At 67.8% G+C, this 40,811-nt stretch carries 44 protein-coding genes; 22 read left to right on the top strand and 22 right to left on the bottom strand.

Annotation, left to right across the window (positions count from 1 at the left end):
• Positions 1-356 precede the first annotated feature (356 nt).
• From ON34_RS10840 to ON34_RS10825, 4 genes are all read right to left on the bottom strand, one after another.
• Positions 357-1,352 carry a TAXI family TRAP transporter solute-binding subunit gene (locus ON34_RS10840; RefSeq protein WP_040777846.1) on the bottom strand — a complete coding sequence of 332 codons (996 nt, stop codon included), beginning with the start codon at positions 1,350-1,352 and terminating at the stop codon, positions 357-359.
• Positions 1,349-3,364: a TRAP transporter permease gene (locus ON34_RS10835; protein WP_040777843.1), complete on the bottom strand. Its 2,016-nt coding sequence runs from the start codon at positions 3,362-3,364 to the stop codon at positions 1,349-1,351. Before ON34_RS10835 ends, ON34_RS10840 begins: the two co-directional genes overlap by 4 nt.
• 71 nt (positions 3,365-3,435) lie before the next feature.
• Positions 3,436-3,837 carry a nuclear transport factor 2 family protein gene (locus tag ON34_RS10830; protein WP_040777872.1) on the bottom strand — a complete coding sequence of 134 codons (402 nt, stop codon included), beginning with the start codon at positions 3,835-3,837 and terminating at the stop codon, positions 3,436-3,438.
• 64 nt (positions 3,838-3,901) lie between these two features.
• Positions 3,902-4,870, bottom strand: a complete 969-nt coding sequence (locus ON34_RS10825) for a helix-turn-helix transcriptional regulator (RefSeq protein ID WP_040777839.1) — start codon at positions 4,868-4,870, stop codon at positions 3,902-3,904.
• A 63-nt stretch (positions 4,871-4,933) separates the two neighbouring features.
• Here ON34_RS10825 and ON34_RS10820 point away from each other — a divergent pair, with 63 nt between their 5' ends.
• The 6 genes from ON34_RS10820 (at position 4,934) to ON34_RS10795 (ending at position 12,763) form a co-directional block, all read left to right on the top strand.
• Complete coding sequence (locus tag ON34_RS10820; protein WP_040777836.1) at positions 4,934-7,216, top strand: ATP-binding cassette domain-containing protein; 2,283 nt, start codon at positions 4,934-4,936, stop codon at positions 7,214-7,216.
• A gap of 142 nt (positions 7,217-7,358) precedes the next feature.
• Positions 7,359-8,237, top strand: coding sequence for a family 43 glycosylhydrolase (locus tag ON34_RS10815; protein WP_040777869.1), 879 nt, complete (start codon positions 7,359-7,361; stop codon positions 8,235-8,237).
• A gap of 116 nt (positions 8,238-8,353) precedes the next feature.
• Positions 8,354-9,766 carry an L-fucose/L-arabinose isomerase family protein gene (locus tag ON34_RS10810; protein ID WP_040777833.1) on the top strand — a complete coding sequence of 471 codons (1,413 nt, stop codon included), beginning with the start codon at positions 8,354-8,356 and terminating at the stop codon, positions 9,764-9,766.
• Between the two features lie 2 nt (positions 9,767-9,768).
• Positions 9,769-11,238, top strand: coding sequence for an FGGY-family carbohydrate kinase (locus ON34_RS10805; RefSeq protein ID WP_040777830.1), 1,470 nt, complete (start codon positions 9,769-9,771; stop codon positions 11,236-11,238).
• Between the two features lie 68 nt (positions 11,239-11,306).
• Positions 11,307-11,756, top strand: coding sequence for a thioredoxin family protein (locus tag ON34_RS10800; protein ID WP_040777827.1), 450 nt, complete (start codon positions 11,307-11,309; stop codon positions 11,754-11,756).
• Positions 11,753-12,763 (top strand): glycoside hydrolase family 172 protein, encoded by a 1,011-nt coding sequence (locus ON34_RS10795; RefSeq protein ID WP_040777824.1) that lies wholly within the window; start codon positions 11,753-11,755, stop codon positions 12,761-12,763. Before ON34_RS10800 ends, ON34_RS10795 begins: the two co-directional genes overlap by 4 nt.
• Here the strand turns inward: ON34_RS10795 and ON34_RS10790 are convergent.
• The gene (locus ON34_RS10790; protein ID WP_040777821.1) at positions 12,754-13,251 is read right to left on the bottom strand and encodes a hypothetical protein; all 498 of its coding nucleotides are present in this window, start codon (positions 13,249-13,251) and stop codon (positions 12,754-12,756) included. The two genes, ON34_RS10795 and ON34_RS10790, sit on opposite strands and share 10 nt — an antisense overlap.
• Before the next feature lie 142 nt (positions 13,252-13,393).
• Between ON34_RS10790 and xylB the strand changes: the two genes are divergently transcribed.
• Positions 13,394-14,797 (top strand): xylulokinase, encoded by a 1,404-nt coding sequence (gene xylB / locus ON34_RS10785; RefSeq protein ID WP_040777818.1) that lies wholly within the window; start codon positions 13,394-13,396, stop codon positions 14,795-14,797.
• 44 nt (positions 14,798-14,841) lie between these two features.
• Here the strand turns inward: xylB and ON34_RS10780 are convergent, their stop codons facing one another.
• Positions 14,842-15,657: a helix-turn-helix domain-containing protein gene (locus ON34_RS10780; protein ID WP_040777815.1), complete on the bottom strand. Its 816-nt coding sequence runs from the start codon at positions 15,655-15,657 to the stop codon at positions 14,842-14,844.
• An 88-nt stretch (positions 15,658-15,745) separates the two neighbouring features.
• On the opposite strand from ON34_RS10780, the gene ON34_RS10775 reads away from it, so the two are divergent.
• Positions 15,746-16,126, top strand: coding sequence for a nuclear transport factor 2 family protein (locus ON34_RS10775; RefSeq protein ID WP_051022363.1), 381 nt, complete (start codon positions 15,746-15,748; stop codon positions 16,124-16,126).
• A 55-nt stretch (positions 16,127-16,181) separates the two neighbouring features.
• Here the strand turns inward: ON34_RS10775 and ON34_RS10770 are convergent, their stop codons facing one another.
• Complete coding sequence (locus tag ON34_RS10770) at positions 16,182-17,840, bottom strand: 2-isopropylmalate synthase (protein ID WP_040777864.1); 1,659 nt, start codon at positions 17,838-17,840, stop codon at positions 16,182-16,184.
• Positions 17,841-18,096: 256 nt separating this feature from the next.
• Here ON34_RS10770 and ON34_RS10765 point away from each other — a divergent pair, with 256 nt between their 5' ends.
• The 3 genes from ON34_RS10765 to ON34_RS10755 all read left to right on the top strand — a co-directional run bounded on the left by ON34_RS10765 (position 18,097) and on the right by ON34_RS10755 (position 20,248).
• Positions 18,097-18,768, top strand: coding sequence for a FadR/GntR family transcriptional regulator (locus ON34_RS10765; protein WP_040777812.1), 672 nt, complete (start codon positions 18,097-18,099; stop codon positions 18,766-18,768).
• Positions 18,765-19,577, top strand: coding sequence for an ABC transporter ATP-binding protein (locus tag ON34_RS10760; RefSeq protein ID WP_040777809.1), 813 nt, complete (start codon positions 18,765-18,767; stop codon positions 19,575-19,577). The genes ON34_RS10765 and ON34_RS10760 overlap by 4 nt, the downstream gene beginning before the upstream one ends.
• A gap of 170 nt (positions 19,578-19,747) precedes the next feature.
• On the top strand, positions 19,748-20,248 hold the full coding sequence (locus ON34_RS10755; protein WP_040777808.1) for a hypothetical protein: 501 nt from the start codon (positions 19,748-19,750) through the stop codon (positions 20,246-20,248).
• A 101-nt stretch (positions 20,249-20,349) separates the two neighbouring features.
• Here ON34_RS10755 and ON34_RS10750 read toward each other — a convergent pair whose 3' ends face one another.
• Positions 20,350-20,865: an SRPBCC family protein gene (locus ON34_RS10750; protein WP_040777807.1), complete on the bottom strand. Its 516-nt coding sequence runs from the start codon at positions 20,863-20,865 to the stop codon at positions 20,350-20,352.
• Complete coding sequence (locus tag ON34_RS10745) at positions 20,862-21,230, bottom strand: hypothetical protein (RefSeq protein WP_040777804.1); 369 nt, start codon at positions 21,228-21,230, stop codon at positions 20,862-20,864. The genes ON34_RS10750 and ON34_RS10745 overlap by 4 nt, the downstream gene beginning before the upstream one ends.
• Positions 21,231-21,251: 21 nt before the next feature.
• Between ON34_RS10745 and ON34_RS10740 the strand changes: the two genes are divergently transcribed.
• Positions 21,252-21,845 carry a TetR/AcrR family transcriptional regulator gene (locus ON34_RS10740; RefSeq protein ID WP_040777802.1) on the top strand — a complete coding sequence of 198 codons (594 nt, stop codon included), beginning with the start codon at positions 21,252-21,254 and terminating at the stop codon, positions 21,843-21,845.
• An 8-nt stretch (positions 21,846-21,853) separates the two neighbouring features.
• On the opposite strand, the gene ON34_RS10735 is transcribed toward ON34_RS10740, so the two are convergent.
• Positions 21,854-22,504: an HAD family hydrolase gene (locus ON34_RS10735; protein WP_040777799.1), complete on the bottom strand. Its 651-nt coding sequence runs from the start codon at positions 22,502-22,504 to the stop codon at positions 21,854-21,856.
• Between the two features lie 256 nt (positions 22,505-22,760).
• On the opposite strand from ON34_RS10735, the gene ON34_RS10730 reads away from it, so the two are divergent.
• On the top strand, positions 22,761-23,435 hold the full coding sequence (locus ON34_RS10730) for a PaaI family thioesterase (protein WP_040777796.1): 675 nt from the start codon (positions 22,761-22,763) through the stop codon (positions 23,433-23,435).
• 26 nt (positions 23,436-23,461) lie between these two features.
• Here ON34_RS10730 and ON34_RS10725 read toward each other — a convergent pair whose 3' ends face one another.
• The 6 genes from ON34_RS10725 to ON34_RS10700 all read right to left on the bottom strand — a co-directional run bounded on the left by ON34_RS10725 (position 23,462) and on the right by ON34_RS10700 (position 26,982).
• Entirely contained in the window at positions 23,462-23,752 is a 291-nt protein-coding gene (locus ON34_RS10725; RefSeq protein WP_040777793.1) for a barstar family protein, read from the bottom strand.
• Between the two features lie 51 nt (positions 23,753-23,803).
• Entirely contained in the window at positions 23,804-24,370 is a 567-nt protein-coding gene (locus ON34_RS10720) for a hypothetical protein (RefSeq protein WP_040777861.1), read from the bottom strand.
• Positions 24,371-24,469: 99 nt separating this feature from the next.
• Positions 24,470-25,498: a MerR family transcriptional regulator gene (locus ON34_RS10715; RefSeq protein ID WP_040777790.1), complete on the bottom strand. Its 1,029-nt coding sequence runs from the start codon at positions 25,496-25,498 to the stop codon at positions 24,470-24,472.
• Positions 25,492-26,178: a HEAT repeat domain-containing protein gene (locus ON34_RS10710; protein ID WP_373291904.1), complete on the bottom strand. Its 687-nt coding sequence runs from the start codon at positions 26,176-26,178 to the stop codon at positions 25,492-25,494. The genes ON34_RS10715 and ON34_RS10710 overlap by 7 nt, the downstream gene beginning before the upstream one ends.
• 105 nt (positions 26,179-26,283) lie before the next feature.
• Complete coding sequence (locus ON34_RS10705; RefSeq protein WP_040777787.1) at positions 26,284-26,502, bottom strand: hypothetical protein; 219 nt, start codon at positions 26,500-26,502, stop codon at positions 26,284-26,286.
• Positions 26,503-26,508: 6 nt separating this feature from the next.
• Positions 26,509-26,982 (bottom strand): hypothetical protein, encoded by a 474-nt coding sequence (locus ON34_RS10700; protein WP_040777784.1) that lies wholly within the window; start codon positions 26,980-26,982, stop codon positions 26,509-26,511.
• Between the two features lie 215 nt (positions 26,983-27,197).
• Here ON34_RS10700 and ON34_RS10695 point away from each other — a divergent pair, with 215 nt between their 5' ends.
• The 3 genes from ON34_RS10695 (at position 27,198) to ON34_RS10685 (ending at position 29,561) form a co-directional block, all read left to right on the top strand.
• Positions 27,198-28,523 carry an NsdA family TPR-like regulatory protein gene (locus ON34_RS10695; protein WP_157172256.1) on the top strand — a complete coding sequence of 442 codons (1,326 nt, stop codon included), beginning with the start codon at positions 27,198-27,200 and terminating at the stop codon, positions 28,521-28,523.
• Positions 28,520-29,092 carry a GNAT family N-acetyltransferase gene (locus ON34_RS10690; RefSeq protein WP_040777778.1) on the top strand — a complete coding sequence of 191 codons (573 nt, stop codon included), beginning with the start codon at positions 28,520-28,522 and terminating at the stop codon, positions 29,090-29,092. Before ON34_RS10695 ends, ON34_RS10690 begins: the two co-directional genes overlap by 4 nt.
• A 163-nt stretch (positions 29,093-29,255) precedes the next feature.
• On the top strand, positions 29,256-29,561 hold the full coding sequence (locus ON34_RS10685) for an MTH1187 family thiamine-binding protein (RefSeq protein ID WP_040777775.1): 306 nt from the start codon (positions 29,256-29,258) through the stop codon (positions 29,559-29,561).
• Between the two features lie 90 nt (positions 29,562-29,651).
• On the opposite strand, the gene ON34_RS10680 is transcribed toward ON34_RS10685, so the two are convergent.
• Positions 29,652-30,032, bottom strand: coding sequence for a winged helix-turn-helix transcriptional regulator (locus tag ON34_RS10680; protein ID WP_040777772.1), 381 nt, complete (start codon positions 30,030-30,032; stop codon positions 29,652-29,654).
• Positions 30,033-30,147: 115 nt separating this feature from the next.
• On the opposite strand from ON34_RS10680, the gene ON34_RS10675 reads away from it, so the two are divergent.
• Positions 30,148-30,555, top strand: a complete 408-nt coding sequence (locus tag ON34_RS10675) for a RidA family protein (RefSeq protein ID WP_040777769.1) — start codon at positions 30,148-30,150, stop codon at positions 30,553-30,555.
• Positions 30,556-30,736: 181 nt separating this feature from the next.
• Here the strand turns inward: ON34_RS10675 and ON34_RS10670 are convergent, their stop codons facing one another.
• Positions 30,737-31,696: an RNA polymerase subunit sigma-70 gene (locus ON34_RS10670; protein WP_040777766.1), complete on the bottom strand. Its 960-nt coding sequence runs from the start codon at positions 31,694-31,696 to the stop codon at positions 30,737-30,739.
• A 204-nt stretch (positions 31,697-31,900) separates the two neighbouring features.
• Between ON34_RS10670 and ON34_RS10665 the strand changes: the two genes are divergently transcribed.
• Complete coding sequence (locus ON34_RS10665) at positions 31,901-32,665, top strand: SDR family NAD(P)-dependent oxidoreductase (protein ID WP_040777763.1); 765 nt, start codon at positions 31,901-31,903, stop codon at positions 32,663-32,665.
• Positions 32,666-32,695: 30 nt separating this feature from the next.
• Positions 32,696-33,454: a DUF899 domain-containing protein gene (locus ON34_RS10660; protein ID WP_040777855.1), complete on the top strand. Its 759-nt coding sequence runs from the start codon at positions 32,696-32,698 to the stop codon at positions 33,452-33,454.
• Between the two features lie 197 nt (positions 33,455-33,651).
• On the opposite strand, the gene ON34_RS10655 is transcribed toward ON34_RS10660, so the two are convergent.
• From ON34_RS10655 to ON34_RS10645, 3 genes are read right to left on the bottom strand one after another with little or no spacing between them, the layout of a single operon-like run.
• Complete coding sequence (locus ON34_RS10655; protein ID WP_040777760.1) at positions 33,652-34,821, bottom strand: sulfotransferase family protein; 1,170 nt, start codon at positions 34,819-34,821, stop codon at positions 33,652-33,654.
• 3 nt (positions 34,822-34,824) lie between these two features.
• Complete coding sequence (locus tag ON34_RS10650; protein WP_040777852.1) at positions 34,825-35,601, bottom strand: SDR family oxidoreductase; 777 nt, start codon at positions 35,599-35,601, stop codon at positions 34,825-34,827.
• The gene (locus tag ON34_RS10645) at positions 35,601-36,764 is read right to left on the bottom strand and encodes a hypothetical protein (protein ID WP_040777849.1); all 1,164 of its coding nucleotides are present in this window, start codon (positions 36,762-36,764) and stop codon (positions 35,601-35,603) included. Before ON34_RS10645 ends, ON34_RS10650 begins: the two co-directional genes overlap by 1 nt.
• A gap of 84 nt (positions 36,765-36,848) precedes the next feature.
• Here ON34_RS10645 and ON34_RS10640 point away from each other — a divergent pair, with 84 nt between their 5' ends.
• The 3 genes from ON34_RS10640 to cysC are packed head-to-tail and all read left to right on the top strand — an operon-like array spanning position 36,849 to position 40,528.
• Positions 36,849-37,748, top strand: coding sequence for a helix-turn-helix domain-containing protein (locus ON34_RS10640; protein WP_040777756.1), 900 nt, complete (start codon positions 36,849-36,851; stop codon positions 37,746-37,748).
• A gap of 9 nt (positions 37,749-37,757) precedes the next feature.
• On the top strand, positions 37,758-38,690 hold the full coding sequence (gene cysD, locus ON34_RS10635; protein ID WP_040777753.1) for a sulfate adenylyltransferase subunit CysD: 933 nt from the start codon (positions 37,758-37,760) through the stop codon (positions 38,688-38,690).
• The gene (gene cysC, locus ON34_RS10630) at positions 38,690-40,528 is read left to right on the top strand and encodes an adenylyl-sulfate kinase (protein ID WP_040777750.1); all 1,839 of its coding nucleotides are present in this window, start codon (positions 38,690-38,692) and stop codon (positions 40,526-40,528) included. The genes cysD and cysC overlap by 1 nt, the downstream gene beginning before the upstream one ends.
• A 159-nt stretch (positions 40,529-40,687) precedes the next feature.
• Here cysC and ON34_RS38520 read toward each other — a convergent pair.
• Positions 40,688-40,811: hypothetical protein (locus tag ON34_RS38520; protein WP_373291903.1), on the bottom strand; the 124-nt coding region annotated here is incomplete at its 5' end.

Genomic DNA, 40,811 nt, shown 5'->3' with positions numbered 1-40,811 from the left:
CCGTCGCCCCGGATTGCACCGGACCTTCAGTGAGGCAACCTATCCAGCTTAGCTCAGCCGTTCACCCGGTCGAAATCGGGGTCCCGATCAAGCTAGTGTGATCGCCAGGCGCTCCTCGTCCTACCTCGTTTCCCGGTCCCTCCGCTCGGCTCGCGCCTCGCTTCTCGGCTCCGGGTCGGTGTCCGTGTCGCTCTGACCTGGAATAAGTTACGCGGCGGATTTCGCTTCGTCAAATCGCCTGGGCAGCGCGCTAATTCGCAGGTCAGAGGCGCGCGATCGGCACGAGCGACGGCAGAATGACACAAATGTGATTCAAGCCACCACAAGATCGTCCCGGAATGGTCGCGGCACGCCGCTCAGTTACCGAGGGCGTGGGCAGCGCCGCGGTGCAGCGGCACGGGAGCGGTATCCCGTGCGGTTTCCCTGCTGATCCCTTTCGCCGCCGAGTTGGCCTGTTCCAGCTGGGTCTTGCGTTCGAACAGGGTCCTGGTCAGCACGCAGGCGAGATCGGCGTCCAGGTCGTCGCGGACCAGGAGGACGTTCGGCACGACGATCGTCTTCACATCGGCGGGCAGGCCGTACGCGGCGGCGGGAATGGCGCCCTCTTCGTAGACGGGATTGATCTTGCGCAGGCCGGGCAGCTGATCGGTGACGTCCAGGAATCGGAGCCGGTCGCGGGCCACGGTGAACAGGTCGGTGATGCCCGGCGTGGGCAGGCCGCCGGAGAAGAACATGGCGTCGATGGACCCGTCCTTCATGCCGTCCACGGTCTTGGTGAGATCCAGCCGCTGGGCCGAGATGTCGCGATCGGGATCGAGACCGGCGGCTTGCAGTATCCGCTGGGCGATCACCTCGGTGCCCGACTTCGGCGAGCCTGTGGAGACCCGCTTGCCGCGCAGGTCGGTCACCGAGTTGATGCCCGCGTCCCGGCGCACGACCACCTGGGTGTAGTTCGGATACAGCCGCGCGAGCGCCTGCACCGGCTGTTTCTTGCCGTCGAAGCTTCCCGTGCCGAGCACGGCGTCGGCGGCGCTGTCGGCCAAGGAGAACGCCACCTGGTAGCTTCCCGCGACGACCTGCTGGATGTTCTGCACCGACGCACCGGTCTCTGCGGCGGTCGCCTTCACCTTGCCGTCGGTCGCCTGGGCGATCTGGTCGGCGTAGGCGTTGCCGAGCGCGAAATAGACTCCGGTGGCGTTGCCGGTCGCGATGCCGACGCGGGTTTCTCGCTCGAGCGCGCAGGTGACCGCCGCCCCCGAGTCGGTCCGCGGGGTGTCCCTGCGGCCGCCGCAGCCCGCGAGCAGTCCCGCCGCGAGCGTGATGACGGCGAATACCAATGCGGCTCTTCTCATGTCGTTCTCCTTCGCGACAGCAGGGTGATCCCGGCGGCCGCCAGCAGCGCGCACACCCCGATGATCAGCGCGAGAGGCGCCAAATACAGCAGCGTCAACCCGCCGACGGCGGCCAGAACGCGTGCCGCGAGCGGCGCGGGTCCGATGCCGGGGAGCCAGCCACCGGTGGCCGCCGCCAGCGCGGCGACACCGATGCACGCGACCACGGTGGTCCAGAGGATGCCGACGATGGGCCCGCGCCCGAGCAGATATTCACCCGGTCCGGTCAGTACGAACACGATCGGCACCAGGAAGGCGGGCAACGCGTATTTCAGGGCCTGCCACATGGTGGGCACCGTGCGGGCTCCGGTGATCGCGGCGGCGCCCACCGCCGCGAGCGCGGTCGGCGGCGTCACCTCCGAGAGCACCGAGTAGTAGAAGACGAACATCGCGGCGGCGGGCGCGGGCACGTCGAGGGCCAGCAGCGCCGGACCGATGATCGCCCAGCCGATGATGAACGACGCCGTGACCGGGACGGCGAGCCCGAGCAGCGCCAGCGCGACAGCGGCAAGTGCGACGGTGCAGGCCAGCACGACGGTGTGATCGTCCGACAGCGCCTTCGCGGCGCGCACCAGCAATGCCGCGAGCTGTGCGCCGAGGCCGGTCTTGGTCGTCATCGCGGTGATGACGCCCGCGGCCGCACACACCGCCACCACCGGCAGCGCCGAACGGACGCCGCTGCCGACCATGGCGAACACCCGGCGCGGCGACCGGGCCGCGGCGCTGGTGCGGGCGTCGAAGAAGGCCAGGATGAACGCCAGCGCGGTCGCGTAGACCACCGCTCGCGTCGCGCTCACCCCGATGAGCAGCAGCACGACGATCACGATCAGCGACAGGAAGTGATAGCCGAACCGCAGCAGCAGCCGAACCGCCGACGTGCCGCCGATCTCGACCGGTTCGGTGCCCAGTCTGCGCGCATCGATCTCGACGGCCAGCAGGATGCCCAGGTAATAGAGGAGGGTAGGGATCAGCGCCCAGCCGAGCACGGTGACATACGAGACCTCGAGGTATTCGGCCACGATGAACGCCGCGACTCCCAGCGTGGGCGGCGACAGGATCGCGCCGACGCCGGCCGCGGCCAGCATTCCGCCCGCCTGTTCGGGCGGGTACCCCGCGCGCCGCAGGATCGGCCAGGTCACCGCGCCGACGCTCACCGCGGTGGCGGTTCCGGATCCGGACACCGTGCCGAGCAGGAAACCCGATGCCACGGCGGTGCGTCCGGCGGCCCCGCGCGACCGCCGGAACGCCGCGACCGACAGATCGACGAAGAACTGTGCCGCGCCGGAGAATTCGAGCACCGCGCCGTACAGGGTGAACAGCACGATGTAGGTGGCCGCGACATCGAGCGGGGTGCCGTAGAAGCCGCTTCCGGAATTGAACAGGGCGTCGACGATCTGGCCGATGTCCAGTCCGGCGTGCGCGATGCTCCATTCCTGCGGCAGCAGCCCTCCGTAGTACCCGTAGGCGAGAAAGACCAGGCACACCGCGGGCAGCACCCAGCCCGTCGTCCGCCGGCATGCCTCCACGACGAGCGCCAGCAACACCGTGCCGACCGCGACGTCGACCGGATGGAGCAGTCCTTGCCGATCGAGGAACGCGTCGTATCCGCCGCCGCCCGATCCGATCGTCATCGGGACCACCGGATACAGGCAGACCCCCAGCGCCACCGCCGCCAGCAGCCAGTCCAGGAGGCCGGGGCGGTTGCGCCGATCCAGGAAGCGAAGACCCGACCCGTAGGCGAGGAAGACCGTGGGCAACGTGCCCGCCAGGAAGATCACCAGGTAGTACTGGCTCCCCTGTGCCAACGGCCGGAACACCTGCCACAGCGCGAGCAGCGCGACAGCGAACGCGGCGACGGCGACCACTCGCTCCGCCCAGCCGCTCAGCACTCGCGCGGGCCGCTCCTCGTCGTCGAACTCCACGACAGGCGGGCGCTCCTGCTCGTCCACCCGAGCGCCCAGCGTGTCCGACATGGCGAGACGATAGCAACACACGCACGCGCGTGTACCGGCTTTGGCGACAGCCGCGGCGAGTGGATCGCCGGTCAGCCGCCCAAGGGCGCCCGCCGCGGAAGGATCTTGCGGTACGAGATGCGCCAGCCACCCGCTTCGCGCACTACTACATCCTCGTATGTCACGCTCCCACAGCGGCCGTCGGCACTGATTCCGATTCCTTTGGACCGCACCAGAACCTCCCCCGCCTCGCTCTCGGAGATGATGACGTTGGTGACGTGATGCCCGACCGGATTCGCTTCGCCGAGCGCCAGCGCGGCCTCCCGCAGGGCCGCGACGCCGCGCAATTCGCCGAACCCCAGCTCGGTCAGGTCGTAGACGATCCCCGGGCTGAACAACTCCGCCATCCGATCGAGTTCGCCAGCGTCCACCAGGTGACCGTGCCGGGCGATCAGGTCGTTGATCGCTATACGGTCTTCCATCGATAGGGTCATGCGCAGCACCGTAGTGCCGCCCTTGGCGCCGGTCAGGTGAATATCGTCCGGCCGCGAAGGTGTCCTAGGGCGGATTTCCGGCCGCGCGAAGTAATTTGGCGCCGAGGGTGCTCAGTAGTTCTTTCATTTCTCGGGGTTCGATGACTTCGAAGTCGATGTTCAAATGCGCGATGCGCAAGGCGGTCCACTCCAAAGAATCCGCTGATGTGCGCAGCAGGCAGGTCTGGGCGTCCACGGGCTCGATCTCCTCGGGACGAACACGGAAGGAGTCGACGAGCGTGTCGGCGGGGGCGTGGACGCGCAGGACCACGTGGCGGAGCGGGCGGGAGCGGGCCAGTTGGCTGGTGACGAAGCTTGCCGCGTCCTCGGTGGGGAGTTCTCTTGGAGAGCAGTGTATCCCGGTGGGATGCGGGGAAGTCAAGCGGTCCACGCGGAAGGTGCGCCAGTCGGCGCGGTCGACGTCCCAGGCCACCAGATACCAGCGGCGGCCCGCGGAGACCAGGCTGTGCGGCTCGGCGAGGCGGCTGGTTTCGGTATCGGCCTTATCCCGGTAGTGGAAGCGGATGCGTTCGCCGTCGCGGGCGGCGGCGGCCAGGACGACGAGGATCTCGGGGTCGATCACCGGGCCCGCGGCGGGACCGGCGAGCGACACGGTGGCGGTGTCGATCGCGTCGACCCGGCGTCGTAGTCGCGACGGCAGCACCTGCTGGAGTTTCACCAGGGCGCGGGCGGCCGATTCCTCGATGCCCGCGACCGCGCCCTGGGCGGCCCCGCGCAGGCCCAGCGTGATCGCCACCGCCTCTTCGTCGTCGAGCAGCAGCGGTGGCAGCGCGGCGCCCGCTTGCAGCCGGTATCCGCCGACCGCGCCGAGGGTCGCGACCACCGGATACTCCAGCTCGCGCAGGCGCTCGACATCCCGGCGCACCGTCCGCACCGTCACCCCCAGCCGCGCGGCAAGTTCCGGACCGCTCCATTCGCGGCGGGTCTGCAGCAGCGACAGCAGCTGTAGCAGGCGCGCGGCGGTCTGGGTCACGTGATCCAGTATGGCCGCGAATGAGGACAGAAACCGACCTCATGGCCTCCTAACGTCGCGGTCGTGCATGCAGATCGAGACACCATCAGAATCGTCGGCGCCCGCGAGAACAATCTCCGCGACGTCTCGCTGACCATTCCCAAGGGCAAGATCGTGGTCTTCACCGGCGTCTCCGGTTCGGGGAAGTCGTCGGTGGTCTTCGGGACCGTCGCGGTCGAATCACAGCGGCAGCTCAACGAGACCTTCACCTGGTTCATCCGCAATCGGCTGCCCAAATACGAGCGGCCCGAAGCCGACGTGATCGACAACCTGGCGCCCGCCGTCGTCGTCGACCAGAAGCCGATCGGCGGCAATGCGCGTTCCACGGTCGGGACCATGACCGACATCCAGTCGGTCATCCGCGTGCTGTTCTCCCGGCACGGTGTGCCCAGCGCGGGCGAGGCCACGCGCTATTCGTTCAACGACCCGCTGGGCATGTGCCCGACCTGCGGCGGGCTCGGCCACGTGGTACGTCCGGATCTGGACAAGCTCATCGACTCCGCCAAGTCGCTCAACGAGGGCGCTATCACCTTCGCTCCCTTCGCGATCGGCACCTTCCAGTGGCAGCTCTACGCCGAGTCCGGGCTGTTCGACCCGAACAAGCCGCTGCGTGAGTTCACTCCGGAGGAGTGGCAATTGTTCTTGCACGGCAACGGTTTCCGCGTGCCGCGACGGAACAGGAACGGATCGGCGGGCAGCAACGCCTACGAAGGACTGCTGGAGCGGTTCGACCGGCTCTACATCAAGCGCGACCTCACCGCGCTGTCGGACAAGAACCGTGCGGCCGCGCAGGCGGTGGTCACCGAGGAGGTCTGCCCGGACTGCGGCGGCGCCCGGCTCAACGCCGCCGCGCTGGCGAGCCGGATCGATGGGCTCGGCATCGCCGACTACGGCAGGCTGGAGATCACCGACCTCATCGAGGTGCTCGCCGCCATCGACGATCCGGTGGCCGAGCCGATCGCGAGCGCCGCGATCGGCCGATTGCGCCGGATCGAGGAGGTCGGGCTCGGCTATCTCTCGCTCGATCGGGAGACCTCGACCCTGTCCGGCGGCGAGGCGCAGCGCCTCAAGGTCGTGCGGCATCTCGGCTCCAGCCTGACCGGCATGACCTACATCTTCGACGAGCCGAGCGTCGGCATGCATCCGCGTGACGTGGGCCGACTGAACAATCTGCTGATCCGATTGCGGGACAAGGGAAATACCGTGCTGGTGGTGGAACACTCCCCCGACGTGATCGCCGTCGCCGATCACGTCATCGACATGGGGCCCGGCGCGGGCGCGCACGGCGGGCGGGTGGTGTTCCAGGGCACGGTCGACGAACTGCGCAGCGCGGCGACGTCCACCGGCGAGCGGTTGCGCCGGGTGCGCCGGATCAAGGAGCATACGCGTCGGCCGACCGGATGGTTGACGGTCACCGACGTCGACACCTACAACCTGAAGAATCTCACCGCGCGTTTTCCCACGGGCGTGCTCACCGCGGTGACCGGCGTGGCGGGCTCCGGGAAGAGCACGCTGGTCTCCGGCGCGTTCGTCGCGGCGCATCCGCGGGTCATCGCGGTCGACCAAGCCGCGATCGCCGCCTCACGGCGCTCCAGCCCGGCCACCTATCTCGGCATGATGGATCCGCTGCGTCAGCTGTTCGCCAAGCGGCACGGCGTGCGGCCGGGCCTGTTCAGCTTCAACTCCGACGGCGGGTGCGGCGAATGCGGTGGCGCGGGCGTGATCTTCACCGACCTGGCGTACATGGATCCGGTCACCACGGTGTGCCAGGCCTGTCACGGCCGCCGGTACCGGCCGGATGCGCTTGCGTACCAGATCCGCGGCGCGTCCATCGCCGACGTGCTGGAGATGACCGCCGAACAAGCCCTCGATTTCTGGGCCGAGCTGGATGACCAGCGGATTCGCACGCCGCTGCGGGCGCTGCTCGACGTCGGTCTCGGCTATCTCACCCTCGGCCGCTCGCTGAGTTCCCTTTCCGGCGGGGAACGCCAGCGCATCAAATTGGCCGATCACCTGCATCGCCGCGGCGAGGTCTACGTCCTGGACGAACCGACCACCGGGTTGCACATGGCCGACGTGGACACCCTGGTCGAGCTGCTGGACCGGCTGGTCGACGCGGGCAACACGGTGATCGTCATCGAGCACGACCTGGACGTCGTCGCCCGCGCCGACTGGGTGATCGATCTCGGGCCGGACGGCGGAAAGCACGGTGGTGAGATAGCTTTCGCCGGAACGCCGTCGGCGTTGCTGAACGATGCTCGCTCCATCACCGCGGACTATCTGCGGCGCAGCGTGGTTCTCGGATGACCGTCGGTGCGCGGACGGATTCGCCTCGACCGTGGCAGGCAGCGGATATTTGGCCGGAGCCGATACGAACACCCTGGTCACCGTCGTGCCGAAATCCGCGGGACCGCAGTCTCCCGAGGGGTTGCGGCGGCATCATGAATGCATGACGACGCGCGAGGTGGTTCGGGCGGGGACGTTCGCGCGGATCTACGACCCCAGCGCCGGGGAGCCGGATGCGTGGTACATCAACGATCACACGCTGGTTCGCGACGGGTCCGGGCGATGGCACCTGTTCGGGATCACCCATCCGGAACCGGCGGACCCGTTCGACGAAATCGAATTCGCGCACGCCTGCGCCGAGCGGTTGCACGGGCCGTGGACCAAGCACCCGTCCGCCTTGCGGGTCCAGCGGGACTACGGGGAGACACATCTGTGGGCGCCGTACGTGGTCGGCGCGCACGGCCGGTACTACATGTTCTACGCCGCGGGCGGCGCCGACCGCACCGCCGCGGCGATGAACCTGGCCACCTCGACCGACCTGTTCCAGTGGACGAGACTGCCGACAGGTCCGCTGTTCCACGACGGCTACGACGCTCGCGATCCGATGGTGGCGCGTGTGGGCGACCAGTGGGTGATGTACTACTGCGCGACCAGCGCCGCCACCGGCGGACATCACGTCGTCGCCTACCGCACCAGCACCGACCTCGTGCACTGGGGTGAACGCCATATCGCCTACACCGACCCGGCGAAAGGCACGGAAGCGGGCAATACCGAGTCTCCGTACGTCTTGCGGCACGACGGTTGGTGGTACCTGTTCATCGGCCCGCGCCCGGACTACGTCGGCACCGACGTCTTCCGCAGCGACAGCCCGTTTCGCTTCGGCATCGGGGACAAGATCGGACATATCGCCGCGCACGCGGCCGAAGTGGTCCACGAGGACGGCCGCTGGTGGATCACGAGCGCGGGCTGGGGTCAGGGTGGCGTCCACCTCGCGTCGCTGACGTTCCCGCAGTCGCGTGCGGCCAAAGCGGTTCCGCGATAAGCGGTCCGAAGCACCGGCAAGGGCCCGATTTCCCGAAACGCGCCAACGAGCACGCAACGGCTGGTATCTGTTGATCGAGGCGAACTCTCCGACCATCCCCAACGGGAGGGACCGGCATGGCCCGTATCGGCGTTATCAGCATTTCCGATGGCCGCGACTACGTGCATGCGGGCATCGCCGATTTCATCATCTCGACCGAGGACCGTGTGGTGGCCGCGCTCACCGCGGCGGGACACGACGTGGTCCGCGGCAGCGCACCGATCAGCGACAACGCAGCGGCGAGCTCGGTCGCGCGCACGGTCGCCGCGGCGGGCGTCGATCTGACCGTGCTGCACTACGCGGTCTGGTCGTTTCCGCATTTCACCATGCTCGCGGCGGGCGCGACACCCGGCCCGCTGCTGTTGCTGTCGAACATCGATCCCGTGCAGCCCGGCATGGTGGGGATGCTCGCGGCGGGTGGCGCACTCGACCAGATCGGGCGCAAGCACACCAGGCTGTGGGGAGATCCGTCCGATCCGGAGTTGATCGAGGCCATCGGCGTGCGGGCGCGGGCCGCGGCGGCCGTATCCGGTTTGCGTGGGTCGACATTCGGGCGCTTCGGTGGGCGGCCGATGGGCATGAACACCGCGGTCGCCAACACCGACCAGTGGCAGCGGCGCTTCGGCATCGATGTCGAGGAGATCGATCAGTGGGAAATCGTGCGCCGCGCGGAGCTCGCCGACACCGGTGAGGCGAAGGCGGCGCGCGAGTGGTTGGAGCGGCACACCGCGGGCGTGCACTACGACGGCGCCAAACTCACGCCGGAGCTGCTGGAACGCCAGATCCGGTCGTACCTGGCGGTGCGGGAGCTGATCGCGGAATGGCGACTGGACTTCTCGGGCATCAAAGGACAGCCCGAACTCACCCAATATTTCGCCACCATGGACGTCACGGAGGCGTTCCTCAACGATCCCTACGACTGGAACGGTCCGAAAGAACCGCATGTCTGCGCCACCGAGGCGGATATGGACGGCGCGCTGACCATGCAGCTGCTGAAGCGGATCGCGGGGACCCCGGTGCTGTTCGCCGACGTCCGGCACTATCACGCGGACCGGGACATCTGGGATCTGTGCAATTCCGGCCAGCACGCCACCTGGTTCGCCGCGCGCAGCGCCGATCCCGCGGAGAATCTGGCGAAGGTGCATCTGTATCCGGAGGTGTTCTTCTTCCCGGCGGGCGGCGCCTCGGTGCACCATCTGGCCGCGCCCGGCCGGATGACGCTGGCACGGCTCACCCGGCTCGACGGTGACTACCGGATGCAGCTGATGCTCGGCGACTTCGAAGCCTACGACCAGCAGACGAACGAAGCGCTGATGAAGCAATCCACCTGGGAGTGGCCGCACGCCTTCGCCAGGCTGGACGCGCGCGCCGAAGACTTCTTGAATCGCTTCGGCGCCAACCACATCCATGCGATACCAGGCGACCACCGGGCCGCGGTTCGCGCCGCCTGCGAGCTGTTGGACGTCACGCTGGACGAGTTCACCCGGTGACGATGTTCCTCGGCATCGATATCGGGACCTCCAGTTCCAAGGGTGTGCTGGTCGACGCCGACGGCACGATCGTCGCCAAGGCCGAACGAGCGCACGAGATCTCCATGCCCCATCCCGGATGGGTGGAGCACGACGCGGAAACGGTGTGGTGGGCCGACTTCGTCTCGCTCGCCCAGGAGCTGGTGCGCGCCGCCGACGGTGCTTCGCTCGACGGGCTGGCGGTGTCGGGTATCGGCCCGTGCCTGCTGCCCGCCGACGCGAAGGGAAATCCGCTGCGTCCGGCCATCCTCTACGGCGTCGACACGCGAGCTGGTGCCGAAATCGCGGAACTCGACCAGGAATTCGGGACGCAAGCGGTGCTCGACCGTGCGGGGTCACCGCTGACCAGCCAGGCCGTGGGCCCCAAGGCTCGGTGGCTGGTCCGGCACGAGCCGGAAGTCGCGGCGCGCACCGCGATGCTGCTGATGGCGAGTTCCTTCCTGGTGCACCGGCTGACCGGCCGGTACGTTCTCGACCATCAGTCGGCCAGTCAATGCGTGCCCCTGTACGACCTGCGCGCACGCGCGTGGGCGACGGACTGGGCCGAGCAAGTCGTGCCGGGATGGTCGCTGCCGGAACTGGCTTGGCCGACCGAGATCGTCGGACACGTCACCGCCGACGCGGCGTCCGTCACCGGACTACCGGCGGGGCTGCCGGTCACCACGGGGACCATCGACGCATGGGCCGAGGCAGCGAGTGTGGGTGTTCGCGCCCCCGGCGATGCGATGATCATGTACGGCACCACCCTGTTCATGGTGCAGGTGCTCACCGATCCGCGCCCGCATCCCGGCCTCTGGGGCACCTGCGGCGCGTGGCCGGGCACGTACACGCTCGCCGCGGGCATGGCCACCTCCGGGGCGGTGACGGACTGGCTGCGCAAGCTCGTCGGCGGCGAGTTCACCGACCTGGTCGCGGCCGCCGCGGACGTGCCGGTCGGCAGCCGGGGGTTGCTCGCGCTGCCGTACTTCGCCGGTGAGCGCACTCCCCTGTTCGATCCCGACGCCCGAGGCATCATCGCGGGATTGACGCTGCGGCACGGGCGTGCCGAACTGTATCGGGCGGTGCTGGAAGGTATCGCCTACGGCGTGCGGCACAACCTGGCGGCCATGACCGGGGCGGGCGGACAGGCGGCGCGTCTGGTCGCGGTGGGCGGCGGCACCAAGGGCGGATTGTGGACGCAGATCGTCTCCGACGTCACCGGCTTGGAGCAGCAATTGCCCGCGGACACCGTGGGCGCCTGTCTCGGCGACGCTTTGCTCGCGGCCGAAGCCTCCGGTGTCGACACCTCCGGGTGGAATCCCATCGTCGACACCGTGCGGCCTTATCCCGAGCGCACCGCGAAATACGTTGAGTACTATCGGCGCTACCGCGAACTGTACGAATGCACAACGGCTATCACGCATTTTCTCGCGGCCGAACACGATCGCGGCTGAACATCTTCCTGATCGCGGGTATCTATGCGACGATGCAAGGTTGACCCGCAGAACCACACGAGGATTCCATGCCGACAATCAGCTTGACCCAGCAGAATTTCGATTCCGTCGTCGCGTCCAACGCGATCGTGCTGGTCGATTGGTGGGCAAGCTGGTGTGGGCCGTGTCAGCGTTTCGCGCCCGTGTACGAGGCGTCGTCGGACCGGCACCCGGAGATCGTGCACGGCAAAGTCGACACCGAGGCCGAGGTCGCGTTGAGCACCAGCGCGCAGGTGACCCAGTATCCGACGCTGATGGCGTTCCGGGAGGGCTTGCTGGTGTATTCCCAGGCGGGCGCATTGGCGCCGGACGCGCTGGAAGACCTGGTGCAGGAGATTCTCTGGCTGGACATGGACCAGGTCCGCCGGCAACTGTCCGAACAGGACGCGCGACAGCTCGCCACCACGGGAGCCTCCGCAACCGCACGCCGGGCCGGACTCGCACCGGTCTCACCCCGATACGGCTGGCCCGGACTGTGACCGCGCCGGGCGCGGATCTGTGGCGGCTGGACGGCGCGCGAACGCGGTCGGTCAGCGCCGAGAACCCCACCGGAGCTCCCGGCGCAGGCGCACGCGCGATCGACGGCACCGGCGCGCACGCGGCTCGATTGCTGGGCGCCGGGTGGAAGGTATCGCCCTCGATCGCGCTCGCCGACGGCGAAAACGCCACGCTGGCCGACGTTCCCGGCCCGGGAGTGATCCGGCACTTCTGGTTGACCACCGAGCGCTCGGTGCTGTGCGCGCTGACGCTGCGCGTGTACTGGGACGACGCGCCTCGGCCCGCGATCGAGCTGCCGCTCGGCGATTTCTTCTGCAACGGATGGGGCGAGCTGGCACTGCTCGCCTCGGAGATGGTGGTGGTCGCCCCTGCGGGCGGCCTGAACAGCTATTGGCCCATGCCGTTTCGGCACCGTGCCCGGATCACGCTGGAAAATCGCTGCGGCCGGGAAATACCGGTCTACTACCAAGCTACCTACACCGAGGAGGATGTGCCGGACGCCGCCGGTTATCTGCACACCCGTTGGTCGCGTGCGGCCCGCTTGGGCAATCCGGCTGTGCACACGATTCTGGACATGGCGCCGGGGCCCGGTCGCTACGTCGGCACCTACCTCGCCATTCGCCCCGGCGCTCCGGGATGGTGGGGCGAAGGCGAGGTCAAGTTCTATCTCGACGGCGACGCCGAGCACCCCACTATCTGCGGGACCGGCACCGAGGATTATTTCGGCGGCGCCTGGAATTTCGACCTCGACGGGACATATCGGACATATTGCACCCCCTATCTCGGGCTGCATCAGATCCTTCCGCCGGACGAAATCTATCGACCTGACCAGTGCTTCGGGATGTACCGCTGGCATGTGCGCGATCCGATCTGTTTCGAGCGCGATCTGCGCGTCACCGTGCAGGCGCTCGGATGGCGGGACGCGGAAACCTATCTGCCGCTGGAAGACGCCGAGATCGCGACGACCGCGTGGTGGTATCAGTCCTGAGCCGGTGATTCCGGCGTATCCGTTTGCTGCGAGTCCGGCGCCAGCAGCTCGTCGGCGCGGGCCAGTGCCGCGTCCATGCCCGCGGTCAGATCGCCCATCACGGTGAGACCGTCCAGCAGACCGATGAGTTCGTCACGCATCGCACGCAGTTCCGCGATCGCCGGATCGACCGGGTACCACGCGACCGCCTCCCGCCACCACGGATCGCCGGACAGCCAGGCCCACAGCACGTCCCGCACCAGCACCGGGTCGGAGGTGTACATCTGGAAGGACTCGGTCGCCGACCCGGCTCGGTACTCCAGTTCGTAGACGCCGTCGGGCAGGCGCGCGGCCCGGATGTCGTGCAGGTCGGCGCGGCTGAGCTCGAGAATGGCCTGGTCCGGGCGGGGCGGTTCGTCCAGCAGGGTGCCGAGCGCGTCCTCGGTGAGTTCCGGCAGCGGCGTCCCGTCTCCCGCGCGAACGCGCACGTCGGTGGGGTCGATGCTCATCGCGTCAGTCTGCACGATGGGGTGGTCGATTACCCGAAACGCACCGTAGCGCGGCGTTTCGGGTGCAAGGTGGGGACATGTCTGTGCTGCGAACGGTCGACAGGTTCCCCGCTGCACGCCGAATCGGATCGGGGCCGGACGCATGACGACGGTCGCGGGAGTGGACAGTTCCACCCAATCGTGCAAAGTGGTCGTCTGCGACGCCGACACCGGCGCCATTGTGCGGCAAGCGCAGGCGGCGCACCCCGACGGAACCGAGGTCGACCCCACCGCTTGGTGGGACGCGTTGCGCACCGCGGGAGCCGGATTGCTCGATGACGTCGACGCTATCGCCGTCGCGGGGCAGCAGCACGGCCTGGTCGCTCTGGACGCCACGGGCATGCCCGTGCGCGACGCGTTGCTGTGGAACGACCTCCGCTCCGCCCGGGCGGCCGAGGAATTGATCGCGGAGCTGGGCGGCCCGCGGGCGTGGGCAGAGGCGGTCGGCAACGTACCGGTGGCGGCGTTGACCATCGCCAAACTGCGCTGGATGGCCGATCACGAGCCGGAACTCGCCGACCGAACCGCGCGGGTTCTGCTGCCGCACGACTACCTGACCTGGCGACTGCGCGGCGAGCCGGGACGCATGCCGGAGCCGACCACCGACCGCGGCGACGCTTCCGGTACCGGGTATTGGTCGCCCAGCAGCGGCGCTTACCGCGAAGATCTGCTCACCATGGCCTTTCGCGGACGCGCACCCGCGCTCCCCAGCGTGCTCGGTCCCGCCGAACCGGCGGGGCGGACGCCGTGGGGCGCGCTGGTCGCCGCGGGAACCGGAGACAACGCCGGGGCCGCACTCGGCCTGGACATCGCCGACGGAGACGTGGTCGTCTCGCTCGGCACCAGCGGCACGGCCTTCGCCCGCTCCAGCCGCGCCTGCGCCGACCCGAGCGGCGCGGTCTCCGGATTCGCGGACGCGACCGGCGCGTTCCTGCCCCTGGTCTGCACGCTCAACGCCGCCCGCGTCCTGACCTCGACCGCCGACCTGCTCGGCGTGGACCTCCCCGCGCTCGAATCGCTTGCCGCGCAAGCGCTGCCGGGCGCGGACGGCGTGGTCCTGCTGCCCTATCTGGCGGGTGAACGCACACCCAACCTGCCACACGCCACGGGCAGTCTGCACGGGTTGCGCCCGGACACCATGCGCACCGCCACCGTCGCACGCGCCGCCTACGAGGGCATGCTCTGCCACCTCGCCGACGCGCTCGACCATCTCACCGGGCTCGGCATTTCGCCGCGACGCGTGCTGCTCGTCGGCGGCGCCGCCCGCTCACCGCTGGTCGCGGCGATCGCCGCCCAGGTTTTCGGCGTCACGGTGACGGTGCCGGAACCCGCCGAGTACGTCGCGCTCGGCGCCGCACGGCAGGCCGCTTGGGCGCTCAGTGGTGCGCCCAGGCCGCCCGTGTGGCAGGCGCGCACGGCCGCGGAGATGCCCGCTCCCGCCGACGCCTCGGTCGGGCAGCTGATTCGCGCGCAGTACCGGCGAGCACGCCGAGCGGTCTACGGGTGACGCCTCGGCAGCCAGTTCCGCGGCCTTCTCCGAGGCCGGAGCGGTCAACAGCACGGCGCCGCCCAGGCCGCGCGGGGGGTAGAAACCGCCGCCAGCTCGCGCAGATATGCCCCGGTTTCGTCGTCGGCGGGAAAGTATGCCTCCACCGCGACCTCGTCGAGCGTGATGTCGAAGGCCGCGCCGAACGTGGTGACCGTGCTGAAGAAGGACAGTTCGGTGTCGCGGTGGCACAGCCGGATCGGCAGCACGATGGCGCCGGGATCGAGGTCGGCGCCGCCCGGGGTGCCGTAGGACCGCAATTCTTCGTGCAGCGCGGACAGCTCGGGATCGCCGGTGGCCATGACTTGGCGGGCCAGCCGGGGCAGGAGGAAGCCGCGCACCTCCTCCAGGTTTCGGAGCCGGGACGCGAATCCCCCGGGGTGCAGACCGAGTCGCATCATGTTGATCGGCGGTTCGAGCAGGCCGGGGTCGACATCGTCGAAGAAGACCCGCACGCAGTCGTTGGCCTGGACGAGGTTCCAGCGGCGGTCGACCGCCAGGGCCGGATACGGCTCGTGCAGGTGCAGCACTCGTTGGACCGCGTCGCGGGCGCGCCGCAGGGCGGGATCGGTCCAGGCGCGGCGGCGGAATTCGGGGGCGTACCCGGCGGCGATCAGCAGTCGGTTGCGTTCGCCGAGTGGAATATTCAGCTGCTCGGCCAAGTGCAGCACCATGGAACGGCTGGGTGTCGTCCGCCCCGTCTCGACGAAACTGACGTGCCGGGCCGACACGTCCGCCTGAATGGCCAGATCCAGCTGACTCAACTTCCGCCGATGCCGCCACTCCCGCAGCAGCTCGCCGACTCCCCGGTCTCCGGTCATCGGCCCAGTATCGTGGCGGTGCGGTCGCGTCCGCCATTACATGGCTGGTAATCGACACCGTCACCGCCGCACCGTCACTCTCTTCGCCATGACGGACAACAACCTGGCAGTACGCAACAAAGAACTGGCTCTGCGCGGATTCACGGAGTTCGCGGCCGGTGACATCGAGGTGCTCCGCACTCTCCTGCACGACGACTTCATCGAGCACAGTCCCGGAAATCCCTCCGGCAAGGATGCTTTCGTCGAGTTCATCGCGCGGGCTCCCGTCGCCCGCTCGCGGCTCGAGCTCGCCAGGGTGATCGCCGACGACGAGTACGTGGTCATGCATTACCGCATGGTTGCGCCCGACGACGAGCGTGGCGTAGCCGTCGCCGACATCTGGCGGTTCGTCGACGGCAAGATCGTGGAGCATTGGGATGTCGTTCAGCCGGTGCCCGAACCCGCCGACGTGCCACACGGCATGTTCTGATGCCCGCGTGGTGGATCGCACGGCCACTCGACGTGCGATCCACCGCCGGTAGTCGTCAGCGGTGTCCCGCCGCGCGCACCACCGCTGCCAGCGACGCCGTGAGCGCGGAATCGCCTCGGCCGCAGGCCCACCCGGAACGTCCTCCACTGCGGTACTCCAGATAGGCGACCGCGGGGGCATCGTCGCCCGACTCGATCGACTGCTGGGTCATGCCGAGTATCTCGATCGGGTGACCGCTGTCGGCCAGCGCCGCGGTGAGGCCCGCGATCGGGTCGACGTCGCGATGCACCGAACGGTGGGTCACGCCGTCGACCGTCAGCGTGATCTCGGTGCCGTCGCTGCTGGTGCGCCAGTCCTTCAGCTCGATCCAGGACGGGTCCTCGCAATAGATCGCCTCGAACAGATCGCGGAGTTGGGCGGCGGTGATCTCGGCGCCGGTGTCGTCGGCGCGCTCCTGCACGTGCCGGGCGAACTCGATCTGCAAGCGACGTGGCAGGTCCATGCCGTATTCGGTGTGCAACAGATAGGCGATGCCGCCCTTGCCGGATTGCGAATTCACCCGGATCACCGCTTCGTAGCCGCGACCGAGGTCGGCGGGATCGATGGGCAGATACGGCACCCGCCAGTCGAGTTCGCGTTCCGCGACGCCGGTCGCCGCGGCGCGGGCGCGATGCTCGGCCAGACCTTTCTTGATCGCGTCTTGATGGGTGCCGGAGAACGCGGTGTGCACCAGGTCGCCGACGTACGGGTGGCGTTCGTGGATCGGCATCCGCGTGCAGTATTCGACAGTGCGCCGGACCTCGTCGATATCGGAGAAATCGATCATCGGATCGATGCCTTGCGCATGCAGATTCAACGCGAGCGTGACGATGTCGACGTTGCCGGTGCGTTCGCCGTTGCCGAACAGGCAGCCCTCGACGCGCTGCGCGCCCGCCAGCACCGCCAGCTCGGCGCACGCGATGCCGGTGCCGCGATCGTTGTGCGGGTGCACCGACAGGATGACGCTGTCGCGGCGGGCCAGGTTGCGGTGCATGTATTCGATCTGGTCGGCGTAGACGTTCGGGGTGGCGACCTCGACGGTGGCGGGCAGGTTCAGGATCACCGGCCGCCGCACGGTGGCGTCCCACAGCGTGGTGATCCGGTCGCAGATGTCGAGCACGTAGTCGGGCTCGGTCAGGTTGAACACCTCGGGCGAGAACTCGAAGCGCACGTTCGGCAGATCGCCCGCGCACGCCAGCACGTCGCGAGCGCCGTCGAGGATCAGCTCGCGCAGGGTGGCGCGGTCCTTGCCGAGCACGGTCTCGCGCCAGACGGGGGCGGTGGCCGTGTACAGGTGGATCACCACCTCGTTGCGGACGCCGCGGACCGATTCGACGGTGCGCTCGATGAGCTCGCGGCGCGCCGGAGTGAAGACGACGATCGTCACGTCCTCGGGCGCGAGATCGGCCTCGGCGATGAGCCGGACGAAATCGAAGTCGGTCTGCGACGCCGACGGGTAGCCGACCTCGATCTCCTTGTAGCCCATCGCGATCATGAGCTCGAAGAAGCGCCGCTTGCGTGCCGGGTCCATCGGCTCGGCCAGCGCCTGGTTGCCGTCGCGCAGGTCGACCGGCACCCACAGCGGCGCTCGGGTGATCCGCGCGTCCGGCCAATGCCGTTGGGTCAGGGGAACGTCCACACGCTGGTAGACGTCGCGGTAGCGAGCCGATGGCATGTGCGAGCTGCGTTGGCGATTCCACGCCGGGGCGTCGTCGGGTATGGCGCCCGCGGGCGTATCGATGGTCGGGAAAACGGGAGTCATGGTTCTGCTTCCTGGCCGTCACGGCCGTCACGACGAAAAGTGACCGGCCACGACGAAGCCCCACGGCGGGAGGCCGGTCGGTCAGGCCCCGCCGTGGCGGCTAAGCAGAAGCATGGTGCGCATGATGGCTAGACTATACCCAACTCCTCAGACAAGTAGAGAGGTTGTGATGATCGCGCAGGTACGGCGTCATCCCTTGGCGGCGCAGACGGCCGAGGCGCTGCTCGCGCGCGTCAGGGCGGGCGAATGGCCGCTCGGCCACCGGCTGCCCGGCGAGACGACGCTGGCCGCGCAACTCGGCGTCGGACGTTCCACGCTGCGCGAGGCGATTCGCGAGCTGGCGGGCAAGGGCGTGCTGGACAGCCGCCAAGGCGCGGGCGTCTTCGTCACCGCGCTGGACGTCACCGAGGAATGGGATGTCGTGCTGCGCCGCGCCACCATCGCCTCGGTGATCGAGGCGCGCATCGCCATCGAGGCCGAAGCGGCCGCGCTGGCCGCGCAGCGACGCACCCCGGCCGACCTGCGGGCGATCCGCCGCGCCTTGGCGGCACGCGAGGCGCACGGCGAGCCGGTGGCCGAGCACGTCGACGCCGATATGGCGTTCCACCGGGCGGTCCTCGTCGCCGCCCACAACGACGTGCTCACCCAGCTGTTCGACAGCTTCCTCCCCCGCCTGCGCCTGGCGATGATCGACATGCTGAAGATCCGCCCGGTGCCCTCCGAATCCGCGGATCACGCCGCACACGAACGGCTGGCCGACGCGATCGCCGCCCGGAACTCCACCGCGGCCGCGGAATACAGCCGCACCCATCTGACCGCGCTGAAAGAGGCATTCACGTGACCGACGCTCCGGTGCTCGAACTGACCGACGTGACGTTCCGCCGCGACGGCAAAAAGATCATCGACGGCATCTCGCTCACCGTGCGCGCGGGCGAGCGCTGGGCGCTGCTCGGCCCCAACGGCGCGGGCAAGAGCACCCTGCTCGGGTTCTGCGGCGCGGTCACCTTCCCCACCTCCGGCTCCGTGCGCGTGCTCGGCGCGGAGCTCGGCCGTGTCGAACTACAGCGTCTGCGCCGCCACATCGGCCACGTGAACCCGCGCCATCCGCTGCGCTCTCCCCTGACGATCCGCGAAGTCGTGCTGACCGGCCTCACCGCGACGATCGACACCCCGATGCGCTGGACGCCAACACCGGACGAGCTCAGCCGCGCCGACGCGATGATCGACACCGTCGGCCTGACCGGCAAGGCGGACGAGATCTGGCCCACCCTCTCCCAGGGCGAGCGCGGGCGCACGCTCATCGCGCGAGCCCTGATCGCGCAGCCGCGGCTGCTGCTGTTCGACGAGCCGTCCACCGGCTTGGACGTGGCCGCGCGCGAACAACTGCTGGACACCATCGACACCCTCGACCGTACCCATCCGGACGTGGCGTCCGTCCTGGTCACGCACCACTTGGAGGAGCTGCCCAGCACGACTACCCACGCCCTGCTCATCGCCGACGGCCACACCGTCGCGGCAGGACCCGCGCCGGAGACGATCACCACCGAGAACGTCACCACCGCCTTCGCCCACCCGGTCGAGGTCCGCTACGACGACGGGCGCTGGACCGCCCGCGCGGCGCGCAGACCGACGGCCTGGCCGTCGCAGTGATCGAGTAGCGCCGCATCGGAACGGAAGATGTTGCAGGGCAGCGCCTTCCATTCTCTTCGTCCTCGCGGAGAACAGTCCGCACCACGGTGGTAACGCCGCTGTAATCGCCACACCGCAAACGCGTGTGAGCATGCAACGAAATCGCCTACCACCGAAGGGAATCCGATTCCGTGTGGCAGCTGTATCGAGCGGTACTCCGCACCGACGACCATCGCCTGCTCGGCTACGTCGAGGCGGGCCCGAAACTCATGGAACACGCCAGGATCGGCCACCATGTCGTCCAAGGAGTCGAGCGGCTGCTCGGGACGCCCGCCCGCGTGGTGTGGGCAGGTTACGCGGCACCGCCATCTGAACCGGATCGCGAAAACCTCTACCACACGGCGAGTTCCGTCGCGGCACTGGTAGCGCCCGAGCATGGCGCCGTCGGCCGGTACCTGATCAATCACGACCGACGGGTCTTCGTGGACAAGGCGACCGTGCTGGAAAACGACGCCCGTCATCGCATCCACCCACTGCCTTTGCTCGCTGCGGAACCCACACCGGACACCGGCCGAACCATCGGCGACCACACCCTTCTCGGCTCTTGGGCGAACGCGTTGGTGTCGGTGCGCGACATCGTGCCGGAGGGATTCGAGCAACTGAAGTTCGACCTGGTCGAACGCCGCAACTGATAGCGACCCAGCGGGTTGGTCCGCACTCGGACGACGCCTCGGCTCGAGCCCGGCCCTCGTGACGTACGCCGAACTCCACAGCTGCGGGCCGCGCGCACCCCTCAGTGCCCAGCCGTGTCCTCCGCCGCACCAGACCGGTATTCGGCCTCGGCGAGTTCCCGGAGGTTCAGCAACTGCTTGCGCATCATGATGACGTCACCCAGCGCCAGCGCCACCGCGAGGGGTTTCGGTCCGCCGAAGCGAACCCGGACGACCAACCTGGTCCCCGCCCCTTCGGGACGCACCGCATAGGTGACGCAGATCTTGCCGGTGATCAGCGTGATATGCCGGTCGAGGACGAAGGAGTCCAGTTCGAACTGGGACATGAACCGTTGTCCCACTTCCAATTCGGTGAGCTGGGGATCGCGATGACGCGGGCTGGGCTTGCCGAAGTTGTCCAGTAGGTCATAGCTGTAGGGAGCGATGCGCAACTGGCACAGCCAGGCGAAGACGAGCGCGGGCGGCGCGGCGATGCTGATCGACCGGTCGGCTTGCAGCCCACCGGGCTGCCGTTCGTCGCACGGTAGCGGCGCCGCACGCTCGGCTTCGGTGGCGCCCCATACGGTTCCGGGAATCATGCCGCAGCCGCGATTCGACGCAGCATCCCGCGCACCACCATGCGGTGGCCGCCGGTGCCGATGACCAGCGCGCGATAGATCCGGCCGTGCAGGCCGGGGAAGTCGCCGTAGCTCCGCGCGCGGACGCGGGTGCGGCTCGGCCCCTCTTCGTCCAGTTCGAAGATCAGCGCGTACTTCGAGAACCAGTGCTGTCCTCGCAACGCCAACCGGTGCGGTTCCTCGGCGGAATCGAGGACGAACCCGGACGGGACCGATGACGGATCGTGTGGATCTTTGCAGACCACTTTCAGCACCGCTTTCCACGCCCGATCCCGGTTCGCGTCGACCGATCTGGCATGCTCATCTATATAGGGCAAACGCTCCATATAGAAGGAACGTACTAGTACATGGCGCCACCCCGCAAGCACGACACCGACGTGATCCTCGACGCAGCACGCACCCTGGTGCTCGCCGACGGACCCCGCGCGGCCAGCGTGTCGGCGATCGCCGAGGCCAGCGGCGCTCCGGTGGGCACGCTGTATCACCGCTTCGGCAACCGCAATGGTGTGCTCACCGCCGCATGGTTGCGCGCGCTGCGGCGTTTCCAGGACCGCACCCTGGCCGCGGCCGACGAATCCGACCCGGTCGAGGCCGGTGTCGCGATGGCGCGGGCCGCGCTGCGGTTCGGACGCGAACTACCCGAGGACGCCAGGCTTCTGCTCAACCTGCGCCCCAGCGATCTGCTCGACGGCGGCCCCGACGCGGAGTTCCGCGCCACCTTGGCCGAGATGAACGCGCCCTTGATCGAGCATCTGCGTCGCATCACGGAAGGGTTGTTCGGCCGCGACGGCGAGCGCGAAATCGATGCGGTCACCCGCGCGATAGTCGACCTTCCTTACGCGGCGCTGCGCCGCCACGCCCAAGCCCCGTCGCTGCCCGAATGGCTGGAAGACGACGTGACCGCCGCCGCCCGCACCCTGCTGACCTCCTACCGACGCTGAGGCCGGGCTCAACCGGTGATCAGCGCGGGTGTGAGTTCGTCGAGACCGTCGATCACCCGGCAGGCCAATCGCAGCGCGTCGGCGGCAGGCGGGTACTCCGGTCGCGGGGCCGCGATGACGCGCATGCCCGCCGCGTGCGCCGAGCGTAGGCCGTTGCTCGAATCCTCCACGGCCACACAGTCGGTGGGCCGTTGACGCAGGAACGTCGCGACCGTCAGGTAGACGTCCGGCGCGGGCTTGCCCTGATCGACCTCCTCGGTGGAGAAGGTGACGGTGAAGAACTCGATCAGACCGGTGCGGCCGAGCACGCTGTCGATCAGGGCACGCGGCGACGAGCTGGCCAACCCGAGCGGCCAGTGCTCGCTGATCCGCTGCACGGCCTCGACCGCGCCCGGCAGCAGCGGGACGGCCTCGTCGTAGTGCGCGGCCATCCGGTCGACGACCTCGCGGGCGACGGTTTCCGGCGGCTCGCCGACGCCGAGTTCACCGCTGAGGTACTCCGACCATTCGCCGGTGCTCATCCCCATCAGCCGCTGCTGGGTATCGGGCAGCCACCGTCCACCCTTCTCCGCGACGTACCCGCGCCGCACCCGCTCCCACACCGGCTCGGAATCGATCAGTACGCCGTCCATGTCGAAGACAACCGCCGTAATACCCATGCACACAAAGCCTTTCACCAACCGAAACGGTCAGAGGTAGATCCGGGCCGAGTCCCGCACTCGACCGCCGGAACCGCGCCGGGTCACCCGTAAGAGCGCGATCACCGATCGATCACCAGCCTAGGCGGCTGCCCCGTCTCCGCTCGGCCCGGCGCGCTAGGGACTGACCGCACCCGGCCGCACCGTCGCCAGCGGACTACGGAGCACCCGGCACCCGACCAGCGAACATCCACCCGGCAACCGATAACGTGTTCTCATGAACGAACCGCAGACCGGCGACGCGCTACCGAGCAAGGAGCACCACGAGGGCGGTTTCCGCCCGATGCCCGAGCTCATCGCCGCCCACGAGGCCGCCAAGGACGACATCTCCCGAGGCGGGCCGCACTACGGCCAGTTCATCGAACAGGTCCGCGGCCTGATGGACCGGGTCCGGTTGGCCAGCCCCTCCGACGACCTCGCGGTAGAGGCGATCGGCCTGCTCAAGCAGCTGAACGACAAGCTCGACGACGCCCTCGTGGACGAGTGGTCGACCCCGAACTGGACCCGCTTCGACCTGCCCGCCCGCGGCAACATCACCCTGCCGCCGTTCGTCATCGACCACGTCGACCAGCACGGCGTCGACGCCCACGTCACGTTCCGCACCTACCACCTCGGCGGCAACAGCGCCGCCCACGGCGGCCAGATCGCCATCGCCTTCGATGATCTGCTCGGCATGGCCGCCGCCGTCCACGCGGGCGCGGTGACCAGAACCGCCTCCCTCACCGTCGATTACCGCTCCATCACCCCGCTGAACACCGAGCTGAAGGTCCGCGCGTGGGCCGAACGCCACGAGGGGCGCAAGGTCTACGTCCGCGCCACCCTGCACGACGGCGAGCGCCTGTGCGCCGAGGCGAACGGCCTGTTCATCGTGCTCAAACCCGGCCAACCCTGACCTGCTGACCACCACCCCCTCGCCGGTCAGGCGAAGCGCACCGTGAGCCTTTTGTCCACCGGGTTCGACTCGTCCCGCTCGGCGGCTTTGATCAGCACGGAGGAGATCGCTTCGAACGCTTCGACGCCCATCAGTTCTCTGCTGACCCCGGAGTTCTCCCAGACGATCTCGACCGGGCGTTCGACGTCCGTGGTCAGGCGGTCCCACAGGGCGGCCAGGTTGTGCCCGTAGTACGGGCCGAAGTCCAGGGGGGCCCACAGCGCGTGGTGCAGGTCCGCATGGGTCCGGATCTGTGTCCCGTCGATGGTGACGCGCATGGTGTTGCTTCCAATTCGACAGTTGGTACAAGTGGAGACAGTGGTTCGAAACTAGTCCATGAGCCTCAGCAGGCCGAGTTGCGGTTCGAGTGCGCCGTCCTGGCCGAGCGCACGGAAGTCAGCCGCTACGGCCGAGCGTGCGAGCTTCCCCGCGCGTACCGCGCGGTAGCGCACGAACGACCAGAGGAAGACATCGAGATTGTCGAAGCGAGTGCCCCCTTCGAGCACCTGCTCCTCGTGGAACCACACGGCCACTTGGCCGTTGGCGAGCAGGACATACAGATTGCCGCCTCCGTCCGCACCGATGGAGTACACATCGTCGTCGGTCAGCTCGGTCGGGTAGTCCGCATCGATGACGCGGCAGTCGTTGCCGGCGAAATCGAACCCGTAGGACCAATCGAAGATGTCCAAGAACTGCGGCAACCGTCCTGAGCGCACCCGGCTGTCGAACGCGGCCAGCGCCGCCGCATCGGTGGGCGCCAGGCGCTCGAGAAACGCCGCCACCGGTCGGGTCTGCTCGGGAAGGTGGACGGGTTCGGAATCAGGGAACCAACGCGCCAGGTCGGTGTCGAGGTCGCGTTCGGTGTAGCCGACCAGGTCGGCGAGGGTGAGCGTCACGCGGGGATTGTAGATCCGCAAAACGGCCACGTGACATCGGTCGTGACATGAGATGCCCTGCGCCCCATGGCATCCTGCAATGCCGATGAGCGAGTATCGCTAGGGTTGCCCCAACTCCTCGCCCGGCCGTTCTTCGAGCATTTCCACGAGGGCCGACGCGATGAGGGCCACGGCCCGATCATCGTCGCGGGTCAGTCGCCGGAGAATATCCAGCGCAATGGTCCCCGGCATCTCGGCGAGTGCCTGGGTCAGTCGTATCCGCGCCGCCGAGTCCGCCGCGTGTGCGGTCAGTTCGTCGACCAGCGCATTCATGATCCGGTCTGCGCACTGCGCGTCCCGCGCCAACGTTCCCAAGAGCTCGGCCGCCTCGACATCGTTCGGGCCTTCGGCCACCGTGCCGACAAGCGCCGGTACCGCCTGGGTCACGCCCCGCGCCCCCAGCGCGAGAGCGGCATGTCTGCGGACCGTCGTGTCCGCGTCGCCGAGCGCGTCGGTGAGCACCGCGGTCGTCTCGTCACCCGGTAGCTCGGCGAGCGCCAGGACCGCCCGCCGCCGGACGTCGACGTCTGCTGAGCCCATGCCGGATGCCACGATCGCCACGCCCTCTCCGTCGGCCCGAGCGAGCGCCCACCGCAGGGCTCCGGCAACATTCGGATCGGATTCGGTGAGGATCGCCTCGGCCAGCAGCTCGGCGGGCACCGTCACGTCATCGGCCGGGGCCAGGACGGCCTGCTGCCGCCGGGCGGCGCTCTGCGAACCGAGTCCGTGCAGGAGCGCGACGATGCGCAGGACGTCTTGCCAGCCGCAGGGCTCGGCCGCATCGACCGCACGGAGCCGCTCGAGGAGTTCTCGCTCCCGGTTCAGTCGTTCTTCGGTCTTTCGGATGAGGTCGCCGACCAGCGTGGCCGGGGTGAACCCGGGATCGTCGAGAGCGCGCCCGATTTGGCTCAGTGACAGTCCCAGCGACCGCAGCCCCTCGACGTGCAAGATCCGCCGGATGTCTTCGGGGGAGTATTCCCGGTAGCCACCCACGGTGCGGCCGGTCGGTCGTACCAACCCGAGGGAGTCGTAGTGCCTGAGCATCCGGGCGCTCACCCCCGAGCGCCGCGCCACCTCGCCGATCAGCACGCGGTTGTCTCCTCTCGGTCCGGTCCGAGCGCGACGACCCGCCGCGCCGCATCGACGGCGAGGTCGAATCCGGCATCCGGGTCGCGCAGAAGCCGCTGCGTGGCGCTCGCATGCGCCCGCACCGCCGGGTCGTGACTTGCCATCGCTTTTCGCAAGACCGGCTCGACCATATCGCCGAGCGCGACAAGGGCACGGCTCAGACTCCGTTGTACCTCCCGGTCACCGCGGCCGAATTGCACGGCCAGTTCCGCGGCCAGCGCCGCCTTCTCCCCGTCGGACACGAGAACGACGGCAGCGCGCCATGCACTGCGCGCGACCTCGTCGTCGGAATCGTGCAGCAACGACCGCGTGATCGCTGACCACGCGCTCTTGTCGCCGATCTTGGACAACGTGTGCAACGCCTGGCTCCGGGCCTGTGCGCGTTCGGAACGGAGCTCCGCGCGAAGTTTCGGAACCGTGATCTCCGACGGGAGACGGGTAAGCGCCCACGTCAGCATGTCGCGCACGAAGAAGTCCGGCTCGATCGCGCACCTCTCGACAAGCGCATCGACGAAACCGGGCTCCGAACGCGTGCCCACTGCCAGAGCCGCCGCCAGCCGCGCCGACGAGTTCCCAACCGCCAGTGCGTCGAGCAGTCGAGTCTCTTGTGGATTCCTGTGTGTCGAGTTGATGGTGACCACCTCCGGCAGCCAGTCAAAGGCTTCACACAGTGACAATGTCAAGCGCATCTCAGGTTCAGTCATTTCTGACCTCGGGAAGACGGCCGAGGTCGCGACGTTTCGAGTTCAAGGCTCGAGGTAAAGCCGCTCGTTCGGCAAGCGCGGCAGCCCAGCCGTGTCGCCGGGAATGACGGTCACCGCGTCGTGGTAGTGGCGAGAGCGCCAGTCCTGCATGAAGGTCCATGCGGCCGTCACGCAGGCGACGAAGTCCAAACGCAGGTCATGGAATTGAATCGACAGGTGGACGTCGTCCTCGTCAGGCCGTGGAGATGCGTAATGGCTCATTCGCCGTCAGGCCCCCAGCCGAACGGCGCTGCATGCCCGAATCGAGTCGACGACCGCAAGTCCGGACGGGCGGAACAAGTCGCGGGGAGCGTGCACCCATGTTCGGAAACTGATCGGCCCGGAGGTGGGCGAGGGCAATGCGATCTGTGCTCCGAAGGGCGAAACGGAGACGTTGAGCCGAAACAGTTCGGCGAACAGTTTCGTATCGTCGGGCACATCCGGCCGCGCCAGGAAAGACCAGCGTTTCGATCGAGGGTGCGAGACGATGGGGCCGAGTCCGACTTTGCGGTCGAGCATGTGGTTCTTCACGCGTGCACCGAGGGGCGCGGGCATGGTGATCGCGCCGACGCTGCCTGTCGGCACGATGATTCGTCCACCGGCCTCTGGCTGCACTACCGCCGCGAGCCCGCAGACCTCCCGGTAGAACCGGCACCGGGTCAACGGTGTGTCTTCGAGTATCCCGGATTCCGCAATTGGCATGCGTGGGCCTTCCCCTGCTCGTCATTGGTGAGCGCCCACCGCCGGGGAGCCGATGAAGGGCACGGCATCGACCCGGCGGTGGGGCTGCTCATCAGCGTCGCGTGACCGTTGCTGTCGTTGCAGTCACGCGACGGCGACCGAGCCCTTACGCTGCCTGTACGAAGAACACAGGCGGGGACGGGGGCGTGATGTTCGTAGTGACCAGGTGGACCGGCGTGGGGGTACGTGCATTGCGAAGGGAGGCACTGCGCGTCAGCCAGCCGAAGTTCGCCGAGATGACAGGATTTTCCGAGGCGGTCATAGGAAAGTGGGAACGTCGTGGCGCGACGATCACACTGGCCGGTGAGTTCGCCGCTGGCATGGATACGGTGCTCGGAAGGCTGGATGAGCCCCAGTTGGCGCGGTTTCAGGCAGCGTTGGCCGAGTCCGGGTGCTCGGTTGGTTCCGGCGTGGAGTCGGCAAATCGTCCTATCATCGCGGTCGAAGGTAGTGGTGATCTTCGCGTGCCGGACGCGGCGGTGCAGGAAGTCGAGCACGACGTGAAACGGCGCGAGTTCGGCAAGCTGGCTACAGCCGGTGCTGTCGCAATCTTTCTCTCCGAAAGCCGCGGCCGGATTGGCATGGGTGACGTCCAACGGCTCTTGGCCGGTGTCGACGCACTCGATCAGGAGGATCAGCGCACAGGCGGAGCCCAGTTGGTTGATGCTGCCGTCGAAAAGCTGGCGCACGCCAAAAACTGGCTCGAAACCGGTGCGTTCGACCCGCCTATTGGGAACGCCTTCACCAGTGCGACCGGACAACTCGCAGTGCTCGCTGGGTGGCTCGCCTACGACGCGGATCGGCACCAGCTCGCGCGCCGGTGCTTTGCAGACGCCATGGCGCTCGCCACTGAGGCCGACGACAGTGACCTGATCGCACATAGTTGCTTGTATGCGGCGCTTCAATCCTGCTCTCTTACGCGTGCCGACCTCGGCGGAAGCCCCTATAAGGCGCTGCAACTGGCTAATCGTGCCCGCGACCTGATGCGTGGTCGGCCACCAGGTCGAATCCATGCGTTGATCGCCGTTCGTGAGGCACAGGCGTACGGCCTACTCGGTGACCGGATTGCGTTCGGCCGTGCTATTGCGACAGCGTGGCGTGAGTTGGACCAGGCTATGCAGCTCGAGCCGCTGGAGGAAGTTCCCCAGTGGCTGCGATTCGTGACATATTCCGAGATCGCCGATCACGAGGCCCGCGGCTACGCTGACATGGGTGACCTGCGTCGATCTGTCGAGTTGTACGCGACTGCCGTGGACCGACCCGCAGGAATGCGTAACGCCACGATCGTTCGCGCATGGTCAGCCGCAACCAGGGCCCGTCTCGGCGATGTGAGTGGCGCACTCGAACATGGGTACCCGGCATTGACGAACCCGTCCGCCATGGCGTCGACACGCATATTGCGTCGACTAGAGCCGGTGCGGACAGCGGTCGATGGACTAGCTGCCGGTACGGATTTCCGCGACCTGTACGACTCCCTGGCTCAGAAAGCGATAACCGCATGACCGGCTTTCCGGAGGGCCTGGAATTCGAGCATTGCACCGCTGCCGAAGCACGTTCTCGACGCCAAATGGTCGAGGATATCTACCGCAGTTCATATGTCGACGCCATCGCCTCCGGAGATCCATTCGACTCGCCTTCGGAATTTATGCGCCGGTTCGATTCCTACACCGATCCCCGTCACAGCGGATTCGCGTATGTGCTTGCGCGAGTGGACGGTAAGCCCGCAGGCCAGATCTGGGGCTGGCCGCTACCGCCGAACGCGCGATGGTGGACAGGATTGCATCTCGACAGCGGCGACCTCGAGGAGTTCACTGCCGAGGACGGCACACGGACGTTCGGAGTCAGCGAGATCATGGTGTGCGCTGAATATGCAGGTCAGGGAATCGCACATGCGCTGCATGACGAATTGCTGAGCTCCAGAACCGAGCAGCGTGCGACACTGCTCGTCGAAGCGGACAACGACCGCGCCTACGAGCGTTATCGGCGATGGGGCTGGAATAGGGTCGGATGGCGGCGCCCATCTTGGCCCGGCGCTCCACGTTTCGATGTGCTGATCCGCGAGTTGCGCTGACCAGCCGAGTCATCGAAGCGTTGCGCGATCGTTGCTCACGGTGATTGAGCTAATTTTTGGTAAACATCTTTTAGAAGTCACCACAGGTGCTCGACTTGCGGCCTGGTATCAAGGAGATATCGACAGCCGCGTAGTCGATGACCAACGCAGCATAGGAGTCATAGTGATCATCGCCTTCTCCGTAACTCCAGTTGGGACGGGTGAAAGTGTCGGTGCCGCAGTGGCCGAAGCGGTACGCGTCATACGCGCCAGTGGCTTACCGAACGAGACCAACGCGCTGTTCACCACCATCGAAGGAGAATGGGATGAGGTCATGGCAGTGATCAAGCAGGCGATAGACGCCGTCATGGAAGTAGCGCCACGATGCAGCATCGTGCTCAAGGGCGATGTGCGCCCCGGTTCGACAAACGCGATCACATCGAAAGTCGAGTCCGTAGAGCGGCACCTGAAGGGAACCCAGAAGCCGTAGCCTGTTTCGTGGGCTGCATATGTCCGCAATCCGGCAATACGGTCTGCTACTCGCGGCATCCACAGGTGATGGCCCCGAGCGCTCCACCCGTCAGGCGTCGAAGCGGCGACGGGATGCCTCGATGTGCCCGAGGTAGAGCTGCGTCCAGTCGCACATTCGGTGGACCGTCTCGCAGAGGGCCTGACCTGGCTCGGTGAGGGTGTAGTCGACTCGCGGCGGGACGGTGGGGTGGACGGTGCGCTCGGCCAGGCCGTTGCGTTCGAGCATGCGCAGGTTCTGGGTGAGCATCTTGTGGCTGATGCCCTCGACTTCGTTCCGTAATTCGCCGAAGCGCAGGGTGCGTTCGCCTAGCGCCTCGATGATCAGCAGAGCCCACTTGTTGGCGACGTCCGAGAAGATCTCTCGCGCCAGCGAGTCCGCGCGCGTCAGGTCCGCTTGGTTGGGTGAGCCGCTGAACTGTTTGGTCACCATATGGTTCCTCAGTCACTGAAAAGTGCGTTCTTCCATGTCACCGAACACTCTCCTACGGTTTCTCAGTAACCACAAGAGAGCACGAGCCGGCTCTCATGACGAGGAGGCAGGGAGTATGGCCATCACCTTGGTGAATCCGCGCGGATTGCCGGAGATCGACGCCTACCGGCAGGTGTCGATCGCGACCGGGTCGAAGCTTGTCTTCATCGCCGGGCAGGTCGCCTGGGACGCCGATGGTGTCACGGTCGGCGCGGGTGACCTCGCCGCTCAGGTCGAGCAGTGCTACCTCAACATCGGCACGGCCCTGGCCGAGGTCGGTGGATCCTTCGACGACGTGGCGAAACTGACCGTCTACGTCGTCGATTGGACCCCCGACAAGATGACCCTGTTCCTGGAGGGCGTTGCTCGGGTGGCCGCGAAGCTCGGGGTCACCCCCGTACCGCCTGGCACGCTGCTGGGCGTCGCGGCACTGGACGTTCCCGAACATCTGGTCGAGATCGAAGCCACGGCGATCCTCAACTGAACAGACGTTCTTCCTAGTGCCCCGTCCAGATAGCTTCACTGGTATTCGAGTTCGGTGACGCGACGAGGTTAGTCGAATGGCGGTGCGACACGCCGTGGCCAGCCGCCTTTCGACTACCTTCGCGGACTTGTCCATACCGGCGGTTACAGCAGAAGCTGTCTGGATGAGGCACTAGCTCCCGTCAATCGCCCTTCGGGTGGGTCAGCGGCATGCCGAAAGCGGCGAACAGCGTTGGCTCGAGAAAGACGGTGATGGCGGCGATCCCGTCGAAGCCCGTGGTGATGACGTGGATCGAATGGGCTTCCAGGATGCCATCTGCGTCGCGACGGTATTCGGCGACAGCGGGTTGTCCGTTCGCGGCCGTGGGGATGAGCATGAGATCGCCAGGCTTCGCGAAGGCACGCTTGGCGAGGAAGCGAGTGACAGCGTCGCGTCCGGTGAACCACAGCGGCACCGGCGGCATTTCCAGCCTGACGTCGGCCGCCAAGAGCTCGGTGAGGGCTGCGAGGTCGGCGTTCTCGAATGCCGCGCAGTAGCGGTCGAGCAGTGCGCGGCGTTCGGCGTCCTCCGGTTCGGTCGCGTTTTCGTCGGTGGGGGCGACCTCGGCGAGGTGGGCGCGGGCCCGCTGCAGGGCGCTGTTGACCGCGGCAGGGGTGGTTTCGAGCAGTTCCGCCACTTCAGCGGCACTGAACTGTGCGACATCGCGCAGGATCAACACAGCCCGCTGACGCGCGGGCAGCTCTTGCATGGCCGTCACCACGGCCAGCCGGATGCTTTCCCTGGCGACAAGCGCCGTTTCCGGTGTCAACGCGTCTGGCAGCGGCTGCATCCATTGGTAAGCACCGGTGTCGCGGTCGAGACCCGCATCGGGGTCGACCGAGCCTGCGCCCAGTCCGGCCGGTAGCACCCGGCGAGCGCGGTTCTCCAGTGCGCGCAGGCACGCGGTCGTCGCGATGCGGTACAACCAGGTCCGCAGCGCCGCGCGTTCCTCGAACGCCGGATAGCCGCGCCAGCCGCGCAGGTACGTCTCCTGGACGAGATCCTCGGCGTCGTGCACCGAACCGAGCATGCGGTAGCAGTGCGCGATCAATTCGGCACGGAACGGCGCCGCCTGCTCGATGAAATCCTCCTGGACGGGCACGGTCGTACTCCTAGGTCTCGACGGGACAGGGATGGGCACCCCTACCAGTACAGATACGTCCGGCGGCCGAAATTCATCGGTCGGCTCGGCCCCAGATCGTCAAGGAAAGCGACCGGTCGGCGGCGCACCGATGAATCGGGGCGGCGCGACGTATCTGAATTGGTGAGGACCTCGAGCACATCACCAACGAAAGCGAATACGACCGTGAACGAAACATTCGAGCCCAGCGGCCTCGACGGCACGACGGCGATCGTGACCGGGGCCAGCCGTGGATTCGGCCGCGGCATCGCCAAGGCGCTGTCAGCCGCCGGTGCGCATGTCGTCGGCGTCGCCCGGACCAGCGCGCAGCTCGACGCCGTGCGCGACGAACTCGGCGCTACCTTCACCGCGGTGGCCGCGGACGCCGCCGACCCCGCGACGGCCAGCAGGCTACTCGACGAGCATCAACCGCGCACGGTGGTCCTGTGCGCGGGGGCCGCTCCACGGATGAGCCCCTTGCAGGACCAGACGTGGGAGACCTTCAGCCAGAACTGGAATGTCGACGTAGCGCAGGCGTTCCACTGGATTCGCGAAGCACTTCGGCGCCCGCTTCAACCAGGTAGCTCGGTGATCGCGATCTCCAGCGGCGCGGCGATCAACGGGTCGCCGCTCAGCGGCGGCTACGCGGGGGCAAAGGCCACCGTCCGGCTCATCACGAGCTATGCCGCCGTCGAGTCGGAACGGGCCGGGCTGGGGATCCGGTTCGTATCCGTCCTCCCACAGTTGACGCCCGCCACCGACCTGGGCGCCGCGGCGGTGACGGCCTACGCCGAGCGGCAAGGTGTCGACGTCGACACGTTCGTGCGGTCCCTGGGACCCACGCTCACCCCGGATCAGGTGGGCAAGTCGGTTCTCGAAATCGCGACCGCCGAGCACCCGGTTCACCACGCGAACACGCTCACCTCCGCGGGCATATCACCGCTGGCCTGAATGACCGAAACCGACAGGAAGGACATCGCAATGCAAACACCGCCGATCGTCTCACCACAGGAGTGGGAGGCAGCGTGGCAGCAAATGCTCGTGAAGGAGAAGGAGTTGACCCGCGCACGTGACGCGCTGGCCGCCTCGCGGCGGCGGATGCCGTGGCAGGCCGTGGACAAGGAGTACGTGTTCGAGGGTCCCGAGGGCAAGGCGAGCCTGCTCGACCTGTTCCAGGGTCGGCGTCAGCTGATCGTCTACCGCGCCTTCTTCGAGCCCGGCGTGCACGGCTGGCCCGAGCACGCCTGCCGCGGCTGCTCCATGATGGCCGATCACGTCCCCAATTCGGCCCACCTCAACGCCCGCGACACGACACTCGTGTACGCCTCCCGCGCACCACAGGAGGACATCCAGCGCCTGAAGGCTCGGATGGGCTGGGAGATGCCGTGGTACACCATCACCGACGACTTCGACGCCGACTTCGGCGTGGACGAATGGCACGGCACGAACGCATTCATCCGCGACGGCGACCGCGTGTTCCGCACCTACTTCATCAACAGTCGCGGCGACGAGGCACTGGGGACCACGTGGAGCTACCTCGACATGACCGCGCTGGGACGCCAAGAGCAGTGGGAGGACTCGCCGGACGGCTACCCGCAGACCCCGCCCTACGAATGGTGGGACTGGCACGACGCATACGGCCAGCACACGCCGTCGCGGTGGTTCGGCGACCCCGACCCGGACAACCCGAATGACCCACGGCCGCCGCGAGCCGACTCGGAGGGCCGCGCCGCCACCTGATCGACACCCACCGCCTCCGGACTCTTCGCCGTCACGACCGCGTGCGACCTCGCACGGGTCGTGACGGCGACGCCGGTGGACGAGCGGCGAGATCAGCGCCGCGGATCGTGGTGCTGTTCACCGCGCTGCGCCACGCGCTCGGGCACGCGAGCACCCCTCCCGGCTGGTCGCCGCCATCGGTGCGGTACCGAAGGCCCTCAGCGCCCCGGGAAGTGCGCCGCTCGATACGCGCCGAACCGTGCGTCCACCTGCTCGGCGGTCAGGCCGAAATCATCCAGGGTGTAGCGATGCGCCGGACGTGCCGCGCCCGAGGTGCTTTCGGCGTGCAACGCGGTCATCGCGGCGGTCGCTTCCTCCGTCAACGGCAGGTCGAAATGACGATAGATCGACTCGACCGTGCCGATCGGGTCGGCGACGAAGTCGTCGTAGTCGACGTCGCAGAACTGGGCAGCGTCGTGTCGCTTGCGATCGGCGAGGAACCGTTCCGCGCCGCGCGCCCACAGGTCCAGTTGTGCCGCGCCGACCACCGGTCCGCGGAATTTCTCCGACCAGCCCGCCGACGCCTGCTCGTTCAGGCTGCACACCGACGCGATGATCGTGCGCGGGTCACGGTGCATCTGGATGATCAGCGCGTCCGGGTAGACCTCGAAAATGGCGTCCAAGGCGAACAGGTGGCTCGGGTTCTTGAGCACCCAGCGTTTTCCGGCGTCCGGCAGCCCGATCAGTTGCAGGTTGCGCCGGTGCCTGCGGTATGCGGGAGTCCAATCCCGGTCCCGCAGCCATTCGGAATAGCGGGGCAGGTAGGCCAGGCACTCGTAGGACACCGACATGGCCGATTGCCGCAGCAACTGCCAGCACTCTTCGACCTGGTCGGCCGAGATGTGGTGCACACCCATGAATTCCGGGTGCTCCACGTGGTGCTTCTCGTAGGCCGCCGCGAGGCGCTGGTACACCGGGTTGCTCGCCCACGTCTCCCGTGGCGGGCGCGGCTGCGGCATCTCGGTCAGCCACATCTCCAGTCCCTGGTGCGCCGGGTCGGCGTTGAGCAGGCGATGCACCGCCGTCGTGCCCGAGCGCGGCAGCCCGGTCACGAAGATCGGACGCTCGATCGCCACGTCGGCGTGTTCCGGAAAACGTCGCCAGGCCGCCTCGCTGAGCAGCCGGGCGATCAGCGCGCCGCGCAGAAAAGCGCGATTCACCTTGTTGCCGAACGGGGTCAGCTCGGCGTCCTTGGCGTAGGACTCGAGCAGCACCTCGAGCCCTTCGCGGTAATCGTCGGTACCGAAATCATCCAGCCCGACCACCTTGGTGGCCGAGGCGTGCAGATCGTCGATGGTCCCGACGTCGTCCCTACCGATCACGGTCATCTCCTAGTGGTGGTATTCGCCGCCGTTGACGTCCAGGCACGCGCCGGTGATCGCGCGCGACAGGGCGGACGCGAAGAACACGACCGCGTCGGCGATCTCGTCGGGTTCGGGCAGTTTGCGCAAGTCGATGGTCTTCGCGGTCTCGGCGTAGACCTCTTCGGCGGTGATCCCCCGCTGCTGCGCCAGGTAGTTGAAGTACCACTTCAGGTTGTCGGCCCAAATGTAGCCGGGCGCAACGGAATTCACCCGAATGCCCTTCGGCCCGAGTTCGGTGGCCAAGCTCTGCGCCAACGCGAGCAGGCTGGACTTCGCCATCTTGTACGGACCGAAGGTCCGCCGCGAATGGCGCAGCACCGCCGAGTTGATCATCACCACCGAACCCTTGGTCTCGGTGAGCGCGGGCACGAACAGCCTGGTCAGCCGCAGCGCGGCCAGCACGTTGGTCTCGAACCCCGCCCGCACCTGGTCCAGGTCGACATCGAGGAGATCCACGATGGGCGGGATCGCGAACGCGTTGTTGACCAGCGTGTCGACCTTGCCGAACGCGCTGAGCGCGGTCTCGGCCAGATTCGCCGCCGCGGCCTCGTCGTCGATGTCGGTCGGCACGACCACGGCGCGCCTGCCGAGTTCGGTGATCTCCTTGGCCACTTCGATCAGGCGGGATTCCGTCCGCGAGGCGAGCACCACGTCCGCGCCCGCTTTCGCGCTCTGCACGGCGATGGCGCGGCCCAGTCCCGGCCCGACACCGGAAACCACAACAACCTTGTCCTGCAACAACATCAGCCGAGCATCCTCTCCGCGACGGCCACCTGCCGCGCCGCGATCCGCTCGCGCCACTGCTCCGGCGTGACGCGCGCCCGGTCGTAGAAGGGCAGCCGCTCGGGCAGGTCGGCGACCGAAACGACCTCGACGGTGGGGCCGTCGTCGGGTTTCATGTCCCTGGACAACCGCTGCCAGCGGAACTGCAGATACCCCCGGGCGTGGCCGGTGCGTTCGATCCAATTGGCCAGGCCGGGGTCGCGCTCGCTGACCACCAGCCGGATCATCCCGTCCGGGTCCACGTGCGCCTGGTCGGCGGTGAGGCTGGTCTGGTGGTTGATGTAGTCCAGCGACAGGTACCACATGCTGCCGAGCTGGAATCCCTGATACGGCGCGTCCGACTTCGGCACCGTGATGATCACGGCCTGGTCGTCGTCCAGGTCGTAATGACCGACCGAGGAGAACTGGGTGGTGAGCCCGCCCGGCGTCGAGCGCGGCTCGGTGAGCGTGTTCACCGGCAGGTTCAGATAGAACCACTCCGGGAAGGCGAGGAAGGTCTTCAGCCGCGACACCAGCATCTTGCCCGCCACGCCGTACCGCTTGGTGAGCACGTCCTTGGTCAGCGGCGGCGGGGCGGCGCCGATCCGGTCCACCCGCTGGATGCGGATCGTGCCCGCCTTCTCGGTCGACCAATCGCTGTAGACCTCGCGCACCACGAGCATCGCCGCGTCCGGGCTCAGGTGCACGTAGCCGGGCCGCGCCTCGCCGGGGCCGAACCGGATCTGGTAGGACCCGTCGGCGCCGATCGCGAGTTCGCGATCATCGAAGGCGGTGAGGCTGTCGGGTACGTCCACCGGCGAATAGTCGCCGTTGAGCACCTGGAAGCTCAGGTCGCGGGTGGTGCCGCGGGTGCCGGTCACCACGTATTCCGCGTCCGGCCGCAGGTAGGAGTGGAAGTAGAGGGTGTCCGGGTTGTCCAAGCCCATCTTGGTGTACGGCCCGGTGGACTGCACGAAGAACGGGAAGTCCCGCTCGTAGGCCCAGGCCATTTGCAGCGACGCGCGGATGCTGCCCGCCAGATAGTCGTAGCCCTCGACGAGGTCCTGTTCGGTGCGGATGTGCGCGGCTCCGGTGATGATCTGCTCGGCGGCGGCGATGGCGTCCGCGAACGGCTGTGTCAGCAAGAGGCTCTCTCCGGTGTTCCAAATATGTACCACTCTGGTACATTTCGATACAGGGAAGATTAGAACGTGTTCTAGGAGTGGTCAATGGTCGGCCGTCGGTCCGCGCCCACCGCGCGGGTGGTTCAGGTGCTGGATTTCTTCGTCGAGCAGCGCGGCAAACGCTTCGGGCTCTCCGAACTCGCCCGCGAGCTCGACCTGGCCAAACCGACCTGTCTGGGCATCCTCACCGAACTGACCGCGGGCGGCTACCTGGTGCGCGACGCGGATACCCGCACCTACGGGCTCGGACCAGCGCTGATCGCCGCGGGCCGGGTGGCGCAGGACAGTTTCGCGATCTCCGCGCTCGCCCGCGTGGAGCTGGAGAAACTCACCGCGCGCTATCGCACGACCTGCACCGCGTCGGCCGTGGTCGGCGAGCAGATCATGGTGCTGGAAAGCACCGGGCCCGGCCTGGTCAAGGTGGGCGCGGCCTACCATTTCGCGCCACCGGTCGGCCTGATGTACGTACTCTGGGACACCGACGCCGCCTTCGACGCCTGGCTGGCCAAGCCGCCGGCGGTGCCGCTGCGACAGGACGAGGCACGCCTGCGCCAGGTGGTCGCCGAGTGCCGCGAGCGCGGGTTCCTGGTGGAGAGCATGACCGCCGCGGGACGGCGGCTGTACTCGCTCCTGGCCGGGGTCGCGGACCGGGACCTACCCCCTGAGCTGCGCGAACTGGTCGCCGAGCTGGTGACGAGTCTCGGCGAGCGGGTCTATCTGGGGTCGGATCTGCGGCCACGCAAGGAGCACGCCGTGAGCCTGCTCGCCGCGCCGACCTATGACGGCGACGGCAGGCAGAACATGGTGCTCACGATGTATGTCGGCGCCTCCATCACCGGCGCGGAGATCGCCCGGCGCGGCGCGGCGCTGGTGGCCGCCGCCGACGCGGTGACGGCGAGCTCGGGTGGCCGCAAACCATTGACCGATAACCGAAACGTGTTCTAGTTTTGCGGTGTGAGCCAGTACGCGAAGTCGACGGCGAGCACCTACGAGCTGCCCCATCTGGACGCGCTCGAGGCCGAGTCGGCGCACATATTCCGTGAAGTGGCAGCAACATTCGAACGCCCGGTGTTGCTGTTCTCCGGCGGCAAGGACTCGGTGGTGATGCTGCACCTGGCGGCCAAGGCCTTCTGGCCCGCGCCGCTGCCGTTCCCGGTGCTGCACATCGACACCGGGCACAACTTCGACGAGGTGATCGCCTACCGCGACGCCACGGTGGCGCGCTTGGGACTGCGCCTGGTCGTGGGGCGGGTCCAGGACGACATCGATGCCGGACGCGTGGTCGAGGAGAGCGGCCCACGTGCCTCCCGCAATCGGTTGCAGACGACGACGTTGCTGCGCGCGATCCAGGAGGGATCGTTCGACGCGGTCTTCGGCGGCGCGCGCCGCGACGAGGAGAAGGCTCGCGCCAAGGAGCGGGTGTTCAGCTTCCGCGACGAGTACGGGCAATGGGATCCGCGCAGGCAGCGGCCCGAGCTGTGGAACCTCTACAACGGCAGGCACCGGCCGGGCGAGCACATCCGGGTGTTCCCGCTCTCGAACTGGACCGAGCTGGACATCTGGAGCTACATCGCCGCCGAGGGCATCGAATTGCCCGCGCTGTACTACGCGCACCGCAGGCCGGTGGTGCAACGCGACGGAATGCTCTTGGCGCACACCCGTTTTCTCCAGCTCCTCGACGGCGAGCACCCGTACGAGGCCACCGTGCGATTCCGCACCGTCGGCGACGCCACCTGCACCGGCTGCGTCGAATCCACCGCGACGACCCCGGCGGAAGTGGTGGCCGAGGTCGCCGCCGCGCGGGTCACCGAGCGCGGCGCCACCCGCGCCGACGACCGCATCTCCGAGGCAGGCATGGAAGACCGCAAACGCGAAGGCTACTTCTGATGACGACCACCACCTTGTTGCGCCTCGCGACCGCGGGCAGCGTCGACGACGGCAAGTCGACCCTGATCGGACGACTGCTGTTCGACTCGAAGACCCTTTTCACCGACCAGCTCGCCGCGGTGGAGCGCACCAGCCGCGACCGCGGCGACGACTACCCGAACCTGGCACTGCTCACCGACGGCCTGCGCGCCGAACGCGAACAGGGCATCACCATCGATGTGGCGCACCGGTATTTCGCCACGCCCAGAAGGAAATTCATCATCGCCGACACCCCGGGGCACGTGCAGTACACCCGGAATATGGTGACCGGCGCCTCCACCGCCGACTTGGCGCTGATCCTGGTGGACGCGCGTAAAGGCGTGGTGGAGCAGACCCGCCGCCATGCCTTCCTGGCCAGCCTGCTCGGCATCCCGCACTTGGTGCTGTGCGTGAACAAGATGGATCTGGTCGACTGGTCGCAGGAGCGGTTCGAGGAGATCCGCGAGGAATTCGCGCGATTCGCCTCCAAGCTCGACGTCTCCGACCTGACGTTCGTTCCGGTGTCGGCGCTGCACGGCGACAATATCGTGCACCGCGGCGCCAGCATGCCGTGGTACGAGGGCACTCCCCTGCTGCACCACCTCGAGGAGGTGCACATCGCCTCGGACCGCAATCTGATCGACGCGCGGTTCCCGGTGCAGTACGTCACGCGCAGGCACGCCGAGGATTTCCGCGGATATGCGGGCACCGTCGCGGGCGGGGTGTTCAAGCCGGGCGACGAAGTCGCGGTGCTGCCGTCCGGATTCACCACCACGGTCACCGCGATCTGGGGTCCGGGCGGCAAACCGGTCGCGGAAGCCTTTCCGCCGCAGGCGGTCACGATTCAGCTCGCCGATGAGCTGGACATTTCCCGAGGCGACTTGATCTGCCGACCCAACAATCGCCCGCATGCGGGCCGCGACCTGGACGCGATGGTGTGCTGGTTCGCCGAGGAAACCCAGCTCACCCCCGGCGCCACCTACACGATCCGGCACACCACCCGTGCCGCCACAGCCGAGGTCCGTTCCCTGGACTACCGGCTGGACGTCAACACGCTGCATCGCGACGAGGGCGCGGAGTCGTTGTCGCTCAACGAAATCGGCCGCGTTCAGCTGCGCTGCCGTCAGCCGCTGCTGTTCGATCCGTACCGGCGCAACCGCGCCACCGGCAGTTTCATCCTGGTCGACGAGGCAACCAACAACACCGTCGCCGCGGGCATGATCACCGGCCCGACCCTGCCGTCGGCCCGGGTGGTCTGGCATTCCACCGCGGTCGGGCGCGACGAGCGCGCCACCCGCGGTCTCACCGTCTGGCTGACCGGTATGTCCGGCTCCGGAAAGTCCACCGTCGCGGTGGAACTGGAACGCAGGTTGGTGGCCGCGGGCCGCCCGGCATTCCTCCTCGACGGCGACAACCTGCGCCACGGGCTCAACTCCGATCTCGGATTCAGCGCGGCCGACCGGGTCGAGAACGTCCGCCGCGTCGGCGAGGTGGCCCGCCTGTTCGCCGAAGCCGGAGTGGTAGCGGTGGTTTCGCTGATCAGCCCCTACCGGGCCGACCGCGATCGGGTTCGCGCCGCGCACGAGGCGGCGGGCATTCCGTTCCTGGAGGTCTTCGTCGACACGCCGCTGGCGGTCTGCGAAGCCCGCGACCCCAAGGGCATGTACGCCAAGGCGCGGGCGGGCGAGATCCGCGGCTTCACCGGCATCGATGATCCCTACGAGGCACCGGTTAACGCCGATGTCGTCCTGCGACCCGACCACGGCGACCCAGCCTCGATGGCGGCGACCATCATCGCGCGACTAACGCGGATGGATTGACCTGAGCCGAGGTGCCTCGCCCGCGAGGCGGGGCACCTCCAGCGCACGTTTTCCATGGGCCGCCGCACAACCTATTCCGACCGCATGACAGCGGCATTCGGGCACGTCTGGGAATGCCGCGCACCGGGGATCCGGTGCGCGGCAGCACTCACATCCGGATCAGCTCGGAAGGTCGTCGACCGATGCGGATTCGTTGCGGGACAGGGTTATTCCGAGATTGGCGGCGGTGCGATCGATTTCGTCCTCGTCGCCCCGGTGCAATTCGATGGCGGAGCCAGCGGAG

It is taken from the genome of Nocardia pneumoniae NBRC 100136, from assembly GCF_000308755.1.
GTDB classification, from domain to species: domain Bacteria; phylum Actinomycetota; class Actinomycetes; order Mycobacteriales; family Mycobacteriaceae; genus Nocardia; species Nocardia pneumoniae.
This window is presented reverse-complemented; position numbering and strand designations above follow the sequence as displayed.

Excerpts from the sequence above, each read along its gene's own strand:
- ON34_RS10705 (WP_040777787.1), bottom strand. The coding sequence starts at position 26,502 with ATGAGCCATTACGCATCTCCACGGCCTGACGAGGACGACGTCCACCTG.
- ON34_RS10805 (WP_040777830.1), top strand. The coding sequence starts at position 9,769 with ATGTTCCTCGGCATCGATATCGGGACCTCCAGTTCCAAGGGTGTGCTG.
- ON34_RS10650 (WP_040777852.1), bottom strand. The coding sequence starts at position 35,601 with ATGTTGTTGCAGGACAAGGTTGTTGTGGTTTCCGGTGTCGGGCCGGGA.
- ON34_RS10660 (WP_040777855.1), top strand. The coding sequence starts at position 32,696 with ATGCAAACACCGCCGATCGTCTCACCACAGGAGTGGGAGGCAGCGTGG.
- ON34_RS10730 (WP_040777796.1), top strand. The coding sequence starts at position 22,761 with ATGAACGAACCGCAGACCGGCGACGCGCTACCGAGCAAGGAGCACCAC.
- cysC (WP_040777750.1), top strand. The coding sequence starts at position 38,690 with ATGACGACCACCACCTTGTTGCGCCTCGCGACCGCGGGCAGCGTCGAC.
- ON34_RS10725 (WP_040777793.1), bottom strand. The coding sequence starts at position 23,752 with ATGCGCGTCACCATCGACGGGACACAGATCCGGACCCATGCGGACCTG.
- ON34_RS10780 (WP_040777815.1), bottom strand. The coding sequence starts at position 15,657 with ATGACCGGAGACCGGGGAGTCGGCGAGCTGCTGCGGGAGTGGCGGCAT.
- ON34_RS10700 (WP_040777784.1), bottom strand. The coding sequence starts at position 26,982 with ATGCCAATTGCGGAATCCGGGATACTCGAAGACACACCGTTGACCCGG.
- ON34_RS10735 (WP_040777799.1), bottom strand. The coding sequence starts at position 22,504 with ATGGGTATTACGGCGGTTGTCTTCGACATGGACGGCGTACTGATCGAT.
- ON34_RS10835 (WP_040777843.1), bottom strand. The coding sequence starts at position 3,364 with ATGTCGGACACGCTGGGCGCTCGGGTGGACGAGCAGGAGCGCCCGCCT.
- ON34_RS10745 (WP_040777804.1), bottom strand. The coding sequence starts at position 21,230 with ATGGAGCGTTTGCCCTATATAGATGAGCATGCCAGATCGGTCGACGCG.
- ON34_RS10750 (WP_040777807.1), bottom strand. The coding sequence starts at position 20,865 with ATGATTCCCGGAACCGTATGGGGCGCCACCGAAGCCGAGCGTGCGGCG.
- ON34_RS10655 (WP_040777760.1), bottom strand. The coding sequence starts at position 34,821 with ATGACCGTGATCGGTAGGGACGACGTCGGGACCATCGACGATCTGCAC.
- ON34_RS10830 (WP_040777872.1), bottom strand. The coding sequence starts at position 3,837 with ATGACCCTATCGATGGAAGACCGTATAGCGATCAACGACCTGATCGCC.
- ON34_RS10640 (WP_040777756.1), top strand. The coding sequence starts at position 36,849 with ATGGTCGGCCGTCGGTCCGCGCCCACCGCGCGGGTGGTTCAGGTGCTG.
- xylB (WP_040777818.1), top strand. The coding sequence starts at position 13,394 with ATGACGACGGTCGCGGGAGTGGACAGTTCCACCCAATCGTGCAAAGTG.
- ON34_RS10790 (WP_040777821.1), bottom strand. The coding sequence starts at position 13,251 with ATGAGCATCGACCCCACCGACGTGCGCGTTCGCGCGGGAGACGGGACG.
- ON34_RS10775 (WP_051022363.1), top strand. The coding sequence starts at position 15,746 with ATGACGGACAACAACCTGGCAGTACGCAACAAAGAACTGGCTCTGCGC.
- ON34_RS10740 (WP_040777802.1), top strand. The coding sequence starts at position 21,252 with ATGGCGCCACCCCGCAAGCACGACACCGACGTGATCCTCGACGCAGCA.
- ON34_RS10840 (WP_040777846.1), bottom strand. The coding sequence starts at position 1,352 with ATGAGAAGAGCCGCATTGGTATTCGCCGTCATCACGCTCGCGGCGGGA.
- ON34_RS10675 (WP_040777769.1), top strand. The coding sequence starts at position 30,148 with ATGGCCATCACCTTGGTGAATCCGCGCGGATTGCCGGAGATCGACGCC.
- ON34_RS10815 (WP_040777869.1), top strand. The coding sequence starts at position 7,359 with ATGACGACGCGCGAGGTGGTTCGGGCGGGGACGTTCGCGCGGATCTAC.
- ON34_RS10800 (WP_040777827.1), top strand. The coding sequence starts at position 11,307 with ATGCCGACAATCAGCTTGACCCAGCAGAATTTCGATTCCGTCGTCGCG.
- ON34_RS10765 (WP_040777812.1), top strand. The coding sequence starts at position 18,097 with ATGATCGCGCAGGTACGGCGTCATCCCTTGGCGGCGCAGACGGCCGAG.
- ON34_RS10690 (WP_040777778.1), top strand. The coding sequence starts at position 28,520 with ATGACCGGCTTTCCGGAGGGCCTGGAATTCGAGCATTGCACCGCTGCC.
- ON34_RS10770 (WP_040777864.1), bottom strand. The coding sequence starts at position 17,840 with ATGCCATCGGCTCGCTACCGCGACGTCTACCAGCGTGTGGACGTTCCC.
- ON34_RS10810 (WP_040777833.1), top strand. The coding sequence starts at position 8,354 with ATGGCCCGTATCGGCGTTATCAGCATTTCCGATGGCCGCGACTACGTG.
- ON34_RS10680 (WP_040777772.1), bottom strand. The coding sequence starts at position 30,032 with ATGGTGACCAAACAGTTCAGCGGCTCACCCAACCAAGCGGACCTGACG.